General features: G+C 68.6%; 39 protein-coding genes. 21 read left to right on the top strand and 18 right to left on the bottom strand.

Translation table 11 applies throughout. The features are described from left to right. Positions 1-133: 133 nt before the first annotated feature. Both VF536_RS04360 and pdeM read left to right on the top strand, forming a co-directional pair. Positions 134-2245, top strand: coding sequence for a helicase-related protein (locus tag VF536_RS04360; RefSeq protein ID WP_414710278.1), 2112 nt, complete (start codon positions 134-136; stop codon positions 2243-2245). Further along, a complete protein-coding gene (gene pdeM, locus VF536_RS04355; RefSeq protein ID WP_331613574.1) occupies positions 2242-2952 on the top strand; it encodes a ligase-associated DNA damage response endonuclease PdeM in 711 nt (236 codons plus the stop codon). The genes VF536_RS04360 and pdeM overlap by 4 nt, the downstream gene beginning before the upstream one ends. Positions 2953-2986: 34 nt before the next feature. On the opposite strand, the gene VF536_RS04350 is transcribed toward pdeM, so the two are convergent. Further along, the gene (locus tag VF536_RS04350; protein WP_331613573.1) at positions 2987-3223 is read right to left on the bottom strand and encodes a hypothetical protein; all 237 of its coding nucleotides are present in this window, start codon (positions 3221-3223) and stop codon (positions 2987-2989) included. A 187-nt stretch (positions 3224-3410) separates the two neighbouring features. On the opposite strand from VF536_RS04350, the gene VF536_RS04345 reads away from it, so the two are divergent. Continuing rightward, on the top strand, positions 3411-5513 hold the full coding sequence (locus tag VF536_RS04345; protein WP_331613572.1) for a hypothetical protein: 2103 nt from the start codon (positions 3411-3413) through the stop codon (positions 5511-5513). Here the strand turns inward: VF536_RS04345 and VF536_RS04340 are convergent. The 7 genes from VF536_RS04340 to VF536_RS04310 all read right to left on the bottom strand — a co-directional run bounded on the left by VF536_RS04340 (position 5419) and on the right by VF536_RS04310 (position 13113). Beyond that, positions 5419-5973, bottom strand: coding sequence for an MgtC/SapB family protein (locus VF536_RS04340; RefSeq protein WP_331613571.1), 555 nt, complete (start codon positions 5971-5973; stop codon positions 5419-5421). The genes VF536_RS04345 and VF536_RS04340 overlap by 95 nt on opposite strands. Continuing rightward, positions 5970-7898 (bottom strand): ABC transporter ATP-binding protein/permease, encoded by a 1929-nt coding sequence (locus VF536_RS04335; protein ID WP_331613570.1) that lies wholly within the window; start codon positions 7896-7898, stop codon positions 5970-5972. Before VF536_RS04335 ends, VF536_RS04340 begins: the two co-directional genes overlap by 4 nt. Positions 7899-8021: 123 nt before the next feature. Then, positions 8022-8507 carry a hypothetical protein gene (locus tag VF536_RS04330; protein WP_331613569.1) on the bottom strand — a complete coding sequence of 162 codons (486 nt, stop codon included), beginning with the start codon at positions 8505-8507 and terminating at the stop codon, positions 8022-8024. Between the two features lie 157 nt (positions 8508-8664). After that, positions 8665-9702 carry a serine hydrolase gene (locus VF536_RS04325; RefSeq protein ID WP_331613568.1) on the bottom strand — a complete coding sequence of 346 codons (1038 nt, stop codon included), beginning with the start codon at positions 9700-9702 and terminating at the stop codon, positions 8665-8667. A 174-nt stretch (positions 9703-9876) separates the two neighbouring features. Further along, a complete protein-coding gene (locus VF536_RS04320; protein WP_331613566.1) occupies positions 9877-10404 on the bottom strand; it encodes a hypothetical protein in 528 nt (175 codons plus the stop codon). Beyond that, the gene (locus tag VF536_RS04315) at positions 10401-10895 is read right to left on the bottom strand and encodes a hypothetical protein (RefSeq protein ID WP_331613565.1); all 495 of its coding nucleotides are present in this window, start codon (positions 10893-10895) and stop codon (positions 10401-10403) included. The genes VF536_RS04320 and VF536_RS04315 overlap by 4 nt, the downstream gene beginning before the upstream one ends. 133 nt (positions 10896-11028) lie before the next feature. After that, positions 11029-13113, bottom strand: a complete 2085-nt coding sequence (locus tag VF536_RS04310; RefSeq protein ID WP_331613563.1) for an ATP-dependent helicase — start codon at positions 13111-13113, stop codon at positions 11029-11031. A gap of 258 nt (positions 13114-13371) precedes the next feature. Between VF536_RS04310 and VF536_RS04305 the strand changes: the two genes are divergently transcribed. Next, complete coding sequence (locus VF536_RS04305) at positions 13372-14241, top strand: hypothetical protein (protein ID WP_331613562.1); 870 nt, start codon at positions 13372-13374, stop codon at positions 14239-14241. Here the strand turns inward: VF536_RS04305 and VF536_RS04300 are convergent. The 7 genes from VF536_RS04300 to VF536_RS04270 form a co-directional block, all read right to left on the bottom strand. Continuing rightward, positions 14156-15235, bottom strand: coding sequence for an ABC transporter ATP-binding protein (locus VF536_RS04300; protein WP_331613561.1), 1080 nt, complete (start codon positions 15233-15235; stop codon positions 14156-14158). The two genes, VF536_RS04305 and VF536_RS04300, sit on opposite strands and share 86 nt — an antisense overlap. A 12-nt stretch (positions 15236-15247) precedes the next feature. Further along, complete coding sequence (locus VF536_RS04295; protein ID WP_331613560.1) at positions 15248-16159, bottom strand: carbohydrate ABC transporter permease; 912 nt, start codon at positions 16157-16159, stop codon at positions 15248-15250. 16 nt (positions 16160-16175) lie between these two features. Next, the gene (locus VF536_RS04290) at positions 16176-17054 is read right to left on the bottom strand and encodes a sugar ABC transporter permease (protein WP_331613559.1); all 879 of its coding nucleotides are present in this window, start codon (positions 17052-17054) and stop codon (positions 16176-16178) included. Positions 17055-17213: 159 nt separating this feature from the next. Beyond that, the gene (locus tag VF536_RS04285; protein ID WP_414710277.1) at positions 17214-18467 is read right to left on the bottom strand and encodes an ABC transporter substrate-binding protein; all 1254 of its coding nucleotides are present in this window, start codon (positions 18465-18467) and stop codon (positions 17214-17216) included. Positions 18468-18559: 92 nt separating this feature from the next. After that, positions 18560-19759: a carbohydrate porin gene (locus VF536_RS04280; protein ID WP_331613558.1), complete on the bottom strand. Its 1200-nt coding sequence runs from the start codon at positions 19757-19759 to the stop codon at positions 18560-18562. 305 nt (positions 19760-20064) lie between these two features. Continuing rightward, positions 20065-21564 carry a sensor histidine kinase gene (locus tag VF536_RS04275; RefSeq protein ID WP_331613556.1) on the bottom strand — a complete coding sequence of 500 codons (1500 nt, stop codon included), beginning with the start codon at positions 21562-21564 and terminating at the stop codon, positions 20065-20067. Between the two features lie 37 nt (positions 21565-21601). Then, positions 21602-22360, bottom strand: a complete 759-nt coding sequence (locus tag VF536_RS04270; RefSeq protein ID WP_331613555.1) for a response regulator transcription factor — start codon at positions 22358-22360, stop codon at positions 21602-21604. Between the two features lie 156 nt (positions 22361-22516). On the opposite strand from VF536_RS04270, the gene VF536_RS04265 reads away from it, so the two are divergent. From VF536_RS04265 to VF536_RS04225, 9 genes are all read left to right on the top strand, one after another. Further along, positions 22517-22735 (top strand): hypothetical protein, encoded by a 219-nt coding sequence (locus VF536_RS04265; protein WP_331613553.1) that lies wholly within the window; start codon positions 22517-22519, stop codon positions 22733-22735. 138 nt (positions 22736-22873) lie between these two features. Further along, complete coding sequence (locus VF536_RS04260) at positions 22874-24112, top strand: acyl-CoA dehydrogenase family protein (RefSeq protein ID WP_331613552.1); 1239 nt, start codon at positions 22874-22876, stop codon at positions 24110-24112. 14 nt (positions 24113-24126) lie between these two features. Next, complete coding sequence (locus tag VF536_RS04255; protein ID WP_331613551.1) at positions 24127-25032, top strand: methionine ABC transporter ATP-binding protein; 906 nt, start codon at positions 24127-24129, stop codon at positions 25030-25032. After that, positions 25025-25699 carry a methionine ABC transporter permease gene (locus VF536_RS04250; RefSeq protein WP_331613550.1) on the top strand — a complete coding sequence of 225 codons (675 nt, stop codon included), beginning with the start codon at positions 25025-25027 and terminating at the stop codon, positions 25697-25699. Before VF536_RS04255 ends, VF536_RS04250 begins: the two co-directional genes overlap by 8 nt. 64 nt (positions 25700-25763) lie before the next feature. Then, on the top strand, positions 25764-26573 hold the full coding sequence (locus tag VF536_RS04245; protein ID WP_331613548.1) for a MetQ/NlpA family ABC transporter substrate-binding protein: 810 nt from the start codon (positions 25764-25766) through the stop codon (positions 26571-26573). Continuing rightward, the gene (locus VF536_RS04240; RefSeq protein WP_331613547.1) at positions 26570-28105 is read left to right on the top strand and encodes an LLM class flavin-dependent oxidoreductase; all 1536 of its coding nucleotides are present in this window, start codon (positions 26570-26572) and stop codon (positions 28103-28105) included. Before VF536_RS04245 ends, VF536_RS04240 begins: the two co-directional genes overlap by 4 nt. Next, positions 28102-29121 (top strand): aliphatic sulfonate ABC transporter substrate-binding protein, encoded by a 1020-nt coding sequence (locus VF536_RS04235; RefSeq protein ID WP_331613546.1) that lies wholly within the window; start codon positions 28102-28104, stop codon positions 29119-29121. Before VF536_RS04240 ends, VF536_RS04235 begins: the two co-directional genes overlap by 4 nt. Positions 29122-29154: 33 nt before the next feature. Next, complete coding sequence (locus tag VF536_RS04230; protein ID WP_331613545.1) at positions 29155-30069, top strand: ABC transporter permease; 915 nt, start codon at positions 29155-29157, stop codon at positions 30067-30069. Beyond that, positions 30066-30791, top strand: a complete 726-nt coding sequence (locus tag VF536_RS04225; RefSeq protein ID WP_331613544.1) for an ABC transporter ATP-binding protein — start codon at positions 30066-30068, stop codon at positions 30789-30791. Before VF536_RS04230 ends, VF536_RS04225 begins: the two co-directional genes overlap by 4 nt. Before the next feature lie 52 nt (positions 30792-30843). On the opposite strand, the gene VF536_RS04220 is transcribed toward VF536_RS04225, so the two are convergent. Then, a complete protein-coding gene (locus VF536_RS04220) occupies positions 30844-31476 on the bottom strand; it encodes a LysE family translocator (protein WP_331613543.1) in 633 nt (210 codons plus the stop codon). Positions 31477-31624: 148 nt separating this feature from the next. Between VF536_RS04220 and VF536_RS04215 the strand changes: the two genes are divergently transcribed. Together VF536_RS04215 and VF536_RS04210 are read left to right on the top strand one after the other, a co-directional pair. After that, a complete protein-coding gene (locus VF536_RS04215; RefSeq protein WP_331613542.1) occupies positions 31625-32116 on the top strand; it encodes an Lrp/AsnC family transcriptional regulator in 492 nt (163 codons plus the stop codon). A gap of 159 nt (positions 32117-32275) precedes the next feature. Then, a complete protein-coding gene (locus VF536_RS04210; RefSeq protein WP_331613541.1) occupies positions 32276-32800 on the top strand; it encodes a hypothetical protein in 525 nt (174 codons plus the stop codon). A 226-nt stretch (positions 32801-33026) separates the two neighbouring features. Here the strand turns inward: VF536_RS04210 and VF536_RS04205 are convergent, their stop codons facing one another. After that, positions 33027-33995, bottom strand: a complete 969-nt coding sequence (locus VF536_RS04205; protein ID WP_331613539.1) for a DUF2971 domain-containing protein — start codon at positions 33993-33995, stop codon at positions 33027-33029. A 659-nt stretch (positions 33996-34654) separates the two neighbouring features. Beyond that, positions 34655-35980 (bottom strand): outer membrane protein transport protein, encoded by a 1326-nt coding sequence (locus tag VF536_RS04200; protein ID WP_331613538.1) that lies wholly within the window; start codon positions 35978-35980, stop codon positions 34655-34657. A gap of 123 nt (positions 35981-36103) precedes the next feature. Here VF536_RS04200 and VF536_RS04195 point away from each other — a divergent pair, with 123 nt between their 5' ends. From VF536_RS04195 to VF536_RS04170, 6 genes are all read left to right on the top strand, one after another. Next, positions 36104-36706, top strand: a complete 603-nt coding sequence (locus tag VF536_RS04195) for a helix-turn-helix domain-containing protein (protein WP_331613537.1) — start codon at positions 36104-36106, stop codon at positions 36704-36706. 91 nt (positions 36707-36797) lie between these two features. Beyond that, positions 36798-37421 (top strand): NADPH-dependent FMN reductase, encoded by a 624-nt coding sequence (gene ssuE, locus VF536_RS04190; protein WP_331613536.1) that lies wholly within the window; start codon positions 36798-36800, stop codon positions 37419-37421. 69 nt (positions 37422-37490) lie between these two features. Continuing rightward, on the top strand, positions 37491-38474 hold the full coding sequence (locus VF536_RS04185; RefSeq protein ID WP_331613535.1) for a sulfonate ABC transporter substrate-binding protein: 984 nt from the start codon (positions 37491-37493) through the stop codon (positions 38472-38474). Positions 38475-38526: 52 nt separating this feature from the next. Further along, a complete protein-coding gene (ssuD, locus tag VF536_RS04180; protein WP_331613534.1) occupies positions 38527-39708 on the top strand; it encodes an FMNH2-dependent alkanesulfonate monooxygenase in 1182 nt (393 codons plus the stop codon). A gap of 1 nt (position 39709) precedes the next feature. After that, entirely contained in the window at positions 39710-40546 is an 837-nt protein-coding gene (gene ssuC, locus VF536_RS04175) for an aliphatic sulfonate ABC transporter permease SsuC (RefSeq protein WP_331613532.1), read from the top strand. A gap of 25 nt (positions 40547-40571) precedes the next feature. Continuing rightward, positions 40572-41007: ATP-binding cassette domain-containing protein (locus VF536_RS04170; protein WP_331613531.1), on the top strand; the 436-nt coding region annotated here is incomplete at its 3' end.

The following is a 41007-nucleotide window of genomic DNA, read 5'->3' as shown; positions in this document are numbered from 1 at the left end:
GAATGCACCGAGCGCTGCTGAAGACAGCATTTCCCGCAAGCAGATGACGGCGTCAGACTCACTCCCTTCTGACTCCCTCTCCCGCTTGCGGGAGAGGGCAGGGGTGAGGGCCAGCGGCCGTGGCAGTGCGCTGATGACCTGGGGGCTTTCGGCGACGCTGGGCAATCTCGACGAGGCCATGCGGACCTTGCAGGGCACCGCGGCAGACCACGCCGACAACACCGACGCCGGTGCGGTACTGGTGCAGGGCGAAACCGACAAGACGCTGGTCATCGACACGCTGCTGCCCGAGACCGCCGAGCGTTTCGCCTGGGCCGGCCACATGGGCCTGCGCATGCTGCCGCAGGTGGTCGAGGCGATCGAGGCCAGCGAAAGCTGCCTGGTCTTCACCAACATGCGCTCGCAGGCCGAGCGCTGGTACCGCGCGCTGCTCGAGGCGCGGCCCGACTGGGCCGGCGTGCTGGCGCTGCATCACGGCTCGCTGGACCGCGAGGTGCGCGAGTGGGTCGAGCTCGGTCTGAAGGAAGGCCGCGTGAAAGCCGCCGTCTGCACCTCCAGCCTCGACCTGGGCGTGGACTTCCTGCCGGTGGACCGCGTGCTGCAGATCGGCTCGGCCAAGGGCGTCGCGCGGCTGGTGCAGCGCGCGGGCCGTTCCGGCCACGCGCCGGGCCGGCCGTCGCGGATCACGCTGGTGCCGACGCACAGCCTGGAACTGGTCGAAGCCGCCGCCGCGCGCGAGGCCGTCCGTGCCGGTCGCATCGAGGCTCGGCACAGTCCGCGCGCGCCGCTGGACGTGCTGGTCCAGCACCTGGTCACCGTGGCGCTGGGCGGCGGTTTCCGGCCTGACGAGCTGCTCGCCGAGGTGCGCGGCACCGTCGCCTACGAGGACCTCAACGCGGACCAGTGGCAGTGGTGCCTGGACTTCGTCCGCCAGGGCGGTCCGTCGCTGACGGCCTACCCGGACTACCACCGCGTCGTGCCCGACGGAGAGGGCGAGGGCGAGGGCGAGGGCGTCTGGCGCGTGCCCGACGCGCGGCTCGCGCGGCGACACCGCGTCAACATCGGCACCATCGTCAGCGACGCGTCGATCAGCGTGCAGTACCTGAGCGGCGGCAAGCTGGGCAGCGTGGAGGAGAGCTTCATCGCGCGCCTGAAGCCCGGCGACGCGTTCATGTTCAGCGGCCGGTTGCTGGAGCTGGTACGCGTCGAGCAGATGACGGCGCTGGTGCGGCGTGCGACGGCCGGGCGCGCCGCCCTGCCGCGCTGGAACGGCGGCCGCATGCCGTTGTCGAGCACGCTGGCCGACGCCGTGTTGCGCGAGCTCGCCGAGGCCGACGCCGGCCGCTTCGACTCGCCCGAGATGCAGTGCGTGAAGCCGCTGATCGACATCCAGCGGCGCTGGTCCGGCGTGCCGGGCCCGGACGTGCTGCTGGCGGAGACGCTCAAGTCGCGCGAGGGCTGGCATCTCTTCCTCCATCCCTTTGCCGGGCGGCAGGTGCATCTGGGCCTGGCCGGCCTGATCGCGTGGCGCGCGGCGCAGCCGGAGACCGGCACCTTCTCGATCGCGCTGAACGACTACGGCATCGAGCTGCTCAGCGCCAAGCCGATCGACTGGGCCGAGCGCCTGCCCGCGCTGCTGACGCTGCCGCCGATGGAGGAACTGCTGCGCGAAGTGCTCGCCAGCCTGAACGCGACCGAGCTCGCGCGGCGGCGCTTCCGCGAGATCGCGCGCATCGCCGGCCTGATCTTCCAGAGCCACCCCGGCGAGCGCCGCAGCAACCGGCAGCTGCAGGCCTCGGCGACGCTGTTCTTCGAGGTGTTCCAGCAGCACGATCCGGGCAACCGCCTGCTTGCTCAGGCCGAGCAGGAGCTGCTGACGCAGGAGCTCGACGTGCGCCATCTCGCGTCGGCGCTGGAACGCATGGGACGGCAGACGCTCCAGATCCACGCGCTGAAGAGACCGACGCCGCTGGCCTTCCCGTTGATGGTGGAGCGCTTCCGCGAGAAGCTTAGCAACGAGTCGCTCGGCGACCGCATCGCGCGCATGGTGTCGGAGCTGGAGCGCAGTGCCGGCGGCGACGCGGTCGGCACCGCGCGCGAACCCGCGGAGCGCGCGCTGGCGGTATTCGCGAAGAAGGACTCGCCGCAGTTCGCCGTCGAGGCGGTGCAGGAGTCGCTCGCGCTGGAGACGCGCGGCGAGGCGCCCGCCAGGGGGCGCGAGGCCGGTGGGCGCAGGAGACGATGACGGCGATGACGGCGGCGACCACGGACAACGATCAACCGCCGGGCGCGCTGGCGATGACGCTCGCCGGCGAGCGCGTCTGGCTGCTGCCCGAGCGCGCGCTGTGGTGGCCCGCGACATGCACGGTCTTCGTCGCCGACGTGCACCTGGGCAAGGCGGCGAGTTTCCGCGCGCTGGGCCAACCGGTGCCGTCGGGCACGACGCGCGACAACCTCGATCGCCTGAGCGCCTTGATGGACGAGCGGCGCGCGGCGCGACTCGTGGTGCTCGGCGACTTCCTGCATGCCGCCGCGGCGCAGCAGCCGCTGGTGCTGGATCCTGCGCACGTCTGGCGCGAGCGGCACGCGGACGTCGCCTGCCTGCTGATCCGCGGCAACCATGACAGCCGCGCGGGCGATCCGCCGCCGTCGCTGCGCTTCGAGATCGTCGACGAGCCCCATGCGATGGGGCCGTTCGCGGCCTGTCACCATCCGCGCCGCGTTGACGATGCCTACGTGCTGGCCGGGCATCTGCATCCGGCGACGACCTTGCACGGCCGCGCGCACGAGCGTCACCGGCTGCCGTGTTTCGCCGAATCCGAGGGATTGATGATCCTGCCCGCTTTCGGTGCGTTCACCGGCACGACGCAGTCCGGTTTGCCGCAAGGGTCGCGCTGTCATGCGGTCGGTGGCGGGGCGGTCTGGCCCGCACCCGCAGCAAGGCCGGCATGAGCCTGCGCAGCGACCGCGCGCCCCCGGCCCCGACTCAGAGGTGGAACCCACCCACGTCGGTGTGGAAGTCGCCGATCTCCGTCCACTCATTCAGGTCGGCGGGCACGGCGAAGCGCACGGACAGCGCCTGGGCGGCCTCCTCCGCCGAGGCGAAGGAATCCCCCCACGGCATGCTGTCGTGTTTCACGCGCCAGCGCCGCGACAGTCGCGGCTTGATCGTGAACGTGCCGTCCAGGCTCTGGAAGACGTAGGAGACGGTATCGAGATCCATGCTGAGCTCCGGGTCGCCGCCGGTTCGTCGACCCTAGCGCAAGGAGCGGCAACTGTCATGCCCGAGTCGCGGATGGGAGGGACGATCCGGCACGTCGCTTGCCGCCTGGTACCCAATGACACATCCCTGGCGATTCTTCCGGGCGGGCGGTGCGGACCAGGCGCGCATCGACACCGCAGACGACCTCTTGAACCTCCGCGACCTCGACCAGAAACGCTGGGTCGCGCTGGCCTGTCCCACCCGCGGTCTTGAATTCGACGAGCGCACCCTCGACCTGATCGACCTCGATCGCGACGGCCGCATCCGTGCGCCCGAGCTGATCGCCGCCTGCGAATGGGCGGGCGCGCGGCTCAAGGACTGGCAGCCGCTGCTGCGCGGCGATGCGCGGCTGTCGCCCGATTCGTTGGCCGACACCGACGAGGGCCGCGCGCTGGCGGAGGAGCTTCAGCGCACGCTGGCCGTGACGGGACATGCGGCGCTCGCCGACATCGGTCTGGACGAGATCCGCGAGCGTCAGTCCCACCTGGCCGCCGAGCGGCACAACGGCGACGGCATCGTGCCGGTGGCGGGGATGGAGGATGCCGGGGATCGCGCCCTCGCGCAGCGCATCGGCGAGGCGATGGGCACCGTCGCCGACGCGGGCGGCGAGCCCGGCATCGACGAGACCCGGATCAAGGCTTTCTTCGAGCAGGCGTCCGCGCTGCTCGCCTGGCACCGCGAGGGCGAGGCCGAGGCCGGCTGCGCGGGACGTCGCGCCGCGGCGATGGCGGTGCAGGCGGTGCACGACAAGGTCGAGGACTTCTTCGCGCGCTGCCGGCTCGCGAGCTACGACCTGTCCGCTGCGGCGACGCTCAACGCGACCGATCCCGAGCAGCTGAAGGCGCATGCGACCGGACTGCTGTCGCTGGAAGCCGGCGTGCTCAGGCAGATGCCCATCGCACCGGTCTCGCCGGGCGCGGCGCTGCCCCTGGACGATCGCGCCAATCCCGCCTGGCGCGGCGCGCTCGCCACCTTGCGCGAGCAGGCCTTGTCGGCCGACTTCGGCGACAGCCTCGACGAGCGCGACTGGCTGGCGTTGAAGGACGAGGTGCGAGCCTGTCGGGAGTGGCTGCGGCGTCAGCCGTCCGGGCCGGTCGCCGCAATCGGTGTGGACGTCGTGGCCGCGCTGGCCGCGGCGCAACCGGGCGGACATCTCGACGAGGTGCGCGCGCGTCTGCTGAAGCAGGTGGAGGACGACCGCGCCGCCGCGCCGCGCCATGCCGCGCTGAACGATCTGGAGAAGCTGTTGCTGCTCCAGCGCGGCCTGCTGCGACTGGCGCGCAACTTCGTGTCCTTCGAGGATTTCTACGAGGGCCGCGGCGCGGTGTTCCAGGCCGGCACGCTGTTCGTCGACGGCCGCGCGTGCGAGTTGACCGTGGACGTCGCCGATCCCGCGCGGCACGCGCCGGTGGCGGGCCTCGCGAAGGCCTACCTCGCCTACTGCGAGTGCGTGCGCCTGAACCAGAAGCGCACCATCGTCGCGGTGGTCAGCGCGGGCGATGTCGATTTCCTCTTCGTCGGTCGCAACGGGCTCTTCTACGACCGCGACGGCCACGACTGGGACGCGCGCATCGTCAAGGTGATCGAGAACCCGATCAGCGTCGGCCAGGCCTTCCTGTCGCCGTACAAGAAGCTGGTGCGGCTGGTCGAGGACCAGGTGGCCAAGCGCGCCGCAGCGAGCGACTCAACCCAGCAGGGACGCATGGGCCATCTTGCGGGGCGCATCGCGACGGCGGACCAGCCCGCCACGGCCGCCGCGGTCGCGCCGACCGTGCCCGTGGGCGCCCCAGGTGCCTTGGGCGCCGCCGGAACGACGGGCACCGGTGCGGCGGGTCTGCCCGGACTCGGCGTCCCCGGACGACGCGTCGACGTCGGCACCGTCGCGGCGATCGGGGTCGCGCTCGGCAGCATCAGCACGGTCATCGTCGGCGTGTTCGGCCGCTTCGTGGACCTCGGCTGGTGGATCCCGCTGGCGGTGCTGGGCATCGTGCTGTCGATCTCCGGGCCGAGCATGCTGATCGCCTGGCTCAAGCTGCGTCAGCGCAGCCTCGGTCCCATCCTGGATGCCAGCGGCTGGGCCATCAACAACCGGATGAAGCTGAGCACCAAACTCGGTACCGCGTTGACGAAACGCCCGCGCCCGGTGGCGCATGCGGTCAGGCTGAGCGCTCCCGGTCACCGTCCTCTTGCTGGCGGCCCCGCGGGACATCCGCCTTCCGGTCCTCGTCCTGCCGGGGATGCGGCCGGGTGAACAGCGGCAGCACCGCCAGGATCAACAGCGCCAGCAGCATGCTGAAGACGGCCGTGGCCTCGCGGCCCAGGCCGCAGGCGATGCCGATGGCGGCGGTCATCCAGATGCTGGCGGCGGTGGTCAGGCCGTGGACCTGCTCCTCGTCCTTGAGCTTGAGGATGGCGCCCGCGCCGAGGAAGCCGATGCCGGCGATGACGCCCTGCAGCACCCGGCTCATGTCGGCGAGCGCCATGCCGCCTTGCTGAGGCACCAGCACGAACAGCGCGGCGCCCAGCGACACCAGCATGTGCGTGCGGATGCCCGCGGCCTTGCCGTGGTGTTCGCGCTCGTAGCCGAGGATGCCGCCCAGCAGCGCCGCCAGCAGCAGGCGCACGGCGATGCGGGTGATCTGCGCGACGTCGGGCACGTCGGAGAACTCGGAGCGCACGGTCTCGATGACCTCGTTGGTCCAGGTGCTCATGACGTCTCCTTCTCGCTCGGCCTGGCGACCGGGCCGGTCCTTGCGCCGTCGGCCAGCTTCGCTTCAATCGCCGTTTCCAGCGCGGCTTCCCGCGCGGCTTCGGCCTCGGCCTCCACCGCGTCGAAGTCGTAGCCCTCGGCGGGATGCAGCTGCCACGCGCCGCCGCCGGTCAGGCGCAGCACGTGCGTGTGATGCTGCAGCACGGCGTGGCGGTGGGCGATGCTCACCAGCGTGACGCCGTCGCGGCACAGGCGCTCGTAGAGGCGGCGTTCGTTGCAGCTGTCCAGCGCGCTGGTGGCTTCGTCGAGGATGACCATCTTCGGCGTGCGCACCAGCACGCGCGCGAAGGCCAGGCGCTGCTGCTCGCCCATGGACAGCAGCTTCTCCCAGTCCTGCGAGGCGTCCAGCCCGCCGACGCGGTCGGCGAGTTCGGGCAGGCAGACCTCGTCGAGGATGGCACGCAGCGCGTCGTCGTCGAGTTCGGTCGACGTGTCCGGATAGATCATCTGGCTGCGCAGCGTGCCCGGCTGCAGGTAGGGGCGCTGCGGGAGGAAGAACACGTCCTCCAGCGGCGGATGCTCGATCGTGCCTTCGCCGCAGCGCCACAGGCCGGCGATCGCGCGCAGCAGCGAGCTCTTGCCGCAACCGCTGACGCCGGTGATCAGCAGGCTCTCGCCGGGCTGGAGCGCGACGTCGAGCTTCTCGACCAGCAGCCGGTCGAACTGCGGCGTGTAGAGCGTCAACGCGCGCAGCGCGAGCTGTGCGGCGTGTTTCGTCGCGATGTTCTCGCGGGCGCGTTCGTCGCGGGGCTTGCGCTTGTGCATGACCTCGGAGAGCGCGTGCAGGCGGTCGATGCCGGCGACGAAGCGGCTCAGGCTCTCGAAGTTGTCGACGATCAGCGAGACGGCGGTCAGCACCGCGGCGAAGGCGCCGGCGGCCTGCACGGCGGCGCCCACCTCGAGGTCGCCCGACAGCACCCGCTCGGCCAGGATCACCGCGGGCACGACCAGCGTCAGCTGGCTGAAGCCGCGCTGGAAGAGGTTGAGCGCGCGCTGCTTGCGGATCAGCTTCCAGTAGTTCTGGTAGACCGAGTCGAAGCGGCTCTCGATGTGGGCGCGTTCCTGCGGCTCGCCGCGGTAGAAGGCGATGGATTCGGCGTTCTCGCGCAGCCGCATGAGTCCGAAGCGGAAGTCGGCTTCGCGGCGCAGCTGCCAGAAGTTGAGCTGGATCAGCGGCGAGCCGAAAACGTAGAGCGCGAGGAAGGTGCCCACGGTGGCGTAGACGACGAGGAAGGCCACCAGCAGCTTGGACAGCGACCACAGCACCGCGCAGAAGGCCACCAGCTGCATCAGGGAGCCGATCATCAGCAGCCCGAAGTGGGTGGAGCGGCCGGTGAAGGTGTTGATGTCCTCGGAGATGCGCTGGTCGGGGTTGTCGATCTCGGCGCCGCCGCCGGAGGTGCCGGCGCCGATCTCGTAGTACTTGCGCCCGTCCAGGTAGCCGTCGAGGAAGCGGCCGGTGAGCCAGCGCCGCCAGTGGTTGGAGAAGGCGTCGCGCATGTAGTAGTAGAAGGCGTACACCGGCACTGCGAAGCCCAGGACGATGAGGCTGTCGCGCACGGCGAGCCAGAAGCGCGTGTGGTTGCGCTCGGCGAGCGCGGAGGTCATCTCGCCGGTCTTGTCGTTGAGCATGACGGCGAGCTGCGTCTCGCACAGCATCAGCACGAGCATCAGGACCAGCAGCCCCCAGGCGGCCTTGCGCTGGTCGCCGAGCCAGTAGGGCCGGGCGATCTGCATGAACTGGCGCCAGGCGGCGGCGGACAGGCGCGGCGGGCGGCGTCGTTTCGCCTTCTTGGGCGCAACGGGCGGCGCGGAAGGCGGGGCGGACGGCGGCAGGTCCGTCGCAGGGGAGGAGGAGTGAACCATGAGGGCGGGACCCGGTCTGCCGATATGGCTCGACAGTAGCTCCGGTGGCTCATGGGGCGGGTAGGACGGGGCCTACTGCGGGTGACGGAGGGAGTCGCGAACGATGCTCCCTCCGGGGCGCTGTCATGACAGCAGCCGTGACACCAGGTAGGCGAGGCTCGAAGAGCCGGCCGCAGAACCGGCGCACCAGCGGAGCAGCTTGTTGTCGGCCGCAGTGGCAGCGTGCTTGATCCGCTCGTCCATCGTGTTGAAGCGCTCGTTGATGGGAGCCATCGCAGCGTTCACGACTTCGCGCATGTCGGCCTTCACGTCCTTTTGGAACTTCTCGAAGTGAGCGTGCATGTCATTGCGAAGCGCATCCACCTTCGCGTCGAGCTTCTCGATCTTTTCATCGAGCTTTGCATCGAGCTTCTCGATCTTCTCATCGAGCCTTGCATCGAGCTTCTCGATCTTTGCATCGAGCTTCTCGAGTTTTTCAGAGTGATCATCGAGCCGGTGCACGACGAGGGCGAAGTTGGATTGCTGTTGCTGTTGCTGTTGCGGTTGCGGTTGCGGCGGTTGCTGCGGCAGCAAGGTGACGTTGGTGGTCTGTGCGGTATCGGGAAGCATGCGTCGACTCCAGACATGCGGTGAGAGGAGCCGCAGATGCTAGGAGTGATCGACCAGCAATGGCGTGGCGCGAATGCCGAATCCGAGGGTTGTTTGATCAGCCTCAAAGAACCTGCTCGCGTCCCCCGCGAGGGGGATTACCAGCTCAACGAGGGGGTCAGGCCGCGGCGATCTTCGCCAGCGACTTGCGGATCGACGCCGCGTCGCGCAGGCGCTGTGCGGAGCCGTCGGCGTCGAGCAGGATGACCGTGATGGTCTGGCCGCCGCTCTTCATCCGCATGGCCAGGCAGCGCCCGGCTTCCTCGGTGTAGCCGGTCTTGGACAGGCGGATGTCCCAGCCCTTGGCGCCGACCAGGTGGTTGGTGTTGCGCAGCTCGCGCGGACGGCCGTTGACCTCGACGGCGCTGGACTTGTCGCTGCTGATGCGCGCGATCACGGGGTACTTCGCCGCGGCGGCGGCGATGCGGGCGACCTCGGCGGCCGTCGAGGTGTTGCTGGGCGACAGGCCCGTCGGGTCGGCCAGCGCCGTGTGCGACAGGCCCAGCGCGCGGATCTTGGCGACCACGGCCGCTTCATAGGCCGGCATGCCGCCGGGGAAGTGGCGGGCCAGCGCGGACGCGGCGCGGTTCTCGGACGAGATCAGCGCCAGTTCCAGCGCCGCCTCGCGGCTCATCGTGGCGCCGACGCGCACGCGCGACTTGCTGTGCTTGAGGCGGTCGACGTCGGCGTCATCGATCTTGATCTCCTCGTTCATGTCCTGCTTCGCGTCCAGCACCACCATCGCCGTCATCAGCTTGGTCAGCGAGGCGATGGGCACGACGGTGTCCGGTTCCTTGGACATCAGCACGCGGCCGGTGTCATCGACCACCAGCATGTGGCGGGCATTGACGGGCAGCTTCATCAGCGGCTCGTCGGATGGCGTCGGGGCGACGACCGTGCCGGGCGACTTGGCGATCAGGGGTGAAGAGGCTGCCGGGGTCGTCGGCGCCGGCGCGGAGGCGCCGGCCGGCGCCGGCGTCAGGACGCCGTTGGGGCTGATCGCGGCGGTCGTCGGGGCCGTCGTCGGGACGACGACCTCGGGATCGTCGCTGGCGGCTTCCACGATCAGGCAGCCGCAGGTGAGGATCAGCGCCGGCAGCGCGAGCTTCCAGTTGGTGTGGGAGAGGGTGCGGAGAACGGTGTCGCGGATCGTCACGGCGGTCGGGCTGGGCTGGCGGGCTGGGTCCGGGAGGTGGGCCGGGAACTTGTCCGGAGATCTTCCGGAAAGCACGGGGTCAGGGTTTGACCGTCGCGAAGTTTAAGTTCTTCGCGACGGACCGCCGTCCGGGCTTGCCGTAACGTGCGTTACGCGCGTGAGTGGCATGCCCTCTCACGAGCTCAGCGTGCGCGATCCTGCGTCGGTCCAGGCGAAACGCTCCCTCAATGCACGTCGCTGACGGCGGAACCATCCGATCAGGCCATCGCCGTCGATCAGATCCTGGATCCTCAGTTTCCGGTCCCGCTCGAATGAGGCAAGGGTGGCAGGATCGATGACATCAGAGAGGATGACGTCGATCTTGATCACCTTGTCATGTACCAGATCGAAGAGGCGCTCGACGGCGTACGAAACGTGCCGCGCCTGCCAAATTTCGCGCCCGAGGCAGTCCTGGATAGCGAGCACGTACAAGAAGTTGTCGGTGTTTCCGAACCTCGGGGCGGGAGGGGATATCGGCCTTTCACGGTAGAGCGCGAGCTCGATTCCCTTGTGCACCGCCATGAAATGCCACGGCTGCGATGGTTGGATGCCCGGGAGAGGAGAAGGTGGCTCCACGATCCGCCATTCGATGGCGTTCGCCTCGGTCAGGGTCTGCAGGGTGGCGACAAACGCCCGAGTCATGTCGTCTGCGTAATGGATCATTTCCAGTCCAGTGCAAGAGAGGTTTGGAAGACGCCGGTCTCTGCAGCCTTGAGTGCGCCCAATGTCTTTCCCAGGTCGACCGCATGGCAACGCGGTGTACTGTCAAGCTGGATGCGGGCGGCATTCACGGCAACGATCGCTTCGTTGACGGGGGATCGGGAGCGGCTCGGCATCAGGTCCCGGGCCGTGGCAAGCAGCGTGGCGACGTCGCCGAACATCTGGTGCAGATCCTGACGCGTGGTGTCGGCCGCTTTCGATGCCTTGTCGAGCTCCTTGCGTGAAGCGCCTATTTCGTCAGCCAGGCCGGGCAATCGCGCCTTCGCTTGGAACGACAGTCGCACGCTCCTCACCTGCCACCAGACAACGATCGTGATCGCGAATCCGATCAGACCGACGAATGTGTTGACGTCCTGGATCCACTGCGGGATCAGGCTGGGCGGGCAGGCCGCAAGGAGTGCGGCAGCCGCTTTGGCAAGGGCGGGAGACTGCATGCCTTCATGCTATGAGCGCTCCGGCGTCTCGCCATCCACCCAGTTGCAGCTCCGCCACGAACGCGAAGCGTGCGCACCAATGAGGGATTGAATCGATCGCGACGGGGGATTCAGCCCGCCCCGATGGGGGAGTTCAGTCCCAGGCCTTACGCAGCTTCGCGGCGACGTCCATCGCCGGCTTCACGAGCTCCGGCAGCGGCGCCTGCGTCTGGTTGGCGGGGCCCATCTTCTCGAAGTGGCGCACCACCTTGCCGGGCAGGAAACGCGACACGCTCGCGTAGAGGTGGCGGTCGCCGTTGCGCGTCTGCTGTGTCACGTAGAAGCGCTGCGGCACCATCACCGCCAGGTGGTCCTTCGCCCGCGTCATCGCGACGTAGAGCAGCCGGCGCTCCTCCTCGATCTGCGCCTGCGCGCCAGTGCTCAGGTCCGACGGCATGCAGCCGTCCACGCAGTTCAGCAGGTACACCGCGTTCCACTCCTGGCCCTTGGCCGAGTGGATCGTCGACAGGATCAGGTAGTCCTCGTCTTTCAGCGGCACGCCCGACTCGTCGCTGCTCGCGTCCGGCGGGTCCAGCGTCAGCTCGGTCAGGAAACGCTCCCGCGACCCGTAGCCCTGCGCGATGCGCGTGATCTGCTCCAGGTCGGACAGTCTCACCGGTGCGTCGTCATACAGCCGCTCCAGATGCGGCGCGTACCACTGCACCGCCTCTTCGAGATCCATCGGCCAGATCGACCCCGAGATCAGCTGCAGCATCAGGTCGCGCAAGGCGGCCCACGACGCGGCGGCGGCGCGCGGCGGCTCGAAGTCGCGCAGGGCCTGCGCCGGATCGGCGACCGGCGACATCGCGTCGAGCAGCCGTCTCGCGCTCGCCGGGCCGAAGCCCGGCAGCAGTTGCGCCACGCGGAAGCCCGCCAGCCGACCGCGCGGGTTCTCGGCCCATCGCAGCACGCTCAGCACGTCCTTCACATGCGTGCTTTCGAGGAATTTCAGCCCACCGAACTTGACGAAGGGGATGTTGCGTCGCGTCAGTTCCAACTCCAGCGGCGCCGCGTGGCTCGAGGTCCGGAACAGCACCGCCTGGCGCGTCAGCTTCAGGCCCTGCTCGCGGCGCTCCAGCACCTTGTCCGCGACCCATTGCGCCTGCCGTGCCTCGTCGTCGACGGTCACCAGATGCGGCAGCTCGCTCGAGGCCTTGTCGGTCCACAGGCGCTTCTCGTGACGCTCGCGTGCCATGGCGATCACGGCGTTGGAGGCGTCCAGGATGGGCTGCGTCGAACGGTAGTTGCGCTCCAGCGCGACCACGCGCGCGGGCGGGTCGAACTGCGCCGGGAACTCCAGGATGTTGCGGACCTCCGCCGCGCGGAACGAGTAGATCGCCTGCGCGTCGTCCCCGACCACCGTCAGCCGGTCGCCGCGCGGCTTGAGCCGCTTCAGGATCGTCGCCTGCAGCCGGTTGGTGTCCTGGTACTCGTCGACCAGCACATGCTGGAAACGCTCGCCCAGCTCCGCGGCCAGCGTGTCGTCGCCCATCAGCTCCGACCAGTAGAGCAGCAGGTCGTCGTAGTCGAGCAGCTGCTGATGCTGCTTCTCCTCGACGTAGGCCTTGAACAGGCGCTTGAGTTCGTCATGGACCGGGAAGCACCACGGGAAGTGCTCCTGCAGCACCTGGTCCAGTCGCGCCTCGCTGTTGACGACGCGCGAGTAAATGTTGAGGCAGGTGCCCTTCAGCGGAAAACGCTCGGTGGTCTCGGCCAGGCCGAGCGCCTGGCGCTGCAGCCCCATCAGGTCCTCCGCGTCGGCGCGGTCGAGGATGGTGAAGTTCGGCGCGAGGCCGATGCGATGCGCGTACTCGCGCAGCAGGCGCGCGCCGACGCTGTGGAAGGTGCCGGCCCAGGGGAAGCGCGGCGGCGCCTGCGTCGAGGCCAGACCCAACGCGCGATGCAGCACACGTCCCGCGCGGCGCTCCATCTCGCCGGCGGCGCGGCGCGAGAAGGTCAGCAGCAGCAGCCGCTGAGGATCCGCGCCGGATTGGATGAGCCTCGCCACGCGCGAGGCCAGTGTCTTGGTCTTGCCCGACCCCGCGCCGGCGATCACCAGCAGCGGGCCGTGGCCGTCCTGAGCGGCGTCGCCAAGGCCGTGCTCCACCGCCGAGCGCTGCTCGGGGTTGAGGTCGGCGAAGACGTCGTTCCGCACGTCGGCAAGGGCATCGGGGCACATGGCCGCGATCATAGCTGTATGCATCAACAGTGATCCGTCGTGCGCCGCCAGCCTCTGTACTGCCCCCGCCGCTGGCCCTCACCCCGACCCTCTCCCGCAAGCGGGAGAGGGAGTAAGAAGGGCGCCAATCGGGCTCCCTCTCCCGCAGCGCGGGAGAGGGCGGGGGGTGAGGGCTGCGGTCTTCGCAGGAGGGCCTTTGGTCAGGGGGCATGTGGCTTGCCGGGATCGGAGCAGACTTGCTTTGCACTCTTCGATCCCATGCTCCAGATCCTCGTCATCTTCAGCGCGCTGGCCATGCCCCTGGTGGCCTGGGCCTCCCAGCGCGGCGTCTTCGGGCCCGACAACGGCGCGATCTCCGACCGCTTTCCGACGCTGCTCGTCGCCGACGGCTACGCCTTCTCGATCTGGGGGGTGATCTTTTTGCTCGACCTGGTCTTCGCCACCTGGCTGCTGCGCGGTCAACCGGTCCCGGACCGCGAGGGCCACCGCGACTCGCACCGCTGCCACTGGCTGGTCATCGTCGGCTTCACGCTGACCGCGAGCTGGATGATCGTGTTCTCCCAGCAGTGGTTCGGGCTGGCGCTCGCCGTCATCTGGGCCGCGCTGGCCAGCCTGCTGTGGGCCTTGATGCTGGTGGCGCGCGCAATGCCGCGCGGCGCGCAGTCCTGGCTCGCCGTGTTCCCGCTGGCCTTGCACACGGGGTGGCTGTCGCTGGCCGCCTTCCTGGACACCGCGCAGACCGTCGTCGCGGCGCAGGTGCTGCCGACGCAGGACCAGTTGCCCTGGACCCTGGTGCTGTGGGCCTTGGCCGCCTTGTTGCTGCTGGTCGCGAACGCGCGATTGCACGCACCGGGCACCGGCCCCGCGGCGCTCGGTTATGCCGGCGCCGCGGTGTGGGGCCTGGTCGGTGTCTACGTGAAGCAGACCGCCTCGCCGATGGTCGGTTCCGACGGCTCCGCCTGGATCGCCCTGGTGCTGGCCGCGGTGCTCGCGGCGCAGACGATCTGGCTGCGGGTGAGGCCTTCCGGTCCCACCCACGGGATCACGCGAGGCGGCGCTCGTCCTTCGCGTCGAACAGGTGGGCCGACTCCGCCGCCCATTGCAGGCGAACCGCGTCACCGACATTGAGGTGAGGGTTGCCCGAGACACGCGCCGTCATCGGACCGCTCGGCGTGTCCACCAGCAGGTAGGTCTCGGGGCCGGTCGGCTCGCTCATCTTCAGCACGCCGGGCATGCCGCCCGCACTGCTGTCCGTCGTCTCGGCCAGCCGGATGTGTTCCGGCCGCACGCCGTAGAGCACGCCGCCCGCCGCATCGATCGAGGCCTGCTGCGCCGCGTTCACTGGCAGCGTCACGCCTTGCGCGGCGAGCGCGCCGCCGCCGTTGCGCTCGGCGCTGACGAAGTTCATCGTCGGCGAGCCGATGAACTCGGCCACGAAGCGGTTGGCCGGCCGGGTGTAGATCTCCTCCGGCGTGCCGAACTGCTGCACCAGACCGTCGCGCATCACCGCGATGCGGTCGCCCAGCGTCATCGCCTCGACCTGGTCGTGGGTGACGTAGACCGTCGTGGTCTTGGTGCGCTGATGCAGCAGCTTGATCTCGGCCCGCATCTCGATGCGCAGCTTCGCATCCAGGTTGGACAGCGGCTCGTCGAACAGGAACAGCTTCGGATCGCGCGCCAGCGCGCGCCCCATCGCCACGCGCTGACGCTGGCCGCCCGACAGCTGGCCCGGCTTGCGGTCCAGCAGGTGGTCGATCTGCAGCATCTTCGCGACGCGCTGTACCGTGGTGTCGCGCTGCGCCTTCGGCACCTTGCGCATCTCCAGCCCGAAGGCGATGTTCTGCGCGACGTTCATGTTCGGATAGAGCGCGTAGCTCTGGAACACCATCGCGATGTCGCGGTCCTTGCTCGGCAGGTAGGTGACGTCCCGGTCGCCGATGTGGATGCTGCCCGAGGTCGGGTGCTCCAGCCCGGCAATCATCGCCAGCAGCGTCGACTTGCCGCAGCCCGACGGGCCGACCAGGATCAGGAACTCGCCGGCGTCGATCGACAGGTCGATGCCCTTGAGGATGTCGGCCGATCCGTAGCTCTTGCGGACTTGAGAAATGGCGAGCGCGCCCATGCTTGACTCCTCTTAACCCTTGACGGCGCCGGCGGTCAGCCCGCGCACGAAATACTTGCCCGCGACCACGTAGACCACGAGCGTCGGCAGTGCGGCGATCAGCGCCGCGGCCATGTCCACGTTGTATTCCTTGACCGAGCTGGACGTGTTGGCCAGGTTGTTCAGCCCGACCGTGATCGGCTTGCTGTCGGCCCCGGAGAACACCACCCCGTACAGGAAGTCGTTCCAGATCGAGGTGAACTGCCAGATCAGCGTCACCACCAGGATGGGCGTCGACAGCGGCACCACGATGCGCCAGAAGATCTGGAAGAAGGAGGCGCCGTCCAGCGTCGCGGCCTTGATCAGTTCGTCGGGCAGGCCGGCGTAGTAGTTGCGGAAGAACAGCGTGGTGGACGGCATGCCGGCCAGGATGTGGACCAGGATCAGGCCCCACACCGAGCTCGCGATGCCCAGCGTGCCCAGCACCTGGCTCATCGGCAGCAGCACGACCTGCATCGGCATGAACACGCCGAACAGCAGCAGCCCGAACAGCAGCTCGCTGCCACGGAAGCGCCACTTGGTCAGCACGTAGCCGTTGATCGCGCCCAGCGCCGTGGAGATCAGCACCGCCGGCACGACCATCAGCACCGAGTTCATGAAGAAGGGCTTCAGCCCGCCGCAGTCGGTGCCGGTGCAGGCGCTGTTCCAGGCCTTGGACCAGGCGTCCAGCGAGGGCGCCAGCGGCACCGACAGCAGCGTGCCGTTGCGCACCTCGTCCATGCCCTTGAGCGAGGTGCTGACCATCACGTACAGCGGCAGCAGGAAGAAGAAGGCGAACACCAGCAGCACGGCCCACAGCAGCACGCGCTGCACGGTGAGGCTGCGGGATCCCCCCGAGGAGGGAGGGCCGGAAGGGGGACGGGAAGGGGAGGTGAGGGTACTCATGTCGCGGCGCCCGGGGTTACTTCTTCGAGCGGAGCTCGGAATAGAGATAAGGAACGACGATGGCGGCGATGGTGGCCAGCATCACCGTGGCGCTGGCCGCGCCCAGGCCGATCTGGCCGCGCGAGAACGCCATCGTGTACATGAAGGTGGCCGGCAGGTCGGTGGCGTAGCCGGGGCCGCCCGCGGTCAGCGCCATCACCAGGTCGAAGCTCTTGATGGCGATGTGCGCGACGACCATCAGCGTCGAGAAGAACACCGGCCGCAGCGTCGGGATGATGATGCGCCAGTAGATCCGCGGCAGCGAGGCGCCGTCGACCTGCGCGGCCTTGATGATCGAATCGTCGATGCCGCGCAGCCCCGCCAGGAACAGCGCCATCACGAAGCCCGCGGACTGCCACACGCCGGCGATGACGACGCAGTAGATCGCCATGTCCGGATCGACCAGCCAGCCGAAGCTGAAGTTCTCGAAGCCCCACTGCTGCATCAGGTGCTCGATGCCCAGACCCGGGTTGAGGATCCACTTCCAGGCCGTGCCGGTGACGATGAAGGACAGCGCCATCGGGTACAGGTACACCGTGCGCAGCACGCCTTCGCCGCGGATCTTCTGGTCCAGCAGGATGGCCAGCAGCAGGCCCACGGCCATCGCGCCGCCGATGAACAGCGCGCCGAAGATCCCGAGGTTGGTCAGCGCCAGCCACCAGCGCTCGTTGTCGAACAGCGCGCGGTACTGGTCCAGGCCGACGAAGGTGTAGTTCGGCAGCAGCCGCGACGCGGACAGCGACAGGTAGCCGTTCCACGCCATCAGGCCGTAGATGAACAGGAAGGAGACGAGGAAGGTCGGCGCGACCACCAGCTTGGGAAGCCAGGGACTGCGGGGGGCTCGGGAAGCGGACATGCGTGGGAGCGGACCTGAGGACGCGCCGCGGACGGCGCGTCGGGGAAACGGAGCGGGGGCGGTCCAGTCGCTAGGGTGGGTCCGCCCCCTCGGGGCCGGCATCGCCGGCGTCGTTGCAGACGCCGGCGACGCTTGCTGCGTTTACTTCATGGACATCGATTACTTCGTCTTGGCGGCGGCGGCGAGCTTGGTCTGCGCCTCCTTGGCCGTCATCTTGTCGCTGTTCCAGAACTGGCTCACGACGTCCTTCATCGCGCCTTCGGCCGCGGCGGGGACCGCCATGCCGTGCGCGATCGACGGCACCAGGGTGCCCGACTTGGCGTCGGCGGCGAAGTCCGTCGCGGACTGCTTGGCGCAGTCGTCGAACTTGTCCATCTTCATGCCGGTGCGCACGGGAATCGATCCCTTGTTCAGGTTGAACAGTTCCTGGAAGTCCGGCGACATGATCGCGGTGGCCAGGTCCTGCTGGGCCTTCTCGTTGGCGGCGTTCTTCAGCTTGAACAGCGCGAAGGAGTCGATGTTGAAGGTGAAGGCCTTCTGCGTGCCCGGGGCGGCGACGCACAGCACGTCCTTGCCCGGCGTCTTGCCCGCGGCGACCCACTCGCCCTTGGCCCAGTCGCCCATGATCTGCATGCCGGCCTCGCCCTTGATCACCATCGCGGTGGCCAGGTTCCAGTCGCGGCCCGACGCGTTCTTGTCGGTGTAGTCCTTGATGCGCTTGAAGGTGGTCAGCACCTTCTCCATCTGCGGGCCGGTCAGCGTGGCCGGGTCCAGCTGCACCAACGCCTTCTTGTAGAAGTCGGTGCCGCCCACGCCCAGCGCGACGGCTTCGAAGGTGGTGAAGTCCTGCCAGTTCTGGCCGCCGTGCGCGACGGGGACGATGCCCGCCTTCTTGAATTGCTCGGCCGTGACGAAGAATTCGTCCCAGGTCGTGGGCAGCTTGGCGTTGGCCTTCTTCAGCGCCTCGGGGTTGACCCACAGCCAGTTCACGCGGTGCACGTTGACCGGCGCGGCGATGTAGTGGCCCTGGTACTTCATGATGTTGGCGACTACCGGCGGGATGACCTCGTCCCACTTGCCGGCCTTGGCGACGGCGTCGACGTTGGTCAGCACGCCTTCAGCGGCCCATTCCTGCAGCGACGGGCCCTTGATCTGCGCCGCGGCCGGGGCGTTGCCCGAGACCACGCGCGACTTCAGCACCGTCATCGCGGAGTCGCCGCCGCCGCCGGCCACCGCGAAGTCCTTCCAGGTGTGGCCCTGCTTCTGCAGCGTGGCCTTCAACGCGGTGGCGGCCTTGGCCTCGCCGCCGCTGGTCCACCAGTGCAGGACCTCGACCTCGCCGGCCCGGGCCGCGCCGGCGGCCATCAGGGCGCACAGCGCGGCGGCCTGGGAGAGTTGCTTGAGCTTCATCATTCGGTTGTCTCCAAATCGTTGGGATCGCGGTCAGGATCGCGGCTGGGATCGCGTGCCGCAATCGCGTGTCGGGGTGGCGTGTCGGGGCGGCGTCAGAACCAGACTTCGACTTGCGCACCGAAGCTGGTGCCCGAGGTCTCGCCAGCGTAACCGTCCACGCCGGTGACGTTGCCGGCCGCCTTGTTCCACTTGGCGTGGGTGACGTAGAGGCGGAACTCGGGTCGGTCCATCAGCGCCGGGCCGGTGGACAGCGTGGGGGCGAAGGTCACCTTGGTCAGGCGCGCGGTCTGGCCGCCGTCGGGCTTGTACTGCGAGACGCCGGCCTCGGTGAGCAGCTTGAAGTTGCGGGTCACGCCGTAGGACAGGCGGCCGCCGACCGAGGTGGACACCGTGGCCTTGCCGGCGTTGTCCTTCTCGTTGGCCCACAGCAGCATGCCCATGCCGCCCCAGGCGCCTTGCTGGAAGTTCACCGATTCGACGACGCGGAACTTCTTGGCCGCGGAGGTGTCGGTCTGGTTGCCGAAGTTGGAGTTCAGGCCGGTGGAGCCCTGCGCGTACTGCACCCACAGCACGTTGTTGAAATCCGAGCCGAACAGCTTGCTCTGGACATGCTTGGCGGTCAGGCCCCAGCCGTTGGTGCCGCCGGCGAACTGCGACTTGGTCGCCGTGCCGAAGAAGGCCAGCGTGCCGCCGGGGTTGGACGCGATGTCGACGTACTCGACGTTGCCGCGGTGGGCCGGACGCTGGTTGTTGTCCTTGTCGTTGGTGTAGTAGGCGACGCCGAGCTTGCCCGGGCCGACGTTGAGGCCCTTGAAGCCCGCGCCGATGCCGGCCATCTCGGTGAAGTAGGTGTCGACGATGTGGATGTCGCCGCGGCGGCCGCGTTCCTTGCCGGCCCAGACGGTGGCCTCGGGGGCGAAGTCGAAGCCCTTGGCCTCGGCGTACATCTGCGCCAGGCGCAGGTGCTTGGCGTCGTCCGCGTCGGAATGCGGATTGAAGTAGTCCGTCATCAGCACGACCTTGTAGTCGATGCCGTCCTTCTTGAAGCCCTGGGCGAGCTGGAACTCGCCGTAGATGTCGCACTCGTTGCCGAGGCGGTACTTCATGCCGCTGGTGCCGCCGTTGAGGGCGTAGCAGGCGCGGCTGGCGCCGCCGTCGGTGGTGCCGCCGGGGCCGGCGCGGAAGTAGCCGGTGTAGTCCAGGGCGTGGGCGGAGCCGGCGGCCATCAGCAGGCCGGCGGCGGTCGACAGCGTCGACAAGGCGGTGGTGCGCAAGCGCGAGGTGCGGGTCATGTTCAGTCTCCGGTTGTCTCCGGTCAACGGTGCTCCGGGCGTGCCGCCGTTAATCGGACGTTTATCTTTCTTGCATGCGGGCTGAACTTTAATAATTCATTAATGAAACTATATTGGTGCTTACCACTAGCGTTCTGGTGCATGAAAAGCGGGACTTTCGGGCGCCCTGGAGAACTTTCGGGCGCCTGGCGTGTTGTCGGGGCCGTCTTGGTGCGCAGTCGCTGCGCATCGCGCGCAGGTTCAGGGGAGCCGCCGCGTTGGCAAGTCCTGTGAGGACCGATGTCCGACGAGGGGCCGCGCGGTGCTCAGGCGGCCAGGGGCAGGCTCATGGACACGCGCAACCCGCGCGGCCGGGCCGTGGCCAGCGCGATGCGGCCGCCGTGGCGCTCGACGATCTCCTTGACGATCGCCAGGCCGAGTCCGCAGCCGTTGCCCTCGTGGGTGGCGCGGAAGAAGCGCTCGAAGACCTGCTCCCGCAGGTCCTCGGGGATGCCGGGGCCGTTGTCGGTCACGACGAGCTCCGCCCGGTCGGCCGTGCCGTGCACCTGCACGGTGACCCGCGCGCCGCGGCCGGCGTAGCGCAGGGCGTTGTCGACCAGGTTGACCAGCGCCTCGCGCAGCAGCAGCGGGATGCCGGTGACCTCGACGGGGCGGTCCTCCTGCTCCGAGGCGAGGCCGGGCGCGCGCGGCTCGGTGAGCGGCTCCTCGAGCTGCGAGGCGGAGGCGCAGTCCGGATCGCAGTCCGGGCCGTCGTAGCCCAGGTCCACGTTCTGCTGGAGCGCGCGCGGCACCAGTTCGGCGGTGACCTCGCGGGCGAGGCGGCCGAGGTCGAAGCGCACCGGCGTCTGCCGTGTCAGCGACTCCGGCTCGGTGCGCGCCAGCGCCAGCAGCTGGTTCACGAGGTGGGCGCTGCGCGTCGCGCTTTCATGCACGCGGGCGAGGCGCATCGTCAGGGGGCCGGGCGGCGCTTCGGCCAGCGCCAGCTCGCTCTGGCTCTTCAGCCCCGCCAGCGGCGTGCGCAGCTGGTGGGCGGCGTCGCTGATGAAGCGGCGCTGGCCCTGGACGTTGTGGCGCACGGCCTCGAGCAGGTCGTTGATCGCCTGCGCGAGCGAGCGCAGCTCCTGCGGCGCGGCGTCCAGCTCGATGGGGCGCAGGTCGTTGGGCTTGCGGCCCTCGACCAGGCGGCGCAGCCGCGCGATCGGCGCGAGCCCGGCGCCGACGCCGGCCCACACGATCATGCTCATCAGCACGATCAGCAGCGACAGCGGCAGCATGGTGTCGATCAGCAGCCGGCGCGCGAGCAGCTCGCGGTTGGCGCTGGAGCGCGCCACCTGCACCAGCATCGTCTGCTGCGCCTTGGGGTTCTCGCCGAACTGCAGGTAGAGCGCGGCCACGCGCACCGGCGAGGCGGTGCGGGCCTCCTCGGCGTCGATCTCGCCGTCGTAGAACTGCGCCTGGCCCAGCGGCGGGCTGGCCGGCTGCGCGGGCGGGCTGGGCAGGTTGCGGTTGCCGAGGATGAACTTGCCCGGCGGCGAACTGACCGTGTAGAGCAGCTTGTCGCTGGGGTCGGCCTCGAGCACGTCCTGCGCCGCGCGCGGGAAGTCGATCAGCAGCCCGTTGCCCATCGGCTTGACCTGGCGCGCGAGCGAGCGGGTGGCCTGCAGCAGCGTGGCGTCGACGGCCTCGTTGGCGTAGCGGCCCGCGAGGCGGTAGCTGAAGACCGCGCCCGCCAGCCACAGCACGACCTGCGGCAGCAGCAGCCACAGCAGCAGCTGGCGCTTGAGGGAGAAGCGGGCGGGGGCCATCGGAGGGCAGGGCTGGGGCTGGGGTTGGGGGCGCGCCTCAGGCGCGTTCCAGCTCCAGCAGGTAGCCCAGGCCGCGCACGGTGCGGATGGCCACCTGCGAGCCTTCGAGCTTGCGGCGCAGGCGGTGGATGTAGACCTCGACCGCGTTGGTGGCCGCGCTGCTGTCGGCGGCGCCGGCGGTGCCGGTCGCGCTGCTGGCGTTGGCGGGGCCGTTGGCGCCGTTGGCGTTGTTGGCGTGGGTGAGGACCCCGTTGCGGTCGCCCGACCAGGCCTGGTTGATCTGCTCCTTCGTGATCACGCGGCCCTGGTGCGTGAGCAGCAGGTCGAGCAGGTCGAACTCGCGCGGACTGAGCTCCAGCATCTCGCCGCGCACCTGCGCGCTGCGGGTCTCGCGCTGCATGCTGAGCTGGCCCAGCTCGGTGCTGGCCTTCAGCGCGCGGCTGCGGCGCAGCAGGGCGCGCAGACGGGCTTCCAGCTCGGGGAAATCGAAGGGCTTGGTCAGGTAGTCGTCGGCCCCGGCGTTGAGTCCGGCGACGCGGTCCTCCAGGCTGTCCAGCGCCGTCAGGATCAGCACCGGCAGCGAGGCGTCCGTCTGGCGCAGCTGCCGCAGGACCTCGATGCCGCCCACCATCGGCAGGCCGAGGTCCAGCACCACCACGTCGAATTGCTGCTTGGCGAGCAGGTACTGCGCGACCGCCCCGTTGGGGGCGTGCTCCACGGAGAAGCCGCTGGCGCGCATCTGTTCGCACAGGGCGTCGGCCAGGATCGCGTCGTCTTCGGCGAGCAGCAGGTTCATGAATGGAAGATTAACAGCCCGGCCGCGCGCACTGGCCTGGGGCAAGCCCGGGGCGCCATTTCGGCACGCGACGCTCCGATGTAGGGCAATGCCTCACACGCGGTGACGACGATGCCCTCTCGCGCGGGGCCCGGTGGCTTCGGAATACTGCGCCCCATGAATGCCAGCGACCTCAAACAGACGCTCTGGCGCGTCGTCTACACGAAGAACGCGAACCTGCAGAGCAGCGGGAACGCGGCCGGGCCGTGGCATCCCGACAAGCGCCACATCGAGCAATGCGCACACCGCATGCAGGCGCTGCTCTCGCAGGAAGTCGGCATCCAGAGCAACGCGCAGGCCGCCAAGAACGCCTGCACCTGGTTGAGCACGGGCTGAGCACCGACTGACCCCGGTCGGCGCGGGCGCGTTGCCGGGCATCGCATAAGCACAGACGAATTTCTCGCTTCGGTCCGCGCGGGCGGACAGGAACACTCGGCGCCATCGCGCATTGCCGCCCCCGAGTTCCCCCCGCCGATGACCGCTCCCGTGCTACGTCGTCTCGACGACGCCTCCTCGACTTCTTCCTCCGCCGCCGTCGCCGCGCTGGCCCAGCTCCTGGGGCCAGGCCTTGACCGCGTGGTGGAGCAACTGGCCGCGACGGCCGTGCAACGCGACCGCGACGGCGGCCATGCCGCCGAGCAGCGCGAGCTGATCCGCGCCAGCGGCCTGCTCGCGCTGACGATCCCCGAGGCGCACGGCGGCCTGGGCGGCGGCATCCCCGAGTTCTGCGAGGCCGTGAGGCGCATCGCCCGCGTCGACAGCGCGCTGGCGCATGTGCTGGCCTTCCATCATCTGCAGCTCTACGGCGTGTCGCTGTACGGCGGCCCGGCCGCGACGGCGCACGGCGCGCGCCATCTGCGCGAGACGGCCGAGCAGCGGCTGTTCTGGGGCAATGCGCTCAATCCCGCGGACACGCGGCTCACGGCGGCACGTGATGGTGCCGGCTGGCGCCTGGACGGGGTGAAGAGCTTCTGCTCCGGCTCGCTGGGCTCGGACCGCTTGACCGTGTCCGCGACGACGGGCGAGGGCGCATTCCTGATCGGCATCGTGCCCACGCGGCGTGAGGGGGTGCGCGTCGAGCAGGACTGGGACGCCTTCGGCCAGCGCCAGACGGACAGCGGCACGGTGCGCTTCGACGCGGTGCGGCTGGACGACGATGAACTGCTGCAGGTGCCGGGCCAGAGCCCGACGCCGCGCGCGACGCTGCGCTCGCAGATCGCTCAACTGATCATGACCCACCTGTACCTGGGCATCGGCGAAGGCGCCTTCGACGAGGCGCGCCGCTACACGGCGGCGCGCGGCAGGGCCTGGTCGGCATCGGGCGTGGCGCGCGCGGTCGACGATCCGCTGGTGCAGCACCGCTACGGCGACCTGTGGCTGAAGGTGCGGGCGGCGCAGGCCGTCTCCGCCGACGCCGTCGACCTGCTGCGGCGCGCGCTGGAGCGCGGCGATGCGCTGACCGCGCGGGAACGCGGCGAGGTTGCATTGGCGGGCGCCGAGGCCAAGGTGCTGGCGCACCGCGCCGGCGTCGAGGTCAGCAGCCAGCTGTTCGAGCTGACCGGCGCGCGCAGCACCTCGGCCGAATTCGGCCTCGATCGCTTCTGGCGCAACGCGCGGGTGCACACGCTGCACGACCCGGTCGACTACAAGCTGCGCGACCTGGGCCGCTTCTTCCTCGACGACCGGATCCCCGATCCGACGGCGTACTCCTGATCGAGGTGGTCCCGATGAGCGATCCCAAGAACGACCCGGACGACGATTCGAAACACGGCCGGAAGAACGATCAGAAGGGCGACGCGTTGATCCGCCTCGACGGCGTGTCCAAGTCCTTCGTGCTGCCCGACGGGCGGCGGTTCGACGCCGTGCGCGACGTGAGCCTGTCCGTGCGCCCCGGTGAGATCCTGGGCCTGATCGGCAAGAGCGGCGCGGGCAAGTCCACGTTGCTGCGGCTGATCAATCTGCTGGAGCGCCCCGACGCGGGTCGCGTGCACGTCGCCGGCCACGAGCTGACCGCGCTGAAGCCGACGGAACTCCGCCGCGAGCGGCAGCGGCTCGGCATGATCTTCCAGCAGTTCAACCTGCTGCAGAACGCGACCGCGGCGGAGAACGTCGCCTTCCCGCTGCAGCTGCATGCGGGCCGCTCGCGCCGCGAGATCGCGGACCGCGTTGCCGAGTGCCTGGCGCTGGTCGGCCTGACCGACAAGGCCGACCAGTACCCGGCGCAGCTCAGCGGCGGCCAGAAGCAGCGGGTCGCGATTGCGCGGGCGCTGGCGCCGCAGCCCGACGTGCTGCTGTGCGACGAACCGACCTCCGCGCTCGATGCCGAGACCACGCGCGAACTGCTCGCCACGCTGGCCGACATCAACGCGCGCCTGGGCGTCACGATCGTGATCGTCACGCATGAACTCGAGGTCGTGCAGACCCTGTGCCGTCGGGCGGCGGTGATCGCGGACGGCCGCCTGGTCGAGCAGTTCGACGTCGTCGATGCGTCGCGGGTCGCGATCTCGCCGCTCGGCCTTGAACTCGCACGGCTGCAGCGCCAGGCGGCGAACCTCGCCGCGCTGGACGCCTCGGCGCTGGCGACCTCCGAAGTCATCGCGTCCATCGGACGTCGGGAGGTCCGCCATGCTTGAGAACCTCATCGCGCTGCTGCCCGAGATCTGGATCGCGCTCGGTCAGACCGGCCTGATGCTCGCCATCGGCCTGGGCTCGGCCGTGCTGTTCGGCGGCCCGCTGGGCGTGCTGCTCTTCCTGCTGAGCCCGGGCCAGTCGCTGTCGGGCCATCGCGGCGCGGGCCTGCTGCATCGGCTGATCAATGCGGTGGTGAACACCGTGCGCAGCTTCCCCTTCATCATCCTGCTGGTCGCGCTGGTGCCCATCACGCGCGTGGTCGCGGGCACCTCGATCGGGCCGCTGGCCGCGGCGGTGCCGCTGTCCTTCGCGGCGATCCCGTACTTCGCGCGCCTGGTCGAGCAATGCCTGCGCGAGGTGCCGCGCGGCGTCATCGAGGCCGCGCACGCGATGGGTGCCTCCGAGACGCAGATCGTCCTGCGCGTGCTGGTGCGCGAGGCGCGCGCCGGCCTGGTGGGCGCGCTGACGGTGCTGGCGATCAGCTTCCTGTCGTACTCGGCGGTGGCGGGCGTCGTCGGTGGCGGCGGCATCGGCGACCTCGCGATCCGCTACGGCTACTACCGCTTCCAGACCGACGTCATGGTGCTGACGGTGGCCATCCTCGTCGTGCTCGTGCAGCTGATCCAGTTCACCGGCCAGCGCGTGGCGCGGCGGCTCGACAAGCGCTGAGCGCATTCATCTCTCTCATACCTTCCATACCTCCCATACCTCCCGGACCTTCAAGGACTTCCCGATGACCTTCTCCCGCCGCACCGTGCTGGCCCTCGCGCTCACCGCCTCCGCACTTTCCGCGCCCGTCGTCCAGGCGCAGGACAAGAAGGAGATCACCATCGGCGCGACCGCCGGTTCCAACATCGAGGTGTTGCGCCAGGGCATCAAGCCGTTGCTGGAGAAGCGCGGCTACACCGTCAAGCTGGTCGAGTTCAACGACTACGTGCAGCCCAACATCGCGCTGGCGCAGGGCGCGCTGGACGCCAACTTCTTCCAGCACATCACCTACCTGAACCGCTTCCGCGAGGACCGCAAGCTGGACATCGTGGATGTGGTGCAAGGACCGATGGCGCCGTTCGGGATCTACTCGAAGAAGCGCAAGAGCCTGGCCGACGTGAAACCGGGCGACCGCATCACGCTGGCCAACGATCCGGCCAATCTGGCGCACGGCCTCGCGCTGCTGGCCGACCAGAAGCTGCTGACGCTCAAGCCCGGCGCCGATCCGATCCGCGTGACGGAGAAGGACATCGCCGCCAACCCGCTCAACCTGAAGCTGCAGCCCATCGAGGCGGCGCAGATCCCGCGCACGCTGGACGACGCGGAGTATGCGATCGTCAACGGCAACTTCGCGATCTCCAGCGGGCTGAAGCTGACCGACGCGCTGCTGCTGGAGAAGACGCCTGACCACTACATGCTGGTGCTGGCGGTGAAAGGCAAGGACAAGCAGGCGCCGTGGACCCTGGCGCTGGCGGACGCCTTCCGCGCGCCCGAGTTCAAGTCGGTGCTGGTGCAGAAGTTCCCCGGCTACGCGCGGCCGGCGTTCCTGCAATGAGCGGCAAGGAGCCGAAGCCCGACGCGGGCGGGGCGGTCAAGCCTGTGCGATTCAACGCCTTCGCGATGAACACGGTCGGGCACCAGTCGCCGGGGCTGTGGACACATCCGCGCGACGAGTCGCATCGCTATACCGAGCCCGAGTACTGGATCGAGCTGGCGCGGCTGCTGGAGCGCGGCGGCTTCGACAGCGTGTTCCTGGCCGACGTGCTGGGCGTCTACGACGTGCACGGCGGCTCGCCTGACGCGGCGCTGCGGCACGCGGTGCAGGTGCCGCTCAACGATCCGCTGGCGCTGGTGCCGCTGATGGCATCGGTGACGAAGCATCTCGGCTTCGGCGTGACGGTGGCGCTGACGTATGAGCCGCCGTACAGCTTCGCGCGGCGCATCTCGACGCTGGACCACCTGACGCGCGGACGCATCGGCTGGAACATCGTCACCGGCTACCTCGACAGCGCGGCGCGCAACCTCGGGCAGACCGGGCAGCGCGCGCACGACGAGCGCTACGACCTGGCCGACGAGTACCTGGACGTCGTCTACAAGCTGTGGGAACTCAGCTGGGAGGATGGCGCGGTCCAGCGCGACAAGGCCGGCCGCGTGTTCACCGACCCGGCGAAGGTCCATGCGATCAACCATCGCGGCGAGCACTACCGCGTGCCCGGCGTGCATCTGTGCGAGCCGTCGCCGCAGCGCACGCCGGTGCTGTTCCAGGCCGGCACCTCAAGCCGCGGCCGCGCGTTCGCGGGCCGCCATGCCGAGTGCGTCTTCGTCAGCGGTCCCAGCACGTCCGTGGTGAAGGGTTACGTGAACGGCCTGCGCGATGCGGTGGCCGAGTCGGGCCGCGCGCGCGACGACGTGCTGATCTACGGCCAGGCGCTGATCATCACCGCGCCGACCAGCGCCGAGGCGCATGCGAAGCATGCGGACCTGAAGTCCCACATCGACATCGAGGCCGCGCTGGCCTTGCTGTCGGGCTGGACCGGCGTCGACTTCAGCCGTTATCCGCTGGATGCGACCATCGATTACCTCGACACGCAGGCAGGCCGCACGGCGCTGGCCTCGTTCAGCAGCGCCGATCCCACGCGGCGCTGGACGGTCGGCGAAGCGGCGGCGTTCATCGGCCTGGGCGGGCGAGGGCCCGTCTTTGTCGGCGATCCGGCGGAGATCGCCGATCAGCTCATCGCGTGGCAGGACGCCACTGGCCTGGACGGCTTCAACCTGGCCTTCGCGTTGGCGCACGAAACCTTTCGCGACGTCGTCGATCTCGTGGTGCCCGAACTGCGCCGACGCGGTCGTTATCGGCCGGAGGCGGGCGAGGGCGCCGATGTCGACACCACGACTAAGACCTTGCGCGCACGTCTGTTCGGCGAGGGCGACGGCCTCAAGTCGACGCATGCGGGACGTCGCGTCCGGCTTGACGACCCGAGCACCGACGCCGAAGCCGCCGACACCTCGTCTCCCGCAGCGACCGCCGACGGTCGCGCCCCCACGCTCACTTCCCTGGACATTCCCCTGACGGAGCCCGTCGCATGACCCGCAAGACCGATTCGAAGAACAACAACAACCCGACGCGTCGCGACGCCCTGGTGCTGGGCGCAGGCCTCGCCGCCGGACTGGCCGCCGGCCCCTTGCGGGCGCAGGGGGCGGCGGCGCCGAAGGAGCTGAAGCTCGACTACGCCTACTACTCGCCAACCAGCCTGGTGCTGCGCCGCTTCGGCTGGCTGGAGGAGGACCTGGCCAGGGACGGCACGTCGGTGCGCTGGGTGCTGAGCGCCGGCAGCAACCGCGCGCTGGAGTACCTCAACGCCGGCAGCATCGACATCGGCTCCACGGCCGGCCTCGCCGCGCTGCTGGCGCGCGCGAACGGCAATCCGATCCGCGCGCCCTACATCTTCTCGCGCCCGGAGTGGACGGCGCTGGTCGTGCGTCCGGACTCCGGCATCCGCTCGCTGGCCGACCTGAAGGGCAGGAAGATCGCGGCGACCAAGGGCACCGATCCCTACCTCTTCCTGCTGCGTGCGCTGCACACCGTGGGCCTGAAGCGCGGCGACATCGAACATGTCGCGCTCCAGCATGCCGACGGGCGCGCGGCGCTGGAGCAGGGCCGCGTCGACGCGTGGGCCGGGCTCGATCCGCTGATGGCGGCGAGCGAGCTCGACGCAGGCTCGAAGCTGCTGTACCGCAACGTCGGCTTCAACACCTACGGTTTCCTGAATGTGCGCGAGGAATTCCTGAACCGCAACCCGCAGACGGTGAAGCGCGTGATCGCGGCCTACGAGCGGGCGCGCGCCTGGACGATCGCCAACCCGTCGGACGCCGCGAAGATCCTGTCCGAGGAGGCCAAGGTCAGCCTGCCGGTGGCCCTGCTGCAGGTGAAGCTGCGCAGCGATTTCACGCATCCGCAGCCGTCGGACGAGCATGTGAAGGCGCTGCAGGCGGCGGCGCCCATCCTGGCCGCGGAGCAGCTGGTGAAGCCCGGCGTGGACCTGAACCGCACGATCGCGGAGCTGGTCGACACGCGCTTCGCCAACGGCCTGATCAAGGCCTGACCCCGCTGCGATGCAATGACAGAGACCAGAGCCATGAGCGCCGATCCTGACCTGATCGCCCGCGCTGTCTCGTCGCTCGGGCCGGTCCTGCCGGAGCAGCCGGCGACGACGGTCCGCAGACCATCGGGCGGCCGAGCGGACCGGCAGACGACGGGCGGCGCGACGAGAGCACAGTCCGCGCGGCAATGGCCGATGTGGCTGCTCGGCGCGTTGCCGCCGATCGCGGTGCTGGCGTTGGCGGAAGCCGCGGTGCGATCCGGATGGATCGCGCCGAATCTGCTGCCGGCGCCGAGCGACGTCGCCGCGGCGCTGGCGCAGATGCTGCGCGACGGACAACTGACGCAGCATGTCCTCGCGAGCACCTTGCGCGTGGCAGGCGGCTTCGCGCTCGGCGCGGTGCTGGCGGTGCTGTTTGGCGCGCTGGTCGGCCTGTCCGGCTTGGCGGCGGCGGTGCTCACGCCGAGCTTCCAGGCGCTGCGCGCCATTCCCTCGCTCGCGTGGGTCCCACTGCTGCTGCTCTGGCTCGGCATCGACGAGGCCTCCAAGATCGCGCTGATCGCGATCGGCGCCTTCTTTCCCGTCTACATGGGCGTGTCCTCGGGCTTCCGCGACGTGGACCGCAAGTTGGTGGAGGTCGCGCGGCTGCGCGGGCTGGGCCGTGTGGCGCTCGCGCGCCGCGTGCTGCTGCCCGCCGCGCTGCCGGCGCTGCTCACCGGCCTGCGCAACGGATTGAGCCTGGCGTGGATGTTCATGGTCGCGGCCGAGTTGATCGCCGCAAGCCGCGGCCTGGGCTACCTGCTGACCGACGGCCGCGAGACCGGCCGCGCGGACCTGGTGATGGCGGCGATCGTCCTGCTGGCCCTGCTGGGAAAACTGACCGACAGCCTGATGGCCGCGGTGGAACAACGCGCGCTGCACTGGCGCGACAGCTTCGGAGGCCACGCATGAGCCTGTTGACCGTGTCCGTGCGCGCCAAGCGCTTCGCCCGCGACCTGCCCATCCTGCAGGACGTCCACTTCGACCTGAAGGCGGGCGAGGTCCTCGGCCTTGTCGGCGCGAGCGGCTGCGGCAAGAGCACGCTGCTGCGCATCGCCGCCGGACTGGATCCGGACTTCGACGGCGAGGTACGGCTCGACGGCCGCGCGCGCCGCGGGCCGGACCGCGACATCGGCGTCGTGTTCCAGGAGCCGCGGCTGTTCCCGTGGCTGACGGTGGCCGAGAACGTCGGCTTCGACCTCGGCCAGGGCCATGACGAGGCATGGGTGAACACGCTGCTGCGCGAGGTCGGCCTGGGCGAACTCGGCGAGGCCTTGCCGCGCCAGCTGTCCGGCGGACAAGCGCAGCGTGCGGCGATCGCGCGGGCGCTCTACACGCGGCCGCGCGTGCTGCTGCTCGACGAGCCGTTCTCCGCGCTGGACGCCTTCACGCGCATGCGGCTGCAGGACCTCGTGCGCGAGGTCGCGGCAAGACATGGCACCAGCCTGATCCTGGTCACGCACGACGTGGAGGAGGCCGTGCTGCTCGCCGATCGCGTGCTGGTGCTCGGCGCCGCGCCCGGTCGCATCGTGCGGCGCATCGACGTGCCGCTGGTGCATCCGCGCGGCCGCGGCAGCGCGGCGGTGGCCGACCTGCGCGGCGAGGTGCTGAGAGAACTCGAACGCCTCTCCTGAGGCGGCGCTTCTACGGCAGATTCTCTACGGCCGCACGTTCAAGGACGCATGCTTACGGCCTTGCCACGAGCGCCAGCCGCGCGCCAAAGCCGATGAGCATCGCGGCGAAGGTCCAGCGCTGCAGCGTCTCCGCGAAGGGGCGCCGCTGCATCCACTGCCGCATGGCGCCGCCCGCGAGGGCGTACAGGATGTCGAAGGCCAGCCCCAGCGCCACCAGCACGATGCCCAGCAGCAGGAACTGCGCCCCGACGTGTCCGGCCCCGGCGTCCACGAACTGCGGCAGCAGCACCGAGCAGAACAGCAGCGCCTTGGGATTGGTGATGTTGGTCAGCAGGCCGCGCCACATCGCCGCGCGATAGGCGGTGGACGTCGAGCCCGCGCCGGCCGAATCCATGTCCGGCGCGAGGCTGGACGCCCGTGCGAGCTTGAGCCCGAGCCACACCAGGTAGACCACGCCGATGATCCGCACGACTTCGAAGGCCCAGGGCACCGTCTTGAGCAGCGCCGCCAGACCGACGGCGGCGAGCGTGACGTGGGCGGCGCGCGCGATGCCTAGGCCGATCGCGGTCGCCAGCGCTTTCCGGCGGCCCTGCGTGCTCGCGGTCTGCAGCACCAGGACCATGTCCGGGCCGGGGACCAGGTAAACCGCGACCAGCGCGCCGATGAAAACTCCGAGATTCGCCATGACTCTCAGCCGGCGGACCGGCTCGCCGTGAAGTTGAGCAACACCTGGCACTTTATCGATGCCCGGTCGTGGATGCATTGCGAAGTGCGTCGTCGATCTCGATCGGATTGGCATACTCTGCTTTGAAAATATCCATAAAAGTGATTTCATGCCAATGTTGAAACTCGACAACCTGGATCGGCGGATCCTCGCCGCGCTCCAGCGGGACGCCCGCCTGACCAACGTGCAGCTGGCGGAGGAGGTGGGTCTGTCCCCGTCGCCCTGCCTGCGCCGCGTGCGCCTGCTCGAGGAGGCGGGCGTCATCCGCGGCTATCACGCCAACCTGGACCGGGCCGGCGTCGGGCTGGGCCTGACGGTGTTCGTCGGCGTGCGGGTGGAGCGTCACCAGGACGTGACCTCGACGGCCTTCCGCGAGGCCGTCGCGCAGTTGCCGGAGGTGGTCTCCTGCCACCTGGTCTCGGGCGAATCCGACTTCCTGCTGCAGGTCGTGGTGACCGACCTGCCGGCCTACGAGCAGTTCCTGCTGGGCGTGCTGCTCAAGCTGCCGGGCGTCAGCGACATCCGCAGCAACTTCGCGATCGCCACGGTCAAGGCGCAGACCGAGATGCCGCTGGGGCACCTGCCGCAGGCGACGCAGTGACCGGCGGCGGGCCTGTCCGCCGACACTAAAAGGTGAATCGCGCACGTGACTGCTGCCAAGGCCAGTTGGGCCTCAACCTCTTGAGTCGTCTCTACGACTTTGATCTGTGACGCCTGGTTGGTACGCTTGGTGCACTCGGAACTCAGAGCACAGATCGCCATGTCAACAGCAGAACCTCCCATCCAGCGCTACTGGAAGATGAGCGAGGCCAACTCCCTCAACGGATATTGGTTCGACGTGCTTGGTTGGATAGCCTACAACTTTGCCCAACTGGAGGGTGCAAGCTATCTGCTCATCGAGTCTCTTGAACAAGTGCCTGCAGTCAGAGATGTCTGCCTGAGCCTCGGTTACGCACATCGATCAAAAGTTGCAGCAGGCCTTGTGGTCGCGCATGTAGCAGCCGATGCAGCATTGGCCTCCGATTGGGCCTCGTTCTGGCCGCGCGCTATTGCGGCAGCACCAATACGGAACAAGGTGCTGCATAACCCGCTAACAAAGGACTTGCTCGCCGGTGAGCAGATGGAAGTAGACGATGGTGTGAGGCTCAGAGACACCAACCGAACCATCTTGAAATTGGGGAGCGTTCAGGCCTACAACAGTCAACTTGTAGAGTTAAAAAAGGAGCTACAGGACCTGCTAAAACGCACTCCGCTGCCCGCGCCGCTTTCTGTCCAGTCCGCGTAGATTGCATAAGCGGGCTCCTAGGAGCCCGCTGGTTCTACTTCTTCTTCAGAAGCTTCTTCGATCCTCTTCATCATGTCGACGAATACGTCGAATCCCAACCAGGGCGTCTGTTTGAGCAGCCGTTGACTCGTGTTCAACGGCGGTCTCTCGTGAGATAAGGGCTGGGATACTGCCGGGTGTTGGTTGCAGCCAGCCGCATCCATATTTCCATGGAGCTTGAGTTCGATCAATCTTCGGTGGTCTCAGTGTTGCGCCCCTCGCGTGCCAACATCTCGCTCACCGGTATGAGCTTCACCAGCACCTGCTTCGCATCTACGTAACTCTCAGTGTGCTGGAAAGCCAACTGCATGAGTTCCACGTCCGGATAGTCTTGATGGAGCTTTGTCAGCACCTGGACGAACTCCGGGAAGTCCGTACGCATGAAGTAAACGCGTCTCAGGATCTGCTTCAAGATTGGAAGGGGGCCGGAGCGCGGCGCGATCAATCGAACCTCTTTCTCGTGGGCCCAATCGCTGTGCTTGATTGAGACCGCACGGCAAGTGTTCAGTGCGTTAAAGCGAAACAAGAAGAAGTCAGAACGCGTCTCTTCAAGAAGACGATCCATGGACCAATCTGGGTGCAGCTCTGCTTCCTCACGAAGCAGCTTGCCGAAGATGTCGGCTCGGTTATGCACTCTCGCCACTGACGAGTACAAGACGCCAGTTGGCATCAGCTGATACTGACCAAGCACTTCGTCGGTCCACTCGACCTCGAAGCAGAAGCCCTTGGAGTTGTCGCTGTAGTAGGCCCACATGGGCTGGTTGTACGGGGAGCCCGCAGTCGAATAAATTCCGACCCCTTGAGTTGCTTTGAGGAAGCTCTCGCTCTCCTGAGCATGCTCTTCTTCGTAGGCCGCCAGACTTTCAGCAGGCACTGTGTACCCGCCGGTTATGTCGCGCTGCTCAGCGACATCTCTGATCGATCGATCCATGCTGGCGATGTAGTCCGCCATGCTTGAATGATCGAACTTGGCTTCAAGACAATCGTTGAACTCTGACGGTGATGCGAAGTAGGCTGAGCCGTCGGTGAGGCTTCGCAACGCAGCCGGACCTGAGCGGTACTTGAAGCTGATCCGCTTCAAGTCCTTCGCATCTTCCGATAGCTTCGATTCCATATCGTCGGCCTTCCCTGGCTCCTGTGCTTCGATTGGAGTCACGACCCCACGTCACGTCAACAGTTGCTTCGGGCAAAGGCTCGCATGACTGCCAAGACGGCGTCGGGTCGCAGGAGGTGCCCCGGGACACTGATGCTCCACTGGAGGAAGCTAGGCTCCGAGCGCCCTGATACCACGGCGAAAAGGTGAATGAGGGATCGCGCTAAAGAAGTAGGGGAAGGTTGGCAATACGTTTAGAGCTTCGAAGGCAGAGCGCAGGTCGTGACACAAGACTAATGCTGTGTTTAACTTCAATGGCGACATCTCGAACTTGCCAAAAGAGACCGCGCAGATTATGGCGGGAGCATGCAATGACCCGGCAAAATCGGATCGTCTATTCGAAGCACGCGCGACACTGTTCCGCTGGCGGCTTGAGATTGAGCTTCGATTACTTGTCCCTGGACCTGGAGCCGCAGAAGTCCTCGCTAGCATTCAACTGCACTAGTTTTTGGGGCCAGGTCGAGCATCCGAACTCGACTTGAGAGGTAGATCCTCGACTGGCCTTTGCTCCGGTCATGTGCGGTGGCTCCAAAAAAACGCCCCGGACGTTGCCGTCCGAGGCGAATGGGTCGTGTGCCGAACGCACGACAACCCCTGGATCGTGATCCGCGCCGGCGCGAATCTGCGCGAAGGCCGCGGGCGGCGGCGCGCCTGGAAGCGGACTAGAAGCTGTATTGGGCCGACACCGCCAGGATGTCGCTGCCCACGTTGTAGGTGCCCTGCAGGGTGCTCGCGGAAGGGGACCTCAGGTTGACGCTGGTGTCCTTGATGAACAGATGCGTGTATCCCACGCTGTAGGCCAGCTGCTTGCTGGCGCGCCAGGTCGCGCCGAGCGACAGCCACCGGCGGCTGACGTCGGGCACGCGGACGTCGCGCACCGCGTCGGTGACCGGCGTCTGGTCGTAGGCGAAGCCGCCGCGCAAGGTCCAGGCGTCGTTCATCTGGTATTCCGTGCCCACCGAGTAGAACGAGGCGTTCCGATACCCGAAGTCCAGCGTCTGGTTGGGCAGGTTGGACGCGAAGTCCAGCACCACCTTGTCGAACTTGCTCCACGAGGTGCGCGAGTAATCGGCCATCACCGTCCATTGCGGGCTCAGCCGTTGGCTGATGCTGAGCGTCCACGACGCCGGCATCGTCAACTCGGTGTCCACCGTGGTGTTCACGAAAGTGTTGGGGGCCGCGACCGACAGCACCGCGTTCGCCGCGGCGGGAATGGTGAAGCGCGCGTCCACGCCCTTGGCCTTGTGCTTGACCTCGGAGCGGTAGGCCAGGCCCACCGTCGTGCCGTCGGCGGGACGCAGCAGCGCGCCCAAGGTGTAGCCGACCTCGGTGTTGTCGCCTTCGACGTCGAGGAAGCCGTCCGCGCTGGTCGGCAGGAATCCCGGCACCCGGGCGGCCGCCAGCTGCGCGCCGAAGTCGACGGCGTTGCGCAGCTTGACGTCCAGGCGCTCCGCAAACACGGAGACGCCCAGCGACAGGACGTCGTTGACCTTGTAGGCGCCCGACACGCCGGCGTCGATCACCTTCAGCGAGGTCTTGACGCCCTGGTAGCGGCCCACCCAGCCGTCGTCGTACTCGGTCTTGAAACCGAACGGGGCCGTCACGGAGAAGCCCAGATGGATCCGGTCCGTCACCGGCGCATGGAAGTAGAGCGAGGGAACCACCGCGGTCTGTCCCGCATCGCCGCCATTGCCGCCCGACAGCGGGCGGCCCAGCGCATCCCGGCCCGAGCCGTCGAACTTGGCCGAATAGTTCACCACCGCGGCATCCGCCTGGATGAGGCGCCCGTCCAGCAGCGTCATCGCGGCGGGGTTGTTCGCGATCACGGAGGCATCGCCGCCCTCGCTGATCGACCCGGCGAAGGCGCGCCCCTGTCCGGCGGCGCTCTGCTCCTTGAGCTTGAAGGCCGCGGCATGGCCGAGGCTGGCGCAGGCAAGACCTGCCACCAGCGCGAGCACCGAGCGGGCATGGACCTCGATCAACTTCATTCGTCTGTCTCCTGTTTTTGGCCTTCAATGATTATGTTTGTCATCCAAAAAGTCAACGTTTAAATGATGATCGGCATCTATGTATAGTGGGCTTCTCGCACGCATCCACAGGCACGGCGACAGATGAAAGTCAGCAAGGCACAGGCGCAGGCCAACCGGGAACACGTGGTCCGGACGGCGGCCAGCGTGTTTCGCGAGCGGGGTTACGACGGCGTCGGCGTCGTCGACCTGATGGCCGCGGCCGGCTTCACGCACGGCGGCTTCTACAAGCAGTTCCAGTCCAAGGCCGAGCTGATGGCGGAGTCGGCGGCCTGCGGCATCGAACAGACGGCGGCGTTGACGGCGGGCATGACGGCGGCGGACTTCGTCCGGTTCTATCTGTCGCGCGAGCACCGCGACACGCCGGGGATGGGATGCACCATGGCGGCGCTCGGCGGCGATGCGTCCCGCCAGCCCGAGGCCGTGCGCACCACCTTCGCCGACGGCGTCGAGCGCCTGCTGGCGGCGCTGAACCTCGAGGGCACCGTCCTGGAGAACGCGGACCCTGAAGAGAAGCGCATCCGGTGCCTGGGCATGTTCGCGCGGGCGGTCGGCGCGATCGTCATGTCACGCGCCTGCCCGGACGACTCGCCGCTGGCCGATGAGATCCTGAGCACCTGCCGCGATGAGATCCTGGCGTCGCTCGTTCCGGTGAGGAAGCCGTCGGCACCCGCGCGCAAGCGATAGCCGCAAATCAGCTAAGCATCGGCGATCTCCTTCGTTCGGGGAGGGAGGGGCGGTTCGCAGAATGAGGCGGTTCCTGCTTCATCCCCCCGCCATGACCGCCTCCGCCAACGCCTCGACCGCCGCTTCGAGCGCCGACCTTCCGGGCTCGCCCGTCCTGCTCATCGCCGCGAGCCCCAGCGCGAAGTCGCGCTCGGGCGCCTTGCTAGTCGCCGCCGCGGAGCGGCTTCAACACCACGGCCTGTCGACCCGCACGCTGCGGATCCGCGACCTGCCGGCGCAGCCGCTGCTGCACGCCGACTTCGAGGACGCGGAGATCCGCGCGGCGCTCGCCGCCGTCGCCCAGGCGCGCGTGGTCGTGCTCGCGACCCCTATCTACAAGGCCGCCTACAGCGGGCTGCTGAAGGTCTTCCTCGACCTGCTGCCGCAGGACGGCCTCGCGGGCAAGAGCGTCTGGACGCTGGCCACCGGCGGCAGCATGGCGCACCTGCTCGCGCTGGACTACGGCCTGCTGCCGGTGCTCTCCGCGCTCGGCGCGCGCTCGCATGTCGACGGCGTCTACGCCTGCGACGCGCAGATCGCCAAGGACGCCGCCGGCGAGTACCGCATCAACGACGACATCGCCCGCCGCCTGCTGGCCGGCGCGTCGCAGGTGCTGGACCGCGTGCCGGCGCCGCAGCCCGTCGAGCCGATCTCGCGTCCCGCGCTGGTGCTCTGAGCTGGGCTCCCGTTTCCCCGTTTCGCGCCCCTGATCCCTACTGACTTCTCTTTCTCCAGGACCAACACCATGACGTTCTTCCTCGACCGCCGCGGGGCCCTCGCATTCGTCGCCGCGCTGACGACCTCGCTCAGCCTCTTCTCCGGTGTTGCCAGCGCGCAGGCCCCTGCCAAGCCCGCCGAAGTCCGCATCGGCTTCCAGAAGTACGGCACGCTCACCGTGCTGAAGGCCAAGGGCGACCTGGACAAGCGCCTGAGCGCGCAGGGCATCGCCGTGAAGTGGACCGAGTTCCCCGCCGGCCCGCAGCTGCTGGAAGGCCTGAACGTCGGCTCCATCGATTTCGGCACCGTCGGCGAGGCGCCGCCGATCTTCGCGCAGGCCGCCGGCGCGGACCTGGTCTACGTCGCCAACCAGCCGCCCGCGCCGACCGCGGAAGCGCTGATCGTGCCGAAGGACTCGCCCATCAAGACGCTCGCCGACCTGAAGGGCAAGAAGGTCGTGCTGAACAAGGGCTCCAACGTCCACTACCTGCTGGTCAAGCTGCTGGAGAAGCAGGGCCTGAAGTACACCGACATCACCGTCGTCTACCTGCCGCCAGCCGACGCGCGCGCCGCCTTCGAGCGCGGCGCCGTCGATGCCTGGGTGATCTGGGATCCGTTCCTGGCCGCGGCGGAACGCCAGCTCGGCGCGCGCGTGGTGGCCGATGGCAAGGGCGTCGTCGCCAACCACCAGTTCTACCTGGCCGAGCGCGGCTACGCGGACAAGTACCCGCAGGTCGTGCAGGCGATCATCGAGGAACTCGCCAAGCTCGACCGCTGGTCCGAGAACAACAGCGCCGCCGTGGCCGCGCTGCTCGCGCCGCAGATCGGACTCGACCTCGCGACCACGGAAGTCGCCGCCGCGCGCTTCGCCTACGGCATCCAGCCGATCACGCCGGCCATCGCCGCCGAGCAGCAGAAGATCGCCGACGCCTTCCATGCGCTCAAGCTGATCCCCAAGCCGATCCGCATCGCCGACGCGCTGCCGAAGTCGATCACCACGGCCGCGAAGTAAGCGCCGCCAGCCCACCGCCGCGGCATCGCGGCGCCTCACACGAGCTTCCCCCATGAAGATCCTCTGGTTCATCCCCACCCACGGCGATTCGCGCTATCTCGGCACCTCCAAGGGCGCGCGCGTCGCGGACTTCGACTACTACCGCCAGATCGCGATCGCGGCCGACAGCCTCGGCTACGAAGGCGTGCTGCTGCCCACCGGCCGCAGCTGCGAGGACAGCTGGATCGTCGCGGCCAGTCTCATCGACGCGACGCGGCGGTTGAAGTTCCTGGTCGCGCTGCGGCCGGGGCTGGTGCAGCCGGTGCAATCGGCGCGCATGGCGGCGACGCTGGACCGCCTGTCCGGCGGCCGGCTGCTGGTCAACCTGGTCACGGGAGGCGATCCCGATGAACTCGCCGGCGACGGTCTGTTCCTGCCACACGAGGAGCGCTACGCGCTGTCGACCGAGTTCCTGACCGTGTGGCGCGACGTGCTGCGCGCCAGCCACGAGGGCGAGGCCATCGATTTCGACGGCGAGCAACTGCGCGTCAAGGGCGGCAAGCTGCTGTACCCGCCGATCAACAAGCCCTATCCGCCGGTGTTCTTCGGCGGATCGTCGGGACCGGCGATCGACCTCGCCGCGGAACAGGTCGACACCTACCTGACCTGGGGGGAGCCGCCCAAGGCCGTCGCCGAGAAGATCGGCGAAGTGCGCGCGGCCGCGGAAGCGAAGGGCCGCAAGCTCGAATACGGCATCCGCCTCCACGTCATCGTGCGCGAGACCGAAGAGGAGGCCTGGGCCGCCGCCGGCGACCTGGTCAAGCATCTGGATGACGAGGTGATCGCTTCGGCGCAGGCCAAGTTCGCCTCGATGGACTCGGTCGGACAACGCCGCATGGCGGAGCTGCACGGCGGTCGTTTCGACAAGAACGACATCCGCGCCGGCTTGGAGATCTCGCCCAACCTGTGGGCCGGCGTGGGCTTGGTGCGCGGCGGCGCGGGCACGGCGCTGGTCGGCAATCCGCAGCAGGTGGCCGACCGCATCCAGGAGTACGCGGCGCTGGGCCTCGAATACTTCGTGCTCAGCGGTTACCCGCATCTGGAAGAGGCCTACCGCTTCGCCGAGTTGGTGTTCCCGCTGCTGCCGCTGGACGTGCGCGAGAAGCTCAGCGCGCCCAAGCTGACCGGCCCCTTCGGCGAGATCGTCGCCAACAACTTCGTCCCCGGTCCGGCCAAGCTGGCCGCGGCGAGCTGAGATGAGCGCCGTCGCGATCAAGGCTCAGGCCCCGGCTCAGGCTCAGGCAACAAACCGGGCGACACCGGGCCGTGGCATCGGCGCGCTCAAGCGCCTGGTGCCCTGGCTCGTGCCGCTGACGGTGCTGGCGCTGTGGCAACTGAGCGCGCAGGCGGGCTGGCTCTCGACGCGCGTGCTGCCGGCGCCGTCGTCGGTGGCCAAGGCCGCATGGGAGCTGGCGCTGTCGGGCGAGCTGTGGCGGCACCTGGCCGTGAGCACCGGACGGGCCTTCATCGGTTTCACGATCGGCGGCGGGCTCGGGTTGCTGCTTGGTTTGCTGACTGGCTCGCAGCGCTGGGCCGAGACCGCGCTCGACACGACGCTGCAGATGCTGCGCAACATCCCGCCGCTGGCGCTGATCCCGCTGGTGATCCTGTGGTTCGGGATCGACGAGACGGCCAAGCTGTTCCTGGTCGCGCTGGGCGTGTTCTTCCCGGTCTACCTCAACACCTTCCACGGCATCCGCGGCGTGGACCGCGACCTGATCGAGATGGCGCGCTCCTACGGCCTGAGCGGCTGGTCGCTGTACCGCCAGGTGATCCTGCCGGGCGCGATCGCATCCATCCTGGTGGGGCTGCGTTTCTCGCTGGGCCTGATGTGGGTGCTGCTGATCGTGGCCGAGACGATCTCGGCGCAGAGCGGCATCGGCTACATGACGATGAATGCGCGCGAGTTCCTGCAGACGGACGTGGTGCTGGTCGGCATCCTGATCTACGCGCTGCTGGGCAAGCTGGCCGACGTCGCGGCGCAGGCGCTGGAGCGGGCCTGGCTGCGTTGGCATCCGGGGTATCAGACGTGACCGCAGACATGACGGGCAAGACATGATGAGCGTGACCGAGATCGACGTCCTGACCGAATGGCAGGACTCCCAGCCGGCGGCGCTGACGCCGGTGCGCCGGGTCGCCGTCGCGACGCCGCCCACCGGCGGGCAGCCGGTGTCGCTGGAGGGCCTGGGCAAAGCCTTCGGCGAGCGCCAGGTCTTGCACGGCATCGACCTGGACATCGCGCCCGGCGAGTTCGTCGCCATCATCGGCCGCAGCGGCTGCGGCAAGAGCACCTTGCTGCGCCTGCTCGCCGGACTGGAGACGCCGAGCGCCGGCACGCTCGAGGCGGGCGAATCGGAGGACACGCGTTTCATGTTCCAGGACGCGCGGCTGCTGCCGTGGGCGCGGGTGCTGGACAACGTGGCGCTAGGACTGGCGGGCGCCGACGCGCGCGAGCGCGCCCGTCGGGCGTTGGCGCAGGTGGGCCTGGCGGACC

It is taken from the genome of Roseateles sp., assembly GCF_036486225.1.
Classification (GTDB): Bacteria; Pseudomonadota; Gammaproteobacteria; order Burkholderiales; family Burkholderiaceae_C; genus Roseateles.
This window is presented reverse-complemented; position numbering and strand designations above follow the sequence as displayed.

What these genes read in the sequence shown, in the direction of transcription:
- VF536_RS04285 (WP_414710277.1), bottom strand. Translation starts at nt 18,467, where the DNA reads ATGATGAAGCTCAAGCAACTCTCCCAGGCCGCCGCGCTGTGCGCCCTG.
- VF536_RS04295 (WP_331613560.1), bottom strand. Translation starts at nt 16,159, where the DNA reads ATGAGTACCCTCACCTCCCCTTCCCGTCCCCCTTCCGGCCCTCCCTCC.
- VF536_RS04350 (WP_331613573.1), bottom strand. Translation starts at nt 3,223, where the DNA reads ATGGATCTCGATACCGTCTCCTACGTCTTCCAGAGCCTGGACGGCACG.
- VF536_RS04255 (WP_331613551.1), top strand. Translation starts at nt 24,127, where the DNA reads ATGAGCGATCCCAAGAACGACCCGGACGACGATTCGAAACACGGCCGG.
- VF536_RS04305 (WP_331613562.1), top strand. Translation starts at nt 13,372, where the DNA reads ATGCTCCAGATCCTCGTCATCTTCAGCGCGCTGGCCATGCCCCTGGTG.
- VF536_RS04270 (WP_331613555.1), bottom strand. Translation starts at nt 22,360, where the DNA reads ATGAACCTGCTGCTCGCCGAAGACGACGCGATCCTGGCCGACGCCCTG.
- ssuE (WP_331613536.1), top strand. Translation starts at nt 36,798, where the DNA reads ATGACCGCCTCCGCCAACGCCTCGACCGCCGCTTCGAGCGCCGACCTT.
- VF536_RS04200 (WP_331613538.1), bottom strand. Translation starts at nt 35,980, where the DNA reads ATGAAGTTGATCGAGGTCCATGCCCGCTCGGTGCTCGCGCTGGTGGCA.
- VF536_RS04280 (WP_331613558.1), bottom strand. Translation starts at nt 19,759, where the DNA reads ATGACCCGCACCTCGCGCTTGCGCACCACCGCCTTGTCGACGCTGTCG.
- VF536_RS04275 (WP_331613556.1), bottom strand. Translation starts at nt 21,564, where the DNA reads ATGGCCCCCGCCCGCTTCTCCCTCAAGCGCCAGCTGCTGCTGTGGCTG.
- VF536_RS04330 (WP_331613569.1), bottom strand. Translation starts at nt 8,507, where the DNA reads ATGCTTCCCGATACCGCACAGACCACCAACGTCACCTTGCTGCCGCAG.
- VF536_RS04220 (WP_331613543.1), bottom strand. Translation starts at nt 31,476, where the DNA reads ATGGCGAATCTCGGAGTTTTCATCGGCGCGCTGGTCGCGGTTTACCTG.
- VF536_RS04340 (WP_331613571.1), bottom strand. Translation starts at nt 5,973, where the DNA reads ATGAGCACCTGGACCAACGAGGTCATCGAGACCGTGCGCTCCGAGTTC.
- VF536_RS04310 (WP_331613563.1), bottom strand. Translation starts at nt 13,113, where the DNA reads ATGTGCCCCGATGCCCTTGCCGACGTGCGGAACGACGTCTTCGCCGAC.
- VF536_RS04265 (WP_331613553.1), top strand. Translation starts at nt 22,517, where the DNA reads ATGAATGCCAGCGACCTCAAACAGACGCTCTGGCGCGTCGTCTACACG.
- VF536_RS04360 (WP_414710278.1), top strand. Translation starts at nt 134, where the DNA reads ATGACCTGGGGGCTTTCGGCGACGCTGGGCAATCTCGACGAGGCCATG.
- VF536_RS04245 (WP_331613548.1), top strand. Translation starts at nt 25,764, where the DNA reads ATGACCTTCTCCCGCCGCACCGTGCTGGCCCTCGCGCTCACCGCCTCC.
- VF536_RS04315 (WP_331613565.1), bottom strand. Translation starts at nt 10,895, where the DNA reads ATGCAGTCTCCCGCCCTTGCCAAAGCGGCTGCCGCACTCCTTGCGGCC.
- VF536_RS04215 (WP_331613542.1), top strand. Translation starts at nt 31,625, where the DNA reads ATGCCAATGTTGAAACTCGACAACCTGGATCGGCGGATCCTCGCCGCG.
- VF536_RS04250 (WP_331613550.1), top strand. Translation starts at nt 25,025, where the DNA reads ATGCTTGAGAACCTCATCGCGCTGCTGCCCGAGATCTGGATCGCGCTC.
- VF536_RS04290 (WP_331613559.1), bottom strand. Translation starts at nt 17,054, where the DNA reads ATGTCCGCTTCCCGAGCCCCCCGCAGTCCCTGGCTTCCCAAGCTGGTG.
- pdeM (WP_331613574.1), top strand. Translation starts at nt 2,242, where the DNA reads ATGACGGCGATGACGGCGGCGACCACGGACAACGATCAACCGCCGGGC.
- ssuD (WP_331613534.1), top strand. Translation starts at nt 38,527, where the DNA reads ATGAAGATCCTCTGGTTCATCCCCACCCACGGCGATTCGCGCTATCTC.
- VF536_RS04300 (WP_331613561.1), bottom strand. Translation starts at nt 15,235, where the DNA reads ATGGGCGCGCTCGCCATTTCTCAAGTCCGCAAGAGCTACGGATCGGCC.
- VF536_RS04240 (WP_331613547.1), top strand. Translation starts at nt 26,570, where the DNA reads ATGAGCGGCAAGGAGCCGAAGCCCGACGCGGGCGGGGCGGTCAAGCCT.
- VF536_RS04335 (WP_331613570.1), bottom strand. Translation starts at nt 7,898, where the DNA reads ATGGTTCACTCCTCCTCCCCTGCGACGGACCTGCCGCCGTCCGCCCCG.
- VF536_RS04195 (WP_331613537.1), top strand. Translation starts at nt 36,104, where the DNA reads ATGAAAGTCAGCAAGGCACAGGCGCAGGCCAACCGGGAACACGTGGTC.
- VF536_RS04230 (WP_331613545.1), top strand. Translation starts at nt 29,155, where the DNA reads ATGAGCGCCGATCCTGACCTGATCGCCCGCGCTGTCTCGTCGCTCGGG.
- ssuC (WP_331613532.1), top strand. Translation starts at nt 39,710, where the DNA reads ATGAGCGCCGTCGCGATCAAGGCTCAGGCCCCGGCTCAGGCTCAGGCA.
- VF536_RS04320 (WP_331613566.1), bottom strand. Translation starts at nt 10,404, where the DNA reads ATGATCCATTACGCAGACGACATGACTCGGGCGTTTGTCGCCACCCTG.
- VF536_RS04260 (WP_331613552.1), top strand. Translation starts at nt 22,874, where the DNA reads ATGACCGCTCCCGTGCTACGTCGTCTCGACGACGCCTCCTCGACTTCT.
- VF536_RS04225 (WP_331613544.1), top strand. Translation starts at nt 30,066, where the DNA reads ATGAGCCTGTTGACCGTGTCCGTGCGCGCCAAGCGCTTCGCCCGCGAC.
- VF536_RS04210 (WP_331613541.1), top strand. Translation starts at nt 32,276, where the DNA reads ATGTCAACAGCAGAACCTCCCATCCAGCGCTACTGGAAGATGAGCGAG.
- VF536_RS04185 (WP_331613535.1), top strand. Translation starts at nt 37,491, where the DNA reads ATGACGTTCTTCCTCGACCGCCGCGGGGCCCTCGCATTCGTCGCCGCG.
- VF536_RS04235 (WP_331613546.1), top strand. Translation starts at nt 28,102, where the DNA reads ATGACCCGCAAGACCGATTCGAAGAACAACAACAACCCGACGCGTCGC.